Here is a 56,911-nt window from a genome sequence, read left to right on the forward strand (position 1 = left end):
ATGGTAATGACCGAACCGTTGGACAGAGTGACGGTTACTGGCGTCTGCGCCGGATTGGTCAGGGTGGCGGTGTAGGTGATCTGGCCACCTTCGGTGACGGTATTGCCGGCCGTCAGGGTGACCGTGGTGGTGTCGACGGTATCGGTGACCTGGGTCACGGCGGGGGTAGTCGGCGGCGTCACAGTGATGCCGTTACCGCCGCTGGTGCCGGTGACGGTTACTTCGATCTGGGGCGCGTCGTTATAGACAGTGTCGTTCGCAGCCAATGGCACGTTGACGGTGCCGGTGGTCGAGCCTGCGGGAATCACGATCACGGCGCCGTTGGACAACGTGACAGTCAGGTCGCTCAGCGGTGCCTGGGTCAGGGTCGCGGTGTACACCAACACGCCACCGGCCTCGGTGATGGTCGGCGTGGCACTGAGGCTGAGGACTGATTCACTCGGGGTATTGGCATTAACGTTGGCGTTGGTGGTCTGGCCACCCAGGATTTCCAGAGTTGTTTGCCCGGCAGAGTTGATACCCGCGGTCGGGAAGCCAATGCTCGGATCGACGCGGCCAGCGGTGGCGTCGAGCATCACGAAGCTATGACCGCCACCGGCGGCACCACCAGAACCCGACGCCGTCGGGCCCGCAGCGGTAGCTTCAAGGTCTTTGGTCGGGTCGGCACCGGCGACAATTGCTTGTTGCAGCTCTTCAACCGACGGCGCGGCTTGCGCGGTGGCAGCTGCCAGGTCAGTGCCGGAGTCCGGGGCGTCAGCGCTCCACTGGGTGTCACGGCCCAGATCCAGGGTGCGGCCATCGGCCAGTTCCAGGGACACGGCACCGGAAAGGCCAGTGTCGATCTGGTCACCGGCATACAGTTTGTCGCCTTCAACTAGAACGCGGCGGATGCCCTCGGGGGACACCACGAATACCTGACCGACAATGCTTTTGACGATGGCAACAACACTGCTCATTGAAGACTCTCCGGGGTGTCACGTTCAGTTGACTTCCATAGACCTGATGGCGTCTGCGCCGACCAGTCTGGACGTACATTGCAAAATGGATGCACAAGTTTGACGCAGCAATTAGTCAATATTTTGGCTATATTTTTTCGCTATTAACTTTATGCCAAACTATTGACCTTCTGGATGCCATCCTAAACAATCGTCCCAGTAATGTCACATTGATATTTGAGCTGTGACCTGTCCTCGGTATGTGATCCAGTTCCGCTTTTGAACTTTCCGACATACGGTCATTCCGCTCGCCATCTTCCGACACAGCGCGTTCTTTTGCTGTGATTCAAGACAAGAAGTTCTGGGAAATTCCTACAATGCGTTCGCCTTTGTTCATGGCAATACCTTTCGCCCTCGCCGCGTCTTTCGTCCAGGCGCAATCCTTACCAGAAGCCATGCAACAAGCGCTGGATGTCCATCCGGAGGTCCAGGCGGGCGTCAACAGCCGGTTGGCAGCGGACTATCAGTTGAAGGCTGCGAAGGGTGGGTACTTGCCACGGGTCGACCTGCTGGGCGGTTACGGTCGTGAAGGCACCGATAGCGTGAATACGCGCACGGACAGCGGCAGCAACAATCACTTCGAAACCCTGAATCGCAGTGAGTCAAGTTTGCGTCTGACCCAGATGGTCTTTGACGGTTTTGCGACGTCCAGCGAAGTCGGGCGTCAACAAGCTACCGTCAACTCCCGCGCCTACTCGCTGCTGAGTACCTCCGAGCGCACCGGGCTGACCGTGGCTCAGGTCTATCTCGACGTGCTGACCCGCCGCGAATTCGTGCGTCTGGCCGAGGAAAATCTCAAGAGCCACCAACGTATTTACGACCAGATCCAGTTGCGCACCCAGCGTGGCGTCGGCAGTGGTGCCGACCTCGATCAGGCCGAGGCGCGGATGGCCCAGGCGCGCAACAATCTGATCACCGAGCAGACCAATCTGGCTGACGCCGAAACCAACTATCTCTCCGCTGTCGGCCAGATGCCGGATCAACTGGAGCGCCCGGCGAGCTTCCTGGCGCTGATGCCGGCCAACCTGAATGAAGCCCGTGCGCAGATGCTGGAAAACAGCCCGATCCTGCGCTCGGCCGAATCCGATATCGCCGCTGCCGAGAAGCAGTACGACACGGCCAAGTCGACTTTCTACCCGCGCTTCGATGCTGAGTTGGGTCGCTCCGCGGACAACGACATTGATGGTCAGAACGGTCACAACAACGAATGGCAAGCCATGCTGCGCATGCGCTTCAACCTGTATTCCGGCGGCAGCAACAAGGCCGATCTGGAATCCAAGTCCTACCTGTCGAACCAGGCGCTGGATATCCGCAACAACGCCCTGCGCCAATTGAATGAAGAGCTGGGCCTGGCCTGGAACGCGCTGAACAATGCCAATGCGCAGGTGCCGATCGCCCAGCAATACGTCGATCACAGCACCGCCGTGCGTACCGCCTACCAGCGTCAGTTCAGCCTCGGTGAGCGTACCCTGCTCGATTTGCTCGACAGTGAGAACGAACTGTTCTCCTCTTCTCGCCGTCTGGCGGAGATCAAGAACATTCAGTTATTTACTCAGTACCGAATCAAGGCGACCATGGGCGAGTTGCTCAAGAGCCAGGGAGTGGTCGCACCATTGGCATCCGTTGTGCAGAACGACGTGAAGCCCAAGGTCCAATTGCCCGGTATGAATTGAGCAGGACCTTCATTGTTCAATTGTTAGCCAAGAGTGCCGAGCGTGGAATCAGAAGTCAGTCGGGTTCAACTCATTCATGATCCGCGCGCGTTGCATGACGATCCGTTACTGGATGGTCTGCTCGCTCTTTGCATGCTGCACCAGAAACCTGCCAGCGCGGCAATGCTGACCACCGGCCTGCCGCTGCCCGAGCAGCGCTTGAGTGTCGAGTTGCTGCCTCGTGCGGCTGCTCGCGCCGGGCTGCAAGGTCGGGTGCTGCAACGCAAGCTGGAGGATATTCCGGCGATTGCCATGCCTGCATTGTTGCTGCTCAAGGACGGTCGCAGTGCCGTCCTGCTCGGCTGGCAAGGCGAAGACCAGGTGCGGGTACTGCTCAGCGAAAGCGATGGCGGTGAGTCCCTGGTCAGCCGCGAACTGTTGGCCGACGACTACACCGGCAAGGTCTTTTTCGCCCAGCCGCAGCACAAATTCGACGTCAATCACGGCACGCTGATTCCGCGTGCGCGCTCGTGGTTCCGCGACACCCTCAAGCGTTCGCGTTGGTTGTACGCCGACGCGATCGCCGCCAGTTTTCTGATCAACATCATTGCCATGGCCGCGCCGTTGTTCGTGATGAACGTCTACGACCGCGTCGTGCCGAACCAGGCCGAAGCGACGCTCTGGGTGCTGGCACTCGGCATCACCGGCGCCTACCTCTTCGACCTGATCCTGAAAAGCCTGCGCAGCCTGTGCCTGGATCTGGCCGGCAAGAAAACCGACCTGATCATCTCGGCCACGCTGTTCGAGCGCATCGTCGGCATGGCCATGAAATACCGGCCGGCGCGGGTCGGCAGCTTTGCCCAGAACATCCATGAGTTCCAGAGCCTGCGCGACTTCCTCGCCTCGCTGACGCTGACCAGCCTGATCGACCTGCCGTTCACGATTCTGATCTTTATCGTCATCGCGATCCTCGGCGGGCACCTGGTGTGGATTCCGGTGCTGGCGTTCCCGATCGCCTTGGCCATCGGTTATGCCTTGCAGAAACCCCTGGTGGCGACCATGGAGCGGACCATGGCGCTGGGGGCCGAGCGTCAGTCGAGCCTGATCGAAACCCTGGCCGGCCTGGATGCGGTGAAGGTCAACAACGCCGAAAGCGAACGCCAGTATCAGTGGGAGCAGACCATCGGCACCCTCAGTCGTCTTGAGTTGCGGGTGAAAATGCTCTCTGGCCTGGCGATGAACATCACCTTGCTGATCCAGCAACTGGCCGGGGTGATCATGATCGTCTTCGGCGTGTACCAGATCATCGACGGTCACCTGAGCATGGGTGGCTTGATTGCCTGCTACATGCTCAGTGGCCGTGCGCTCAGCCCGCTGGCGTCACTGTCCGGGCTGCTGACTCGTTATCAGCAGGCGCGGGTGACCATGACCTCGGTCGACCAGATGATGGAGCTCCCCCAGGAGCGCAATTTCGAAGAACGTCCGCTCAGCCGCAAGGTGCTGCAGGGCGGTATTGAATGTCGCCAGCTCAACTTCACCTACCCGCAACAGCAGAACCTGGCGCTGAAGAACATCAACCTGTCGATCAGTCCCGGCGAGAAGGTCGGCATCATTGGCCGAAGCGGCTCGGGCAAGAGCTCGTTGGCGAAATTGCTGGTGGGGCTGTATCAGCCGGATGACGGTGCGTTGTTGGTCGACGGTGTGGATATCCGCCAGATCGACGTCAGCGAACTGCGCTACAACATCGGCTACGTGCCCCAGGACATTCAGTTGCTCGCCGGCACCTTGCGCGACAACCTGGTTTCCGGCGCGCGGTATGTCGAGGACGAACTGGTGCTGCAAGCCGCAGAACTGGCCGGCGTCCACGAGTATGCGCGCCTGCATCCGCAGGGCTACGAACTGCAAGTCGGCGAGCGCGGGCAGAACCTCTCCGGTGGTCAACGGCAAAACGTCGCCCTGGCCCGTGCATTGTTGCTCAACCCGCCGATCCTGCTGCTCGACGAGCCGACCAGCGCCATGGACAACACCGGCGAAGAGCGCCTCAAGCAGCGCCTGGCAGCGGTGATCGAAAACAAGACTATGGTGCTGGTGACGCACCGGGCATCGCTGTTGTCGCTGGTGGATCGGCTGATCGTGATCGACCGCGGGCAGATACTCGCCGACGGCCCGAAAGCCGCGGTGATGGAAGCGTTGAAGAAGGGGCAGATCAGTGTTGCTTAAGTCGGGTAAGGATTCGATCCGTCGCTACTTCAAAGGCTCTGCTTCGCTTGAGGGCCAGCCACTTCCGGAGGTCAACAAGGCGCTGATCGAGGATGCGCCACGGGTGGTGCGGCTGACGATCTGGGCGATCATCGCGTTCTTCGTGTTCCTGATGCTCTGGGCCAACTTCGCGGTGATCGACGAGGTGACCAAGGGCGACGGCAAGGCGATTCCGTCGTCGAAGATCCAGAAAATCCAGAACCTTGAAGGCGGTATCGTTGCCGAACTGTTCGTCAAGGAAGGCCAGATCGTCGAAGCCGGCGCACCGCTGATTCGCCTGGACGACACGCGCTTTGCTTCGAACGTCGGCGAAACCGAGGCCGATCGGTTGTCGATGCTGCTGCGGGTCGAACGCCTGAGCGCCGAGGTCGAAGATCGCCCGCTGAACTTCCCCGAGGATGTGCTCAAGGCCGTGCCGGGTCAGGCCAAGAGCGAAGAGTCGCTCTATATAAGCCGCCGCCAACAGTTGCACGATGAGATTGGCGGCTTGCAGGAGCAACTGATCCAGCGCCAGCAAGAGCTGCGCGAATTCACTTCCAAGCAGGCGCAGTATCGCCAGCAATTGGGCTTCCAGCGCCAGGAAATCAGCATGTCCGAGCCGTTGGTGGCCCAGGGCGCGGTCTCGCCGGTGGAAGTCCTGCGCCTCAGGCGTGCCGAAGCGGAGACCCGTGGTCAGCTCGACGCCACTACCCTGGCCATTCCGCGTGCCGAATCGGCAATCAAGGAAGTGCAGCGCAAGGTCGATGAAACCCGTGGCAAGTTCCGTAGCGAAGCCCTGACCCAGCTCAATGAAGCACGCACCGACCTGAACAAGGCCCAGGCCACCGGCAAGGCCCTGGAAGACCGGGTCAGCCGGACGCTGGTCACTTCGCCAGTGCGGGGCATCGTCAACAAGTTGCTGGTCAATACCATCGGCGGGGTTATCCAGCCAGGCAGCGACCTGGTGGAAATCGTACCGCTGGACGACACCTTGCTGGTCGAGGCGAAGATCCGTCCGCAGGACATCGCGTTCCTGCATCCGGGACAGGAAGCGACGGTGAAATTCACCGCCTATGACTACACCATCTACGGCGGGTTGAAGGCCAAGCTGGAGCAGATCGGCGCCGACACCATCACCGATGAAGACAAGAAGACCACCTACTACATCATCAAGCTGCGCACCGACCGCAGCCACTTGGGCACCGATGAAAAGCCGTTGCTGATCATTCCGGGGATGGTGGCTTCGGTGGACATCATCACCGGCAAGAAGACCGTGCTGAGCTATCTGCTCAAACCGATCATCCGCGCGCGGGCCGAGGCGCTGCACGAGCGCTAGATCTGTAGTGGATTCACTGGCCCCATCGCGGGCAAGTTGGATCGCCGCATCGCCGCTCCCACAAGGTTCTTTGTTGAAACACGATCATGTGTTTGACACAAAAACCTGTGGGAGCCGGGCTTGCCCGCGATAGCGTCCGCCAAAACACTACAACCCTGTCAGAAAGTGATAAATAACGTCACACCGCGATTCCTCCATTCCCTTAGCAATCGCCATATCGTTATTCGTTAACGGTATTTAAATTTCAATTCTTATATCTATAAAGTCAATCTCCTGCGTACCTGCCGACCAATCGGCGCGCCGCACGACACGAACCAACACGGGACCTCCGTGAGTTTCTGATCGACGCGCGCGCCTTTGAGCGTGCCGTGCGTGGGAGTGATTTATGTCTGCAGCTTCAGCTTCGCCAAGCATCGCGCCACAATTCTTTGAAATCCGCCCGTTCAGCGGAGCGGTGGGCGCCGAGATCATCGGTCTCGATTTGTCCCGTCTGATCAATGATCAGGACTTCGCCCGCATTCACCGCGCGCACCTGGATCATCACGTGGTGGTGTTCCGCGACCAGCGCATCACCCCTGAGCAACAGATCGATTTCAGCCGCCGTTTTGGCGTATTGCAGATCCACGTGCTCAAACAGTTCCTGCTGGCAGGGCATCCGGAAATCCTCATCGTTTCCAACATCGTCGAGAACGGCCAGAACATCGGCTTGGGCGACGCCGGCAAGTTCTGGCACTCCGATCTTTCTTATAAGGAGCTGCCGAGCCTGGGCTCGATGCTGCATGCCCAGGAGCTGCCGTCAGAAGGCGGCGACACCTTGTTCGCCGACATGCACAAAGCCTGGGACAGCCTGCCGCTCGCGTTGCGCAAAGCGGTGGAAGGTCGCTCGGCGGCGCACTCCTACACGGCGCGTTACAGCGAAACCAAGTTCGAAGGCAACTGGCGCCCGACCCTGACCCCGGAGCAACTCGCCCAGGTCGCCGAAGTCGTCCACCCGGTCGTGCGCACCCACCCGGAAAACGGCCGCAAGGCGTTGTTCGTCAGCGAGGGGTTCACCACCTGCATCGTTGGCCTGCCGGAAGACGAGAGCCAGCAACTGCTGACCGAGCTCTATGCCCACAGCGTGCTGCCGCAAAACATCTACCGCCATCAATGGCAGCCCAATGACCTGGTGTTCTGGGACAACCGTTCGCTGATCCACCTCGCCGCCGGATGCCCCAGCCATCTGCGCCGCAAGCTGTATCGCACCACCATCCAGGGCGACGCGCCTTTCTGATTTGTCGGAGATCTGATCATGTCCAAACGTCTTCCATTCGCACCGCTGGCCGCGGCCATCGGCCTGGGTTTCAGCCTGATCGCCGGCAGCCTGGTGGCGCCGACCGTGGCCCACGCCGAAGGTGAAATCCGCATTGCCGAACAGTTCGGCATCGTTTACCTGCTGCTCAATGTGGTGCGCGATCAGAACCTGATCGAGAAGTACGGCAAGCAGGAAGGCATCGACATCAAGGTCGACTGGACCCAACTCTCCGGCGGCGCGGCGGTCAACGATGCGTTGCTGTCGGGCTCGATCGACATTGCCGGCGCCGGTGTCGGCCCGCTGTTGACCATCTGGGATCGCACCCACGGCAAGCAAAACGTAAAAGCCGTGGCTTCCCTGGGCAACTTCCCGTACTACCTGGTGAGCAATAATCCGAAAGTCAAAACCATCGCCGACTTCACCGAGAAGGACCGCATCGCGGTGCCGGCGGTGGGCGTGTCGGTGCAGTCGCGCTTCCTGCAATACGCGGCGGCCAAACAGTGGGGTGACAAGGAGTTCAATCGCCTCGACAAGTACACCATCGCCGTTCCACATCCCGATGCGACAGCGGCGCTGGTGGCCGGCGGCACCGAGCTGAGCGGGCACTTTTCCAACCCGCCGTTCCAGGATCAGGAACTGGCCAATCCCAATGTGCATGTGGTGCTGAACACCTATGACCTGCTCGGTCCGAACTCGCCGACGGTGCTGTTCGCCACCGAAAAATTCCGCAATGAGAACCCGAAAACCTACAAGGCATTCATTGATGCGCTGACCGAAGCGGCCACGTTTGCCCAGAACGACAAAGGCGCGGCGGCGGACACTTACATCCGCGTTACCAAGGCCAAAATCGACCGTGCCGCGTTGCTGAAAATCATCGACAACCCGCAGTTCGAATTCAGCATCACGCCGAAAAACACTTACCCGTTGGCCGAGTTCCTCTACCGCGTCGGCGCGATCAAAAACAAACCGGATTCATGGAAGGATTACTTCTTCCAGGACGCCAAGCCGCTGCAAGGGAGCTGATCGAAATGAACGCTCCTTTGCAAGGCCACACGGTCAGCAAACCGATCGCGGCAGCCCAGGCGCTGCTGTCGGTCGATAACGTCAGCCTCGAATACCGCACGCCGCAGCGGGTGGTGCGGGCGACCCATCAAGTCAGTTTCGAGATCGATCCGGCGGACCGCTTTGTCCTGCTCGGGCCGTCCGGTTGTGGCAAGTCGACGTTGCTCAAGGCCGCCGCCGGCTTCATCCAGCCAGTGGAAGGCGAGATCCGTCTGCAGGGCCAGCGCGTCGATGCGCCGGGGCCGGACCGGATCGTGGTGTTCCAGGAGTTCGATCAACTGCCGCCGTGGAAAACCGTGAAGCAGAACGTGATGTTTCCGCTTCTGGCCTCGAAAACCCTCAAGCGCAAGGAGGCCGAAGAGCGGGCGCTGCACTATCTGGAAAAAGTCGGCCTCGCCGCATTTGCCGATGCCTATCCGCACACTTTGTCCGGTGGCATGAAGGCGCGCGTTGCCATCGCCAGGGCGCTGGCGATGCAGCCGAAAATCCTGTTGATGGACGAACCCTTTGCCGCGCTCGATGCCCTGACCCGGCGCAAGATGCAGGAAGAGTTGCTGCTGCTCTGGGAGGAAGTGCGCTTCACGCTGCTGTTCGTCACGCACTCTATCGAAGAGGCGCTGGTGGTGGGCAATCGCATTCTGTTGCTGTCACCCCATCCGGGCCGGGTGAGGGCGGAAGTCCACAGCCACCAATACGATTTGCATAGCCTGGGCGGTGTGGCGTTTCAGGAGTCGGCGCGACGTATTCACCGGCTGTTGTTCGACGAAAGCCAGTCACCGCAAGCCGAACATGAACTGGATTTCGCCGACATCCGCATCGCTTATTGAGCCAGTTGAGAGGAGGGTCCGATGAGCCATTTATCATCCCCGCGTGAAGAGTTCGAAACGGTTTTGCAGCCACTGACCAGCGTGCCGCTGGAGCGTGAACTACCCCTTGGCCAACGCCTGTGGCAGCAGGGCTGGTTGCGTAAAAGCCTGATCCTTGTGTTGCTCGCAGTGCTCTGGGAGGCCGTTGCGCGCTATCAGAACAACGACCTGCTGCTGCCGAGCTTTTTGCAGACCTCACACGCGCTGTACGACGGCCTGCTCAGCGGTGAATTGCTAAGCAAGGTGTGGATTTCCCTGGTGGTATTGCTCAAGGGCTATCTGATCGGCATCGTCCTGGCGTTTGCCCTGACCACACTGGCGGTGTCGACGCAGTTCGGTCGCGATCTGCTCAGCACCCTGACCTCAATGTTCAACCCCTTGCCGGCCATCGCCCTGCTGCCGCTGGCGCTGCTGTGGTTTGGATTGGGCCAGAACAGCCTGATTTTCGTGCTGGTGCATTCGGTGCTCTGGGCACTGGCGCTGAACACCTACGCTGGCTTCCTCGGCGTCTCGGAAACCCTGCGCATGGCCGGGCGCAACTACGGCCTCAAGGGCATGCGTTTCGTGCTGTTCATCCTGATTCCGGCGGCACTGCCGTCAATCCTCGCCGGGCTGAAAATCGGCTGGGCGTTTGCCTGGCGTACGTTGATTGCCGCTGAGCTGGTGTTTGGTGCGACCAGTGGCAAGGGTGGGTTGGGCTGGTACATTTTTCAGAATCGCAATGAGTTGTACACGGACAAGGTGTTTGCCGGGTTGGCGGTGGTGATTCTGATTGGGTTGCTGGTGGAGAACCTGGTGTTTGATTCGTTGGAGCGGGTGACAGTTAGGCGGTGGGGGATGGTGCGGTAAAAATTGTTAATGGCGCGTTGGCAAATGCAATCAGGTTCCTGGATTCCAGCGACGGTCATGGGCATTAGTTCTCCTCAGCGTTTGGCCACGCCGCACCTGTGCATTTCTGTTTACAACCTCTGCGGCTGGCAATGGCTGAACGGGAACCTGCTGAACAACCGGTGCCGGATGAGGTGCTGCAATATTGAGGTTTTCATACTGTGGTGGCCGCTGTTCCATGTGATAGACCTTATATTCCTGAGGGTTGAGCCCCGCAGCTAAAGTGTCTTTATTCGAGAGCATGCCGCCAGACTTTGCCTGGTTGTAGGTCGGTAGTCCTTCAGAGTTAGTCGGCTTTCGACCTGCGCTGCTACCGGCCTGACGAGGGGCGTTCGAGTTTGTCGCTCGTGGTACACGCCCACCCGATGACCCTTGAGGCGAGGCAAAAAAGGAAGATCCAGGAAAACCGGGTGGCTGCTGCGGGTACGGCGTGGCCTGGACTCCGCTATGTAGCTCAGCTGCGTCGTTTGTCCAGCGGGGCAGGGACTTGGGGCCGGCAAGGTACCCGGTGGCGGAAAAAATACCGTCTAAGTCTTTTGTTTTCTGAATCGGTATGTGTTGTTGCAGGGTGCGTGCAGCATTGGCAGCAACCGTCGTATCGATTATGGGAAGTGGCCCTCCGGTCCGATAATTGGGTAAGCGAAACTTGAGTGATGCTTTGAAGTCGCTCGCTGCGAGCGCCAATGCTATCAGCGGGTTATGCCCTGTCGGATCCGACCTGTTCACCGGATCCCCCACGCAATACATATACGCATTCAACCCACCCCCACGAAACGGACTCCAGCTGTCCGGACTGTGAAAACGCATCAATTGCGGGTTGTAGGCGCGGTAGCCGTTGCCCAGTAAATACCAGCCAATGTTGGCTTCACGCAGTTGGCCATTGAACCCCAGCCCTGTCTCGACTTTCTGCTGCGCGGACTGCTCGCCGTAAGCTGAGTAGGCGATGGTTTGGGTCTGGCCGTCGACGATTTCGCCAATGATGGATTGGCTGCGGTCGGTTGCCAGCAGCACTACCCGTGGTTCGCTGCGGTTGACTGGTTCATCAGGTTTGGCTTGGCTCATATCGGGAGTTTCTTGGAATAAGTGGACTTGCCTTAAGTTCTACTCGCTTGAGCCCGGCTAGAGAACTATCAGAACTGATAGTGGTTCGAGTCGCACATTTGGGCCGGCGCAGATGGATGCGGTGACTGTCCGGCCGCTTTCGCGAGCAGGCTCGCTCCCACATTGGTTCTTTGTCGTACACAAATTTTGCGACCACCTTGGATTCCCTGTGGGAGCGAGCCTGCTCGCGAAGAGGCAGGTACAGTCAAAGCATCATTCGGAGGATGTTTGCTAGCATTGCATCTGACTCAATCAAGATCAGCCACGAGTGCTCACCATGCAACTCCCAGACATGAACCTGTTGGTCGCCCTCGATGCTTTGCTCGACGAGGGCAGTGTGGTGGGCGCGGCGCGGCGGATGAGCCTGAGCCCGGCGGCAATGAGCCGGACGTTGACGCGCATCCGCGAAGCCATTGGCGATCCGATCCTGGTGCGCGCCGGCCGTGGTCTGGTGCCGACCCCCAAGGCGCTGGAATTGCGCGAGCAGGTGCGCAGTGTGGTGGAGCAGGCCGGGTTGCTGTTTCGTTCGGCTGATGCGGTGGAACTGAGTTCGCTGCGGCGGAGGTTCAGTATTCGGGCCAACGACTTCTTTGTCGGTGTCTACGGCGGCAAGCTGTTCGACACCCTTGATCGGCAGGCGCCGCACTGCGAATTGCGTTTCGTCCCGGAAGGCGATGGCGATGACGAGGCGTTGCGCGAAGGGCGGATCGATCTGAGTATCAGCAACACCCGGCCGTTGACCCCGGAAGTGAAGATTCAGAACCTGTTTTCCACCCACTTCGTTGGTCTGGTGCGTGAGGATCATCCGCTGCTGGACGATGAGATCACGGCTGAGCGCTATGCGGGTTATTCCCATATCAGCATGTCCCGGCGCGGCATCGCCCGAGGTCCGATCGATACCGCGCTCAATGCCCTGGGGCTGGAGCGGCGGGTGGCGGTGATCGCGCCGAGCTTTCATGCGGCGATGTTTGCCTTGCCCGATTCCGACCTGATTCTGCCTGTGCCCAAAGAGGCGCTGCTGAGCGTGCGACGGCTCGGTCTGAAGCTGCGCTCGTTCGACCTGCCGATCCCGTTGCCGACCTTGATGCTGACCCAGGCCTGGCATCCGCGTTTCGACAAGGATCCGGCCCACCGCTGGCTGCGGGAAACGCTCAAGGCGTGTTGCGATGAAACGTGGTTGGCCGCTCAACCTGAAAGTCACCGCTGAACCCCTGTGGGAGCGAGCAAGCTCGCTCCCACAGGGTTTTGTATTGTTGCGTCAGACGCACTTATAACCTGCTGATAAGTTGATTTTCGTCAGGCATCACGCTTCCTAGAATGCTTCGGTCTTTCCACGCCGGAGCTTGCAGTACATGACTTCCCTTACGGTCACGGCACCTGTTGCTGCGGCCAGCACGGCAGCCGCTCCAACCGTCTTCGGCCCGCGGATCATCATCGGCCTGGTAGGCGTATTGCTGGCGGTGCTGGTGTCGGGCCTGAACGAGATGGTGACCAAAGTCGCCTTGGCCGACATTCGCGGTGCGTTGGCCATCGGCTACGACGAAGGCACCTGGCTGGTCGCCTGTTACACCGCGACGTCAGTGGCGGCCATGGCGTTTGCGCCGTGGTGTGCGGTGACGTTCTCGTTGCGGCGTTTCACCTTGTGCGCCATCAGCCTGTTCACCCTGCTGGGTGTGTTGTGCCCCTTCGCCCCGAATTACGAAAGCCTGCTGTTGCTGCGCACCTTGCAAGGCCTGGCGGGCGGGGCATTGCCGCCCATGCTGATGACCGTGGCCCTGCGGTTTCTGCCCGCCAATGTGAAGTTGTATGGCCTGGCCGGTTATGCCCTGACGGCGACATTTGGCCCGGGCCTGGGCACGCCGTTGGCCGGGCTGTGGACCGAGTATGTCGGCTGGCAATGGACCTTCTGGCAAATCATCGCGCCGTGCCTGACTGCCATGGCCGCAGTGGCGTATGGCTTACCCCAGGACCCGCTGCGCCTGGAGCGCTTCAAGTCCTTCAATTGGCGCGGTGTGCTGCTGGGTTTTCCCGCCATCTGCATGCTGGTGATCGGCATCCTGCAGGGCAATCGCCTGGACTGGTTCGAGTCGAACCTGATCTGCGGGCTGCTCGGTGGCGGGCTGTTGTTGCTGGTGTTGTTTTTGACCGGCGAGTGGTCGCAGCCGATTCCGTTTTTCAAGATGCAGATGCTCGGCATCCGTAACCTGTCTTTCGCCCTGCTGACCCTGGCGGGCGTGCTGGTGGTGTTGCAGGCGGTGATCATTATTCCGTCCAGCTACCTGGCGCAGGTCCAGGGTTATCGCCCGGTGCAGACCGCGCCGATCATGCTGCTGGCGGCGCTGCCGCAATTGATTGCGCTGCCGTTGGTGGCGGCGCTGTGCAACTTTCGCTGGGTCGATTGCCGCTGGGTGTTGGGCATCGGCCTGAGCATGCTGGCGCTGTCGTGCGTCGGCGGCTCGCAACTGACGTCCGCGTGGATTCGCGATGATTTCTATGTGCTGCAATGGCTGCAGATTTTCGGTCAGCCCATGGCGGTGTTGCCGCTGCTGATGCTGTCCACCGGCAGCATCAGCCCGATGGAAGGGCCGTTTGCATCGGCCTGGTTCAATACCGTCAAAGGCCTGTCGGCAGTCATCGCTACCGGTGTGATCGAGGCGTTGACCACGGCTCGCCTGCATTTTCACTCGACCATGCTGGTCGACCGCCTCGGCAATTCGCCGCTGGCCGAGCACGACAGTGCAGGTCTCGCGCATCGTCTGCATGAGCAAGCGGTGGTGCTCACTTCCTCTGATCTTTACCTGTGCATGGCCGTTGTCGCCGTGACCTTGGTCCTGCTGATTTTCTGGCTGCCGACGCGGATCTATCCACCGCGCGCACCGACCTGAATGCTCCACTGTTACAGAAGGTTTTTATGAACACTCAAGCAAAGCAGAAAGTCGCGGTGGCCGTGGCCGCCGCATTGGCCGTCGGCGTGTTGCTGTACCTGGCGATGCCCGGCCTGTTCGGCAAGCGTACCCAGCAGAACACCAACGATGCTTATGTCTCGGCGGATTTCACCCTGGTCGTACCGCGGGTTGCCGGGTTTATCAGGCAAGTGCTGGTGGAGGACAACCAGCAGGTCACGGCCGGACAGTTGCTGGCATTGATCGATGACCGGGATCTACGCGCAGCCGCCGAGGCCGCCGATGCCGAAACGCTGGTGGCCAGGGCGCAACTGCAAAACGCCCGGGCGACCCTTGAGCGCCAGGCGTCGGTGATTGCCCAGGCGCAATCCTCGGTGGTTTCGGCCAAGGCGGAAATGGCCTTTGCCGAGCATGAACTGAGCCGCTACAACCACCTTGCCGGGGTGGGCGCGGGCACGGTGCAAAATGCGCAACAGGCGCAAACGCGCATCGACCAGGCTTCGGCACGATTGGCCAATGCCACGGCGGTACTGGCGGCGGAACGCAAGCAGGTGGAGATCCTCACGGCCCAGCGCGATGCAGCCGAAGGGGGCTTGAAACGGGCGCAAGCGAAGCTGGAAATGGCCAGCTACGAGTTGTCCTATACGAGGATCGTCGCGCCACAGGACGGCATGGTCGGCGAACGCGCGGTGCGGGTCGGCGCCTATGTCACTCCGGGCAGCAAAATCCTCGCGGTGGTGCCGCTGGCGCAGGCATACGTGATGGCCAATTTCCAGGAAACCCAACTGACGGATGTGCAACCGGGGCAGGCTGTGCAAGTGCGCGTCGACAGTCTGGGCGGTGCGGCATTGAACGGTCGTGTCGAAAGCATTGCACCGGCCACCGGGGTGACGTTCGCCGCAGTCAAACCGGACAACGCCACCGGCAACTTCACCAAGGTGGTGCAGCGGATACCGGTGAAGATCGTGCTGGAGCCGGGACAGTCGCTGGCCGAGCGCTTGCGGGTGGGGATGTCGGTGGAGGCGAGTATTGATACCGGCAGTAATGCGTCGTCTGTGCGTGAGGTGACTCAGCGATGAGTTTTCTCGATCGGAATATGTACCTGTGGCGAGGGGGCTTGTCGGATCGCCGCACCGCCCCGTTCGAGTGCGCAGCGCTCGCCAAAGCCAGGGCCGCTTCGCGACCCAACGGGGCGGTTCGGCGTTCCGACAAGCCCCCTCGCCACAAGAGACTCGTTCAGTCTGCGGTTTTGGCGTTGAACTTACTGGCAGTCAGCGGCTGTACCGTAGGACCCGATTTCCAAAAGCCCGAAGCCACCGAAATCGCCGAATGGTCGAAACCATCAAAGGCAGCCGCCAGCCAGGCTGTCACCGAAACGATGACCGAGCGCTGGTGGGAAGTGTTCCACGACCCGAAACTCTCGGCCCTGAGCCAGCGCGCCCTGACCGACAACCTCGACCTGAAACTGGCCAGCAGTCGCTTGCAGCAAAGTCGTGCAGTGCGTCAGGTCATCACCGCCGAGCGCTACCCCAACACGGCTGCCAGCGGTCGTTACGGACGCAACCGCAACAGTGGTGAAGGCCTGAACGATCCGTCAGGACACAACGGCCAATCCGCCTTCAACCTGTGGGATGCCGGTTTTTCCGCTTCCTGGGAGCTGGATTTCTGGGGCCGCGTGCGGCGGGAAACCGAAGCCGCCGACGCCAACCTGGAAGTCGCCGAGAACGACCGACGCGGCGTGCTGCTGTCGGTGCTGGCCGAAACCGCCCAAGACTACATTCAGCTGCGCGGTGTGCAGAACACCCGGCTCGTCACCGAGCAGAATCTCGACGTTGCCCGCCATAGCCTGAAACTTTCGCAACTGCGTCTGGCTGACGGTGTCGCGACGGATCTGGATGTCGCCGAAGCCGCCGCACAAGTGGCGGCCATCGAGTCACGCCTGCCCGCATTGGAGCAACGCCAGTGGCAACTGATAAACGCCTTGAGTCTGTTGATGGGCGAGCCGCCCCAGGCATTGGCGGTGGAGTTATCCACAGACGCACCGGTGCCACAAACGCCGCGTCAGGTCGCCATTGGGTTGCCCTCGCAATTGGCTGAACGTCGACCGGACATTCGCCAGGCCGAAGCGCGGCTGCATGCCGCCACTGCCAGCATTGGCGTGGCCAAGGGCGATTTCTATCCGCGAATCACCCTGTCGGGGAACATCGGCTCCCAGGCCATGCAGCTGAGCGATTTCGGCTCCTGGGGTTCGCGTTCGTTCGGGATCGGCCCGCAATTCAGCTTGCCGCTGTTCGACGGCGGCCGCTTGCGTGGCGTGCTCCAATTGCGTGAAACGCAACAACAGGAAGCCGCTATCGTTTATCAGCAGACCGTGCTGCGTGCCTGGCATGAAATCGATGACCAGTTGACCGCCTACAACGCCAGTCAGTTGCGCCGCGACAGCCTGGCCGAGGCCGTGCGCCAGAACCGCATTGCTCTGGACACCGCGCAACAACAGTACGTTGAGGGCGTGGTGGATTTCGTCACCGTACTCACCGTGCAAGGGGCGTTGCTGGCGACGCAGGAGCAGTGGGTCGAGAGCTCGACGGGCGTGTCGTTGGCGGCCGTCGGGTTGTACAAGGCATTGGGTGGGGGTTGGGAGTCGGTGTATCCGTTGGCTGAGATGGCGCAGCGCTGACGGTGCAGCCGCCGGCTATCGCTTCATTATCGGGTCAGCATCGACGTTGCTCGGTTTGACGCGCTAAAGTGATGCGCAAGTAATCTGGCTCTTCACTCAACGTCGCAAGGGGAGGCAATGGAGGCGCGCAGAGAAACGCCGATGGGCGACACTCAGGGACCGCACGCCAATCCTGGTTTCGCCAGGGGCGCGCAACCGTTGATCCGCTGGGCGCGAGAGCATTGGCTAGTGCCGATTCTGGTATTGGCCGCGCTGGTGCGCTTTTACGATCTGACCGCTGCCGCGATTTGGGGCGACGAGGGTTCCAGCCTGCTGCTGGCCCGTTATTCAATACCTGATATCTGGTTGCACGCCGCCTACGACGTGCACCCGCCGCTGTACTTCATGCTGCTGCACGGCTGGATCGCGATGTTTGGCGACGGCATTTTGTCGATCCGCTGCCTCAGTGCCCTGCCGGGGATCGCCTCGGTCGGGCTCGGTGTGTGGCTGGTCGATCGGCTCGCCACCCGCCGTGCCGCGATCTTCGCCGGCGTCCTGCTGGCCCTGCTGCCCACGGCGGTGCGCTACAGCCAGGAAGTGCGAATGTATTCGCTGCTGGGGCTGTGGTTGCTGGGGGCAACCATTGCGCTGGTGTACTGGATCCGCAAGCCGCAGCGCCGGCGCTATCTGGTGATCTATGTCGTGCTGATGAGCGCGGCGTTTTACACCCATTACTTCACGGCCCTGTGCGTGCTCTGCCATTGGTTGTACCTGGGGATCATCCGCGTGCAGCCGGGGCATCGTCTGCGGCACATCCAGCGGGGTGACTGGTGGCTGGCCAATGTGGCTATCGTGGCGCTGTATCTGCCGTGGCTGCCGGGATTCGTCGACCTGCTACGGCACCTGGACCAACTGAAGGCCAATGGCGATGTTGGCTGGGAGTTGCCCGTCAGCCTGGACTCCTTGCCGTCGATGGTCTGGTCGTTGCTGACCCAGGACGACGGCGAGAACCTGCCGCCACTGGTCTTTATTGCCTTGCCGCTGGCCTTGCCGTTGTTGGCGTGGGTGGCGCTGGCACGTGATCGAAGCGTGTTCCGCGGCAGTGCGTTGCTCGCGCTCTACACCTTTGTCCCGATGCTGCTGGTGTTTGCGGTGTCGTTTTTTTCGCCGATATTCATTGAGCGCTACCTCACCGCGTATGCCCTTGGCTTGCCGCTGTTGGCGGCATTGGCAATCGACCGCTTGTACTCCGGTTCCCGGGTGCTGGCCCTGACGGTGCTGGTCCTGTTTGTCGGTGTGGAACTGGTGGGGCTGAAAAACAACGCGACGGTGGACGTCCATGATCAGGTCAATGTCCTGGTGGAAGACGTCAACCTGCATTTTCAGCCGGGGGACAGGATCGTTACCAGTGACATGCTCTGGTACTTGAGTTACGTCTACTACAACCGCACCAGTACCCAGCCCCTGCTCTACACCCCACCACGGGCCGATGGCACCTCGAGCCGGCCGAACGACTATGGTTTCGGTACCTTGACGATGCCAGACGTGTATCTGGACCACTTGAGCGACCTGCCCAAGGGCACGGGACGAACCTGGCTGATCAGTACCGCCGACGTACCTGACGAGTTCGCACCGTTGCCGGCGCAATGGCATATCGCTCGTCAGATGAAGGCTGGCGGTGTTGCCGCGAGGTTGTACCTGTCCGGCAATACCGGACAATGAGTGGCGTCATCGCAACCTTCATGGTTTCGACGACAAGTCCGCCATGCCCTTGAGCAACTCGATCGGCAGTGGAAAGACGATGGTCGAGCTCTTGTCGCCGGCAATCGAACTCAGGGTCTGCATGTAGCGCAGCTGCATGGCCCCTGGTTGGCGGCCAAGCATTTCGGCGGCCTGCATGAGTTTTTCCGAGGCCTGCAATTCGCCTTCGGCGTGGATCACCTTGGCTCGCCGTTCCCGTTCGGCTTCGGCCTGCTTGGCGATGGCGCGGATCATCGATTCGTTGAGGTCCACGTGTTTGATCTCGACGTTGGCGACCTTGATGCCCCAGGCGTCGGTCTGGGCATCGAGCACTTGCTGGATGTCCAGGTTCAAGCGTTCGCGTTCGGCCAGCAGTTCGTCCAGTTCGTGTTTACCCAGCACCGCCCGCAGCGTGGTTTGCGCCAATTGGCTGGTGGCGGCCAGGAAATCCTCGACCTGGATGATTGCCTTCTGCGGATCAAGTACGCGGAAATACAGCACCGCGTTGACCTTGACCGACACGTTGTCGCGGGTGATCACGTCTTGCGGCGGCACGTCCAGCACCACGGTGCGCAAATCGACCCTGACCATTTGCTGGACCACCGGAATCAGCAGGATCAGACCAGGGCCCTTGACCTGCCAGAAGCGCCCGAGCTGGAACACCACCCCGCGCTCGTATTCGCGCAGGATGCGGAACGTCGCCCCCGCCAGTGCGATGATCAACAATAGCAGCGCGACAAGACCCAATTGCAAACCCATGACTATTCTCCGCCCGGCGCCGCGTCAGCCGCGGCCACTTGCAGCAGCAAGCCCTTGCGCCCCACCACCCGCACCTGTTGCCCGGGTTGCAGCGGCGTTGCGCTGAGCACTTGCCATCGTTCTCCTTGCAGATGAACCCAGCCGCCATAGGCGTTGCCGAGTTGCACTGACGTGACCGGCGTTTCGCTGCCGACCAGCCCGGCATCACCGCTGACGGTGTGGCGCGGTCGGGTCTTCAGGGCGTGAAACACCAGGTAGATCAGCAAGAGTGCGCTGATCAGTCCCAGGCCGATCATCAACGGCACGGGCACTTCGGTATTGGACAGGATCACTGCACCGATCACGAACATCACGATGCCGCCCAAGCCGATCACGCCGTAATTGGGCAGGGCCGCCTCGGCGATCAGGAACGCGATGCCGAAGGTGATCAGCCAGATCCCGACGGGGTTGGGCAGCAGCACCACAACCGTGTCGGCAGCACCGGCCGATCCGCTCAACGCCAACAGCAACGCAACTGCACAGCAACGCGTGATCACTTGACCCTCCGGGAGAGTCGTGGAGTGGCTCTGCATACAGTTTAGTTGAGCCTTGGCCTGTATGAATTTTGCTCAATTGTCATCGTCGGCCGATGGGCGGATTTCCCGCCGGATCGCGCCGGCGGGCCTAGACTTTTACTACGCAAGCCAAGCTTTAATCATCGTCCGCAAGCGATCATGGCGGACACCGAGGTGCATCATGCGTATGGCAAGAACCGTGCAGCGAAGCCTGGAAAAGGCTCAATGCGAATATGACATCGTCAGCCACCCACACTCGGCCAGCAGCCTTGAAACGGCGCGGGTCGCAGGTATTCCTGCCGAACGGGTGGCCAAATCGGTGATCCTCGACGATCACCATGGGCATTACCTGATGGCCGTGCTACCCGCCAGCCGTCACCTTGACCTGAGCAAAGTCCGAAGCAGCGGTGAGTGGCAGGTTTCCCGCGAAAGCAACCTGGCGCACCTGTTCGATGATTGCGAACGCGGTGCCGTACCGGCGCTGGGTGAGTCGTATGGGTTGGAGGTGGTGATCGATCCGATGCTGACCCGGCAGAAAGACATCTATCTGGAGGCCGGCAACCACGTCAACCTGGTGCGCATGGACATGCCCGAGTTTCTGAAAATGGTGCCGCATGCCGAGGTGCGGGAGTTGAGTCATTGAGTCTGCGGTGTCTTCGCTGCCATCATCGCGAGCAGGCTCGCTCCCACAGGGAGAACGAATTTTCCTGTGGGAGCGAGCCTGCTCGCGAATGACCGCGCAGCGGTCCCTAAATTGGTAATCAGGAGTTCGTCATGGAAAATCCGACCCACAACCTTCCATCCCTGTTCAAGCAACTCGGCCTGCCGGACGACGCCGAAAGCATTGATAAATTCATCGCCACCCATTCACCGCTCAAACCGGAACTGCACCTTGCGGATGCTTTTTTCTGGAGCCCGAGTCAGGCGGAGCTTCTGCGTGAGGAGATACTCGATGACGCGGATTGGGCGGAGGTGGTGGATCAGTTGGATGTGATGTTGAGGAAGGGGCGGGGGGTGTAGAAAACTGATAGGCGGTGCTCAACCGAGGTTGCTCTGAATACAATAATTGACCAGAATTAAGACCTCATTTGAGGTCTTAATTATGCAAAGTGTTTTGGCTGATATGGCTGTCAGCGTGTCTGAACTAAAGAAAAACCCCTCTGCCGTTTTGAATGGCGCCCATGGAGGGCCCGTCGCAGTGCTCAATCACAATCGTGTCATGGGGTATATGGTCCCTGCCGATGTGTTCGAAGCCATGATGGAGCGCCTGGATGATCTGGAATTGGCGGAAATCGTGCGTTCTCGTCGTCATGAAACACCGATCCCGGTAACGCTGGATGACTTATAAGCTCGAATTTCTGCCGTCTGCACGCAAGGAATGGGACAAGCTGGGGCACACGCTACGTGAGCAATTCAAAAAGAAGTTGGCAGAGCGGCTCGAAATGCCTCGAATCCCTTCCGACTCACTCCATGGCATGCCCGACTGCTAAAAAATCAAGTTGAAGTCATCGGGATATCGACTCGTCTACGAGGTGATAGATGAGCGCGTCGTCGTTTCTGTCGTTGCTGTAGGAAAGCGCGAACGCAGTCAAGTGTATGAGCGAGCCAAGAAACGTTGATGGCTCTTGGCAGGTCGCTGTTACGTATTTGTTTCAAAACTTGACGGAAAATCCCCTCCAATGCAATATTGATAGTTAGCAAACTAACAGTGTGTATTGTCCCTCGTGCCGAATAACCTCGACGTTCTCCAGATGAACATCAGCAGCGCCATGGTGGTGGCCGCCAGGCATTGGCGCAAAATCTGCCAGACCACGCTGGCCAACTATGGAATCTCCGAAGCCTGCGCCGTTCCGCTGTTGATGATCGGGCGTCTGGGCGAGGGTGTGCGCCAGGTGACGGTGGCCCAGGCAGCAGGGATGGAGAGTCCGTCGCTGGTGCGCCTGCTCGATCAGTTGTGCCATGGCGGCTACGTCTGCCGCACCGAAGATGCACAGGACCGCCGCGCCAAATGCCTGAGCCTGACCGAAACCGGTCGGGAGCTGGTGCAGGCGGTCGAAGTGGAGCTGGTGCGCTTGCGCCACGAAGTCCTGGAAGGCATTGACCAGAGTGATCTGGAGGCTACGCTGCGGGTACTGAGAGCATTTGAAGCGGCCACGCCGCCATCGGTGGCCAACTCTTGAACGGATTTTTCTCGGGCATGCCCCCGGCGCGGGACTGGTTCTACGGAGTCCGCACTTTCGCCGCATCAATGATCGCGCTGTACATCGCCCTGCTCATGCAAATGCCGCGTCCGTACTGGGCGATGGCCACGGTGTACATCGTTTCCAGTCCGTTTCTCGGCCCCACCAGTTCCAAGGCGCTGTACCGGGCGGTCGGCACCTTTATCGGCGCTGCGGCGGCGGTTTTGTTCGTGCCGATGTTCGTGCAGAGCCCTTACGTGCTGGTGGTGGTGATCGCGCTGTGGACCGGGACTCTGCTGTTTCTGTCCCTGCATTTGCGCACGGCCAACAACTACGCCTTGATGCTCGCCGGTTACACCTTGCCGTTGATCGCCCTGCCAGTGGTGAACAACCCGCTCGGCGTATGGGACGTGGCCGAAGCGCGGACCGAGGAAATCTTTCTGGGCATCGCCGTGGCGGCGGTGGTCGGTGCGATGTTCTGGCCCCGGCGCCTGGCGCCGGTGTTCAATGATTCGGTGAGCAAATGGTTTACCGATGCATCGACCTACAGCCTGCGTTTCCTTAGCCGCAACGTGCAGCCTGAAGAAGTCAGTGCGTTGCGCGCGTCGATGGTCGCCACGTTCAACTCCCTGGAGCTGATGATCGGTCAGTTGCCCCACGAAGGCTCGCGTCCGCAGACAGTGCGTAACACCAAGGAATTGCGCGGACGGATGATTCACCTGCTGCCAGTGATCGATGCCCTCGACGACGCGCTTTACGCCCTGGAACGGCGCACCCCGGAGCTTGTGGACAAGTTCGCACCCTTGCTGGCCGCCACCACCGAATGGCTCGAGCACAAGGATGCCGATCTCGACCGCTGGCAAGCCTTGAAGGATCAACTTGAGGCCCTGCAACCGGCTCCCGAAGCGCTGGATGACCGCAAGCAACTGCTGTTCTCCAACGCCATTTACCGACTCGGCGAGTGGATCGATTTGTGGCAGGACTGCCGCAGCCTGCAATACGCCATCCAGTGCGAAAGCCAGGACAGCTGGCGCGCGGTGTATCGGCACTGGCGGCTGGGACGGCTATCCCCGTTCCTGGATCGCGGCCTGATGTTTTATTCCGCGGCGTCCACCGTCACCGCGATTATCGTCGCTTCGGTGCTGTGGATTCTGCTCGGCTGGACCGATGGCGGCAGCGCCGTGATCCTGGCGGCGGTGGCGTGCAGTTTCTTTGCCTCGATGGACGACCCGGCGCCGCAGATTTACCGGTTCTTTTTCTGGACTGCGATGTCGGTGGTGTTCGCCAGCCTTTATCTGTTTCTGGTGCTGCCCAACCTGCATGACTTTCCGATGCTGGTGCTGGCGTTTGCCGTGCCGTTCATTTGCATCGGCACCCTGACGGTCAAGCCGCAGTTTTACCTGGGCATGCTGCTGACTCTGGTCAACACCTCGTCCTTCATCAGCATTCAGGGCGCTTACGACGCGGACTTCCTCAGTTTCGCCAACTCCAACCTGGCCGGCCCCATGGGTTTGCTGTTCGCGTTCATCTGGACCCTGATTGCCCGGCCGTTCGGTGCCGAACTGGCGGCCAAGCGCCTGACCCGTTTCAGCTGGCGTGACATCGTCAGCCTCTCCGAGCCGGCCACGTTGTCTGAGCATCGGCTTCTGGGCATACGGATGCTCGATCGGTTGATGCAGCATCTGCCGCGCCTGGCCATGACCGGCCAGGACTCCGGCGTGGCGCTGCGGGAAGTGCGGGTGGCGCTGAATCTGTTGGACCTGCTCGCTTATACGCCGCGGGTCCTTGGTGTGCCGCAGGTGCTGCTGCGTCAGGTGGTGGCCGAGGTGGGCGAGTACTTCAAGGCCTGTCTCAAGGCCGGTGAACGCCTGCAGGCACCGAGCCCGTTGCTGATGACCCTCGACCGCACACGTCGCGCCCTCAGCGGTGCCGGTGATGACGAAACCCGTCGGCATCTGCTGCACGCCCTGAGCGGCCTGCGCCTGGCACTGTTGCCCGGCGTCGAATTCGTCGGCTCCGCCGAGCCCGAAGAGCCGCTTCCCCATGGCATTGATGGAGCGCCTTTATGATCGGTGACCTGGATATGAGCGGGGTGTTCCTGCCCACGCTGCTGGTGCTGATGGGCATTACGTATGTGTTGTACCTGTTGGTGCACGGGGTGCTGACGCGCCTGCACTTTTACCGTCTGGTCTGGCACCGGGCATTGTTCAACGTGGCCCTCTACGCCTTGCTGCTTGGCGCCGTGGACTCACTCAGTCGATACCTGATGACATGAAAAAACCGTTTCTAACCCTGGGTCGCGTGGTGTTGACCCTGCTGATCGTGAGCTTCGCCGTTGTCGTGGTCTGGCGCATGGTGATGTATTACATGTTCGCGCCCTGGACCCGCGACGGGCACATCCGTGCCGACATCGTGCAAATCGCGCCGGATGTCTCCGGGCTGATTCAGGAAGTGGAGGTGCGCGACAACCAGTTGGTCAAGCGTGGCCAGGTGCTGTTCAGCATCGATCCTGACCGCTTCAAACTGGCCCTGCGCCAGGCGAAAGCGGCAGTCGCCGACCGCGAAGAAACCCTGGCCCAGGCCCAGCGCGAGGCCAAGCGGAACAAGGGGCTTGGCAACCTGGTGCCGGGTGAGCAACTGGAAGAAAGCCAGTCGAAAGTGGCCCGCGCCCAAGTGGCCTTGATGGAAGCCCAGGTGGCGGTGGACAGCGCGCAGCTCAACCTCGACCGCTCGGTGATCCGCAGCCCGGTGGACGGCTACGTCAACGATCGCGCGCCACGGGCCCAGGAGTTCGTCAGCGCCGGGCGTCCGGTGTTGTCGGTGGTCGACAGCAACTCGTTCCATATCGATGGCTATTTCGAAGAAACCAAACTGAACGGCATCCATATCGGGCAAAGCGTCGACATCCGGGTGATCGGCGACAATGCGCGCCTGCGTGGGCATGTGGAGAGCATCGTCGCCGGCATCGAAGACCGCGACCGCACCAGCGGCAACAACCTGCTGCCCAACGTCAATCCGGCGTTCAGCTGGGTGCGGTTGGCCCAGCGGATTCCGGTGCGGATCGCCTTCGACGACGTGCCGGAAGATTTCCGCATGATCGCCGGGCGCACCGCCACGGTATCGATCATCGACGATCAGAAACGGGAGCCGGCGCAATGAGCAAGGCCTCGGGTTTGGCGGTCGCCGGATTAGGCTTGCTGCTGTCGGCGTGTCAGATGGTTGGGCCGGATTATCATTTGCCTGAAGAGGCGGCTGTCCATCGTCCAGACTTGCAGGGCGATCTGGCGGTCGACGGTAAAACGGTGGTTTCCGCGCCGGTGCCGGCCGATTGGTGGCGCCTGTACAAGGATCCGCGACTCGACCAATTGGTGCAGCAGGCCATGGCCTCCAACACCGATTTGCGCGTGGCGGCGGCCAGCCTGTCGCGATCCCGCGCTCAGGTCGATGAGGCCGAAGCGGCAGGTGGCTGGAGCGGCGGCGTGAAAATGGGCGCCCAGCGTTTGCAGGAGTCCGGCCAGGCCTTCCTGATACCGGAAAAAGTGCCGGTGGCCAACATCGGCGATATCGGCATCAGTGCGTCGTACCAGTTCGACCTGTTCGGCACCTTGCAACGCGGTATCGAAGCGGCCAAGGCCAATGCCGATGCGACGCAGGCCGCCGCCGATACTGCACGCATCACCGTGGTGGCCGACGTGGTTCGCGCCTACACACAAGTGTGTGCAGCCAATGAAGAGCGGGAAATCGCCCAGCACTCCCTCGACCTGCAAGCCCAGAGCACCACGCTGATCCAGCGCCTGCGCGATGCCGGGCGAGGCGACGAAACCCAGGTCACCCGTTCGCAGACCCAATTCAAATCCCTGCGCGCCGACATGCCGCGCTATGAAGCCGCACGTCAGGCCGGGCTGTATCGTTTGTCGATGTTGCTGGCCAAGCCGGTGGACCAGTTGCCGGCTGGCACCGCCACCTGTGACGAGCTGCCAAAAATCGCGCAATTGATCCCGGTGGGCGATGGTGCCGCGTTGCTCAAGCGTCGTCCCGATGTACGGCAGGCCGAGCGTCGGCTGGCGGCCTCGACGGCCGGAATTGGTGTCGCCACGGGCGAGCTGTACCCGAACATCAGCATCGGCGCGACCATCGGTACCGTCGGTATCCTGGACGATCTCGGCGACCCGTCTACCAACCGCTGGGGCTTCGGTCCGTCGCTGACCTGGAACGTGCCGACCAACGGCGCCCGGGCGCGCATCCGCGAAGCCGAAGCGGTTACCCAGGCGACCCTGGCGCATTTCGACGGGGTGGTGCTCAACGCCATTCGCGAAACCCAGACCGGCCTGGCCCAGTACACGGCATTGCTGCAGCGCCGCGACGCACTGGCCGATGCCGAGCAATCGGCAAAACTGGCGGCCGACCAGACCCACCGCTTCTTCCAGGCCGGTCGCGCCTCGTTCCTGGCGGACCTGCAAGCCACCCGCGCCTACATCGACGTCACGGCGCAACTGGCGGCCGCGAACACCCAGGTTGCCGCCAGTCAGATCGATTTGTTCCTCGCCTTGGGCGGCGGTTGGGAAAGCGGACGAACGCAAGCGTCGAACTCCGGCAAACCCTGAGGCCGTTGCTATGCTTTGAAGAGTTGGAGGGCGCCCCGTGCAAAGCGCTCTTTCTTCGCACAAGGCTCGCGCAGTTCAGGGGGAAACCAATAATGAAAAACCCTTATGCTCTCGGCTTCTGGTGCGCCATCGTGGCGTTGGTGCTGCTGTCGGCCACCTATTTCTACGGCATCATGCTGGCCCACCAGATCGACAAGGCTCTGGCGTTCCTCGACAGTGCCGCCGCGCTGATTGCCGTGATGTCCATTGCGGTGGTGGCCTGGGCCTCGGTCCAGAACCAACGCATCAAGAAAAGACAACTCGAACAAGGCAAGACCCTGGTCCTGATCTGGGACACCAAGGTGGCGCTGCGTCGTGTCGAAACGGTGTTCGACCGTTATTTCTGGGGCAGTTACTGGCAACCGGGGCGCACCTTTCAGGAAGTCATGGGCGAATTGACCGGCACTCCGCTGGAAAAAAGCCTCGAGAGCCTGAAAAAACAGTGTCTGGCGCTGGATCGGCAGGTGGCTGACGACGGTCGGCACTGGCTCAGCAATGCCCGGGAACTGGCGGATGTCGCCACGGCCATGGCCCGCGAACGCTATCAACTGGACGTCTGCGACCCGCGTTCGGAAGTGACGGGCGGGGCGGTGATCAACCGCGACTTCGAAGTGCTGGTGTACACCTGGACTGCGCGGCTCAAAAGTTTTGATCATCAGTTGGATGAGATCGAGGTCCAATACTCTTGAGTTGATATTGGCTGTTCGATCGCCATCGCGAGCCTGCTCGCGATGGCGAATGCATTGACTGCGAATATCTCCAACCGTGTCACCACCCCCAAAGACACTCTTTCACCTTTAAACATTGAGCCGTTCGTCGCGCCCGGTGCTAATCTGCAATTCACTTTCAGCGCAGTCGAGCCGCAACCCGTCATGGGTTCAGGGAAGACGACCTCACTTTCAACAACGGACATTGAACGGGTCATACATGAATAAATCAGCAGGCGTGCTACTGGGAATTGTTGTCGCAATCGGTGCCATCAGCGCAGGCGGAGCCTGGTTCACCGGCACCAAAATCGAAGGTGTGCTGAACACCTCGATCGCTGATGCCAACAAGGAATTGCAGGCGGCGATGGTCGGCTCCAACGGCACCGCGTCGCTGGAACTGGTGTCGCTGGAGCGTCATGTGTTCAGCAGCACCGCGCACTATCGCCTCAAGGGCGAAGGCGAAATGTTCGGCGAAGCGCCGGTCGAGTTGCTGTTTGTCGATCACATCGAACACGGCCCGTTGCCGTTCTCGCGCCTGATGTCGCTCAAATGGCTGCCGGTCCTGGCGACCAGTCACTACGAGCTGGAAAAGACCCCGCTCACCGAGAAGTGGTTTGCCGCTGCCAAGGACAAGTCCCCGCTGACCGGCGTGGTCAATATCGGCTACGACAACGCTACCAATGGCACCTTCGAGTTGCAGCCGTTGGAAATGGCCCTGGATGACAAGTCGAGCATGAAGTTCTCCGGCCTGAGCATGGACATCGACGCCAGCGCCAAGGCGCAGAAGGTCAAGGCCAACGGCTACATGGACAGCCTGAAGGTGACCACCGTGTCCGAAGACCAGGCGCCGGTGCAGGTTGAGTTGAACGGCCTGACCCTGGCCAGCAACCTGACAAAAAGTACTTACGGTTTCTACACTGGCGAGAACGTCGTTGAATTGGCCAGCGGCAAATCGACTTTCGGCGTCAAGCAGTCGGTGCTGGACTTCAAGAAGTTCGAAATGAAGAACCTGACTGAAGAAAAGGGCAGCAACGCCTCCGGACGTGCCGACTACAAGGTCGGTGACGTGTCTTTCAACGGCAAGACCATCGGTTCCGGTGCGCTGGCCATGAGCCTGAAGAACCTCGACATTCCGGCGACCTTGTCATTGATGCAGGTTTACCAGACCAAACTGCAGCCGTATGAAAGGGCGGCGGCCGAAGCAACGGCGGCCGGCCTGCCGGCACCAGAGCTGAAACTGACCGAAGCCGAAGAGGCGCTGCTCAAGTCCAGCCTGGAAAAACTGCTGGCGGCCGGACCACAAGTGGCCCTGGAAAACCTGTCGTTCAACACCGCCAACGGTGAGAGCCGCGCCAACATGGTGCTCGACCTGACCAAGCCACAAGCCATCGATCTGCCAACCGATCAGTTGGTCAGGCAGTTGATCGCGCTGCTGGACTTCAAGCTGCAAGTGTCCAAAGCCATGTTGGTCGATGTGCTCACCGTGCAGTCGCAAATCGACGGTCAGACCGACGCCAAGCTGATTGCCGACCAGGCCACCGCCACCGCGGACATGTTCAGCAGCATGGCGGTCGGTAGCCAACTGGCAAAACTGGACGGCAACAACATCGTCACCAACTTGCGTTACGCCAACAATCAGGTGGACTTCAACGGCCAGAAAATGACCGTCGAAGAGTTTGCCAGTTTTGTGATGAGCAAGTTCGCAGATGCCAGTGCCACTGAATAACGGCGGCTGTTAACCCTGCAACGCCCGGCCTCTGCATCGCGCAGGCGCCGGGCGTTTTGCTGTCCGGCATGTCTAGGGGACGTCACGGATCAGGCGCCATGCCTCTTCCCAGGGCAAGGATTGTTTCATCCGCTCGGCGAGCATCGCCATGGCCCGGTCCATCTCGCAGGCTACCGCCGCCGACACCACGCCGTTTTTTCCGAACAGGCCTATGAACGGCGGATCGTAAGGGTCGCCCTTGAACTCGACTTCGTCCCAGGCCTCGGCGTGCCCGAGGTAGTCGTAGGTTTTACCGAAATGCCAGGTCCAGAAATACGGCACGTCGAGGTAATGCTCGTCACCGCCCAGCATATTGGCCGCGGCGATCCGCGCCTGCTGTTGGGCCAGTCGCCAGTGTTCGATGCGCAGGTATTGGTTGTTCAGCGGGAACGTGGCGATATCGCCAGCCGCCCAGAGGCCGTCGGCCACGCGCATTGCGCCATCGACACGCAGCGAGTGGTCCTGCTCTATCGGCAACCCGGTAAAGGCCGCTGTGGCTGGCGTGACGCCAATGCCGACCAGCACCAGATCGGCCGCCAGGTGTTGGCCGTTGTCCAGGCGCACGGCCTCGACCTTGTCCGTCCCTTCGATCTGTACCGCATTGCCCTGGGTATGAAACTCGACGCCATTGGCTTCATGTCGCGCGCGAATGGCTTTGCCGACCGTGTCACCGAACTGTTTGGCAAACGGCACCTCGTGGCGGGCCAGCACGGTCACGTGCAGGCCAAGCTGGCGCAGGGACGAGGCGGACTCCATGGCAATGAAACTGTCACCGATGATCACCACCCGCTGGCCGGCGCTGGCGCTGTCGAGAATCTGCTGCGCATGGGCTTTGGAGCGTAGGACGAACACTTGCGGCAGGTTGGCGCCGGGCAGCGTCAGTGTGTTAGGCACGCCGCCGGTGGCCAGCAGTGCGGCGTCGTAGGTCAATGATTGGCCGTCAGTCAGCCGCAGCGTGTGGTTTGGCGTATCCAGGCTTGCAACTTCGCCTCGCAGGCGCTCGATCCGCTGCTCGCGGTAAAAGTCCTCGTCGCGTAGCGGCGGGACTTCGTCCAGAGGCATCTCCCCGGCGATCACGTACTTGCTCAGCGCGGTGCGGTCGTATCCGGCATCGGCTTCGCGGTCGATCAACAGCAATCGGCCGCCGAAACCTTTCTCGCGCAAACACGCTGCCGCCGCCGTGCCTGCCGCGCCAGCGCCGACAATGATGAAGGTTCGTGAATCGTCGGCCGGTGGCGGGTGGGCACCCGGCATCGGCTGGTCGCCGACCCAGATGTCGCCGTCACGGACTTCGAGGGGATAGCGCTTGAGGCTGTCCAGGGCTGGCGGCTCACACAGCCCGCCATCCTCGATCCGAAACTGCGCCTTGTGCCACGGACAGGTCAGGCGCCCAAGACATATCGCCCCGTCCGCCAGCGGGGCTCCGGCATGCGGGCATTCGGCCTGATAAGCGCGCAGTTGATCGCCGGTCCGCAACAGCAGAATTTTGCTGTCCCGGACCTGCACTTCCAGACCCCGGTCTTCGGGCACATTGGCGACACGCGCAACGCGATGCAGAGTCATGATCGCTCTCCAGACAGACGTTTCACTTATGAGTCTGGTACTTATCGCGAGGTTCAGCCAATTCCCCCCTGCCACGACGTGAACGGTCCGGCTATAGTTTGCACGCCGACGACGGCCCAACACGCACAAGGTGCTCCGGTATGCCCCGATTGACCTCAATGAACCCTTGGCTCGCGGCCTTGGCAGTCGCCCTTTGCGTGCAGTTTCCGGCGCAGGCCCAGGAACGTTTCACCCTGAACATTCCCGGCGTCTCCGATGACCGTCTGTTCACGTCCGCCGCCGCCAGCGACTCCGCAGGTTGTGGCGGACATAATATTTCCCCGGCATTGAACTGGAACGCCGGCCCGGCAGCCACCCAAAGCTACGCCATCGTCATGCACGACCCTGACGGCCAGAAAGGCCAGGGTGTCGATCAGTGGGTGCACTACGGCATCAAGGCTGTCACCCACCAGATCCCGGCCGGCGCCGGTAGCAAACCCGGCCTCGAAGGCGTCGGCGGTACCAACAGCAAGGCAACCACCGGCTACATCGGCCCTTGCCCGCCCGTTGGCGACAGCGCGCACCACTACATCATCCAGATCTACGCCCTGGACCTGGCCCCGGACGCCTTGCCCGCCGGCCTGACCCGCGCGCAGTTGCTGGAAAAAATCAAAGGCCACGTCCTGAGAAACAGCAGCGTGGTGCGGCGCTATCACCGCTGAAGGCTGATCGCCCCGGCGGATTAGCAGAAAACTGAAGTGCGCGGCATTCCGGGGATTTGGCATCCACCCCCGAAAGCGCGCACTATCAGGCTATAGCCGATGCGTTGGAGGATGCCGTGGCAAAAAAAATCGACCGCATCGCCCAAATGCTCAACTGCCCACAAAAGGGCGAGGAACTGCGGCGAGCAATTACCGAGAGTCGCAAGGATTTTCTGCTGAACCAGCCGGAAGAAGACGTGGTTGAAGACGACGACCTTGAAGAGGAGATTTTCGAGGACGACGAGGACGATGATGAGTACGACGAGTTCGACTGGACTACAGAATGAAAAAAAACCGCTTCGGCGGTTTTTTTGTGGGTCCAGGTAAAAGCCCTTATGTGCTGTGTCTGGCGTACTTGCTAGTGTCAGAGCCCATTGGGGAGAAATTTGGTTGCGCCGCTGACATCATCGATTTTCTTGATGCGAAAGGCTTTCAGGCAAGTTTCGTCGCGGGTGTTGGCGTCAGAGCAAAATTGCTTGATGAAATCGGCAAAGACCATGTCTTGGCCATTAACGGTGAGGACGCGCTTGTAATATTCACCATTGATGCCTTGGGCTTGACGACTGGTAGTCATCTCCTGATCCACCACCAGTTGTCCGTGCAGGTCGACAGCTGGAACCTGGGCTTTGGGGGCTTCTTTGGAGCAGGCGCTCAGCAGTAGTCCCGCAGCAATCAGCGTACATAAACGCAGCATATGAATTCATCTCTGATAACGGATGCCCCGGACCAGGGTCCGGGGAAGATCGATAGGAAGATTACTCGCCGAACAAGCGGCTGGAGCGGTTGACGTCAGCCTTGCCGGTATCTTCCAGCAGAGACTTGGCACCGGAGGTCACATTGCGTGCCGAGTCGGCTTCAGACTGGATCACGTCGGTGCGTGCCGCGCTATCACGCAACTCCGCATCGATGTAGTCGTTGGCACGTGCGGTGCGCGCGCGCTTGGCCTGTAGTGCCAGGCGGCGCTCTTCCAGGTCCAGTGCGCGCAATTCGTCTTCGAAGCCTTCTTCACGGGTTTGAACACGCTTATGTTCAGTTTCTTGTGTCTTGCGCTGCTCGAGGGCCCTTTGTTGCGCAGCTTGCTGTGCCACTGCCCGTTGCCGACGATCAGCAGCGCTACGAGCTTCCTCGCGTGCCCGGTCGGCTGCCGCCTGACGGAGGCGTTCGGCCTCAGCGGCGGCTTCAGCCTGTTTGGTTTGCTGTTCGATTTGATACAGATTGTCGAATTGGCCTGCCAATGTCGGCATGGTGAGCAGTGCGAGGACGGAGCCCAGAACTATATGTTTCATGTCCGACCCCTTAGCTTTTCTTGGGTTCTGGACAGGTCGCATTCGGCTGAATGCGTGTTTCGTTGGAGATCGTCATCACCATCAGGGATATTTCGCCAACCTTGAACTCACAAGGGCGACCCACCTGGGCAGAAGTGAAGATCTTGCCGCTTTCGGAATAACCAATCAGCACGCCCGGTACGAGGGTGGTGTCATTGACCATCGAGCCCGCCATGGCGCCTGCAGCGCCACCGGCTACACCGCCGACAATGGCCGTGTCAGTGTTTTTAGTGTTGCCCAGTGCGGCACCACCGATCAGACCCAGTACCCCGCCCGCCATCATGGCTGCTTTTTTGTTCTTTTCGTTGCTGACTTTTATCTTGCTCGGCGAAATCGTAAGGATTTTGACGGTTTTAGCTTCCTGCTGAGTGTTTACCTGAGTGGCGTCGAATACATCTGCTTGATACTCCTCACCACTCGTTTGGCAGCCAGCAAGAACGGCAGCAATCGAAAGCACCAGGCAGCGTTTTAACATCATCATTTCTAATATCTCTATGAGCGTAAGAAATCCCGAAAGGGACAATCCATTGTGATTTGAGGCAATGTGCCATCATTTTAATCAAACTCAAGAAGATAAGGCCAAGGAAACTTTGGAGAGGATGTGGATTAGGTGCTTTAGGCCGTTTCAAAGCCCGCAGCCTGCTGCTGATGCCGATCACTGGCATTTTCCTGATGCTCGGTAACGGCTAAGGGTTGAAAGTCTTCGACCAGCAGATGGTCGCCAGGAACGGCATGGATATCGGCGGGGTGGCCAGCCTCGGGAGGCTGCATTCGCTGCTGGCCTGGCTGTTCGTGATTTTAGTGGTCGGCCACTTCGGTGCGGCGACTATCAGCAACCGTTGAACGGGGGGGCATGAGTTTCCTAAAAACAACACCCACAAAAAAGCCCCAGACCCATAAGACCTGAGGCTTTCTCGCTACAACGTATGGTGCACCAGGCGGGATTCGAACCCACGACCCCTGCCTTCGGAGGGCAGTACTCTATCCAGCTGAGCTACTGGTGCAGCGGGCGCCATGATACGCATATGCACTGCGGGCGTCCATGCTGCTGAATCGCCTGCGTTTTTTTAAAGCTGTAACGCACGTTTGCTACGTTGATCAGAAAAAATAGGCAAAAGCGTCGTTTTCGTTCTTTTTTTCGAACAGCCTATTGTCCTTTACCCCCTTTGATCCTAGGATTCGTTTGAGATTTCAAACGCTCTTGTCTGGGTGCTGAACCGCACGATTTGAATCAGTGCGCTATTTATGTGCTTCAGCCCGGTGAATGATTTCCCTGACGGCAGCCTATCGAGGCGCCTTTCTACAATCATAATTTGCTCCGCATTCGTTGCGGTGCTGTTAAGGAAAGCCGACATGCAGCTTAAAGACACCCAGTTGTTCCGCCAGCAAGCCTTCATCGATGGCGCGTGGGTTGATGCGGACAATGGTCAGACGATCAAGGTCAACAACCCGGCAACGGGCGAAATTCTGGGCACCGTGCCGAAGATGGGCGCTGCCGAAACCCGCCGTGCGATCGAAGCTGCTGACAAAGCGCTGCCGGCCTGGCGTGCACTGACCGCCAAAGAACGTGCGACCAAGCTGCGTCGCTGGTTCGAGCTGATCATCGAGAACCAGGAAGACCTGGCTCGCCTGATGACCCTGGAGCAAGGCAAGCCATTGGCCGAAGCCAAGGGCGAAATCGTTTACGCCGCGTCCTTCATCGAATGGTTCGCCGAAGAAGCCAAGCGCATCTACGGTGACGTGATTCCGGGCCACCAGCCAGACAAGCGCCTGATCGTGATCAAGCAGCCAATCGGCGTGACCGCTGCAATCACCCCGTGGAACTTCCCGGCTGCAATGATCACCCGTAAAGCCGGCCCGGCCCTGGCCGCCGGTTGCACCATGGTGCTCAAGCCTGCTTCGCAAACCCCTTTCTCCGCCTTCGCCCTGGCCGAACTGGCCCAGCGTGCCGGCATCCCGGCTGGTGTGTTCAGCGTTGTTTCCGGCAGCGCCGGCGACATCGGCAGCGAGCTGACCAGCAACCCGATCGTGCGCAAGCTGTCCTTCACCGGTTCGACCGAAATCGGTCGTCAGCTGATGTCGGAATGCGCCAAGGACATCAAGAAAGTGTCCCTGGAACTGGGCGGCAACGCTCCGTTCATCGTGTTCGACGACGCGGACCTGGATAAGGCCGTCGAAGGCGCGATCATTTCCAAATATCGCAACAACGGTCAGACCTGCGTCTGCGCCAACCGCCTATACATTCAGGATTCGGTCTACGACGCGTTCGCCGAGAAGCTGAAAGTGGCTGTGGCCAAGCTCAAGATCGGCAACGGTCTGGAAGCAGGCACCACCACTGGCCCGCTGATCGACGAAAAAGCCGTGGCCAAGGTGCAAGAGCACATTGCTGACGCCGTTTCCAAAGGCGCCACCGTGCTGTCCGGCGGCAAGTCGATGGAAGGCAACTTCTTCGAGCCGACCATCCTGACCAACGTGCCGAACAACGCTGCCGTGGCCAAGGAAGAAACCTTCGGTCCATTGGCTCCACTGTTCCGCTTCAAAGACGAAGCCGACGTGATCGCAATGTCCAACGACACCGAGTTCGGTCTGGCCTCGTACTTCTATGCCCGCGACCTGGGTCGTGTGTTCCGTGTGGCTGAAGCCCTGGAATACGGCATGGTCGGCGTCAATACCGGGTTGATCTCCAACGAAGTCGCGCCGTTCGGCGGCATCAAGGCCTCGGGCCTGGGCCGTGAAGGTTCCAAGTACGGCATCGAAGATTACCTGGAAATCAAATACCTCTGCCTGGGCATCTAAGCCGGGAAGAGCATTGCTTCAAGCGCAAAGGGCACGAGAGCGCTGTCCCTTTGCGCCGCTTCAAACCGGAATTTTCTCGGTGGCCGGGAACGCTGTGGCAGTCGATCATCGCATGCTGCCGCCGTTGCTCCCCGTCGCTTTATCCTTGAACCACGCCGCCCGATGAGCGGTGAATGAGGAATGTATGAGCAAGACTAACGCTTCTTTGATGGCCCGCCGTACCGCTGCAGTTCCACGTGGTGTTGGCCAGATTCACCCGATCTTCGCCGATTCCGCGAAGAACGCGACCGTAACCGACGTTGAAGGTCGTGAGTTCATCGACTTCGCCGGCGGTATCGCCGTGCTGAACACCGGCCACGTGCACCCGAAAATCATCGCCGCCGTGACCGAGCAGCTGAACAAGCTGACCCACACCTGCTTCCAGGTTCTGGCCTACGAGCCGTACGTGGAAGTGTGCGAAAAAATCAACGCCAAGGTCCCAGGTGATTTCGAAAAGAAAACCCTGCTGGTAACCACCGGCTCCGAAGCCGTGGAAAACTCCATCAAGATCGCCCGTGCCGCCACTGGCCGTGCCGGCGTGATCGCCTTCACCGGCGCCTACCACGGTCGCACCATGATGACCCTGGGCCTGACCGGTAAAGTCGTGCCTTACTCGGCCGGCATGGGCCTGATGCCAGGCGGCATCTTCCGCGCGCTGTACCCGAACGAACTGCACGGTGTGAGCATCGACGACTCGATCGCTTCCATCGAACGCATCTTCAAGAACGACGCCGAGCCGAAAGACATCGCCGCGATCATCATCGAGCCGGTTCAGGGCGAAGGTGGTTTCTACGTCGCTCCGAAAGAATTCATGAAGCGTCTGCGTGCCCTGTGCGACCAGCACGGCATCCTGCTGATCGCTGACGAAGTACAGACTGGCGCTGGCCGTACCGGTACGTTCTTCGCCATGGAACAGATGGGCGTTGCTGCCGACCTGACCACCTTCGCCAAATCCATCGCTGGCGGCTTCCCGCTGGCCGGTGTGTGCGGCAAGGCCGAATACATGGACGCCATCGCTCCAGGCGGCCTGGGCGGCACCTACGCCGGTAGCCCGATCGCTTGCGCCGCGGCCCTGGCCGTGATGGAAGTGTTCGAAGAAGAGCACCTGCTGGATCGTTGCAAGGCTGTTGGCGAGCGTCTGGTAACCGGCCTGAAGGCCATCCAGGCCAAGTACCCGGTGATTGGAGAAGTCCGTGCCCTGGGCGCGATGATCGCTGTCGAGCTGTTCGAAAACGGCGACAGCCACAAGCCGAACGCCGCAGCCGTGGCGTCCGTTGTGGCCAAGGCTCGCGACAAGGGTCTGATCCTGCTGTCCTGCGGCACCTACGGCAACGTTCTGCGCGTCCTGGTACCGCTGACCTCGCCGGACGAGCAACTGGACAAAGGCCTGGCGATCATCGAAGAGTGCTTCTCCGAGCTCTGATCCCCAGTGTGACCTGATCCACAAAAAACCCGCTTCGGCGGGTTTTTTTATGCCCCTTGAAACACATCCCGTGCATTAGCGCTGTATCGAATGGCCAGCATTGGCTAAGGTTCCTGCATTGCCAGGGAGAGCTGTATGACAACTGTCATTTTACCCGCCGTTCCAAGAGTCCTGATTGCCGAGGCCGACCCCTGGTCCCGGGATCTGCTCAAGGAAGTGTTGTTGAACGTACGCTGCGATGCGCGGCTGGATTTGTGCGCCGATGGCCAGCAAGCGCTGGAACTATTGGCCGCCAACCCCTATGACCTGGTCATCGCCGACTGGGAGTTGCCGGGCGTCGATGGCCTGAATGTTCTGCGCAACGTTCGTCAGCGCAAACGCAACCCGCCGCTGCCTTTCATCCTCATGAGCAGTCGCAACGACAGTGCCAGTGTGCGCGAGGCCTTGCCGCTGGCGCCGGCCGCGTACCTGACCAAGCCACTGAATATGGAAAGCCTGACCCATCGGTTGCAGGGGTTGCTGCTGAACGCTGGCGAAGAAGTCTCGTGCGAGGTGCCGTCGCTGGCACCGGGCATGACGTTGTCGGTGTTTCTGGAGCGTCGCCGGGAGTTGGCCGACGGCGCCCCGCTGATGACCGACGTACAAGTGGCGGTCAAGCGCAGCCTCAATCCCAATGGCCTCGACCTGACGGTGCTGGAAGACGAAATCCGCACCGATCCGCAGGTCACGGCCGTGCTGATCGCCGCTGCCAACAGTGCGGCCCAGCACCACGGCGCAGCTGTGCAAACCCTGTCCCAGGCGCTGCATCGCCTGGGCACCGGGCAGAGCATGAACCTGATTCTCGGGCTGGCGCTCAAACGCAGTGCTCGACTCAGTGACCCGCAATTGGCCGACTATGCCGAGCGTTATTGGGATCTGTCACTGCACACCGCCGAATACGCGCGCACTCTGGCGCGCTTGCTCGATCTGGATCAGGAGCGCTGCTATTGCGCCGGCATGTTGCATCGTCTCGGCGATCTGGCGTTGCTGCGCTGTTTGCAGGAATGGAAGCAGGCCGGTGGCGAACTGGACGAGCTGGAGGAAGTGGGCGAAGCGCTGGTTGAATTTGGCGCGGCCTATGGTTCGGCCCTGCGCACGCGCTGGCGCCTGCCACTGGAGTTGCGGGAACTGATTGCGGCGGTCTACCAGCTCGGTGGCGGGGTTTACTCCCGCGAAGCGCTGGTGATGAACATGGCGGCGCAAATGGCCCGCCTTACCGAGCATGAGGGCATCGAGGAGCTGGCGAAGAGCCGGACGGCGCGGTTGCTCAAGATCGGCTTGCCGGAGTTGATGCGTTTGCGCAAGAAATGAGGGCGAACGCGATTCCCTGTGGTGGCCTGTCAGGCAGTGACAATCCGGTTCTTGCCCTCGCGCTTGGCCTGATACATCGCGGCATCCGCCCGGGAAAACAGGCTCTCCACGTTTTCGTCCGTGGCGGTCAGGCTGGTCAGGCCCTGGCTGACGGTGATGCCGAACGTCTGGCCTTCATGGGTGAAACGCAATCGCTGAATCTGCTGGTGCAAGCGTTCTGCCACTTGCAGGGCCATCTGCGGCGTACAGCCGGGAAACACCGCTGCGAACTCCTCACCGCCAATGCGCCCGAACAGGTCGCCACGGCGAAACGCCGCGCGGCCGCTTTCGGCGATGCGTTGCAACACGTTGTCGCCTTCCTGGTGACCGTAGGTGTCGTTGATGATTTTGAAGTCATCGATGTCCAGCATCAGGAACGACAGCGGCTCGCCCCGTTGCCGGGCGTGTGCGAACTCGCGATGGGCGCATTCGAAGAAATGCCGGCGATTGCTGCTCTGGGTCAGGGCGTCAGTGGTGGCCAGGCGATGCAGCTCGGTTTCCATCCGCTTCTTGTCGGTGATGTCTTCGGCGATGCCGACGATGATCACCGGCTGCCCCGGCTCGGCCTGGCGGTTGACATAGCATTTGTCGCTGAGCCAGCGCACCTGGCCATCGGCGGCAATGATTCGATACTCGCGATCTTCGACGGCGCCTTTGTCCAGCGCTTCGGCCAGGCTGCGTTCGGCATAGTCCAGGTCGTCAGGGTAAATGCTGTCGCGCCATTGATTGCAGTCGGCCAGCAGCAGATCAGCCGAACGGCCAAAGATCCGTTCGTAGGCGGGGCTGACGTAAAGCACCTGGCGGGTTTCCCAATCGAATGCCCACAGCACCGCGTTGACGCTCATTAGCAAGGTGTTGAACAACTGATCGCGTTCGCTCAGGCGTGCGACTTCGCCTTGGGCGTGCATCAGCGCTATCAGGGTCTGCGCGGCCTCGGGCCAATGTGACGGAGATGAGTCTTGCAGGTTCTTTTGGGCCATCGACACAAATCTCAAAGGGCATGCCGCGCGCGATCGCGGCCAACATCAAGCCCGCCGGGGATGGCGAAGTGTCTTTGAGATAGGGCTTTTCAGATGAAGTTCCCGCCTTTCGTGGCGAGGGAGCTGGCTCCCGCCGGGCGGTACTGATGGCGCGATATTACAGTCACACCACATAACCCTGTGGGAGCGAGCAAGCCCGCTCCCACAGGTTTTTTCAGACAGCGGCAGGACGCAGCGAGTAGGTCTTCAACTGATCGGCGAATTCTCGCAGGGACTGAATCCCGCTGGCTTCGGCTTCGTGTATCCAGTCCTTGATGGCCGCCAGCATGTCGTGACCATTTGAGCTGGTCTTGACCCAGATCTGCTGCAGGGCCAGGCGTTTCTCGTAAATTACCTTCAGCGCCTGACTGTGCTCGAGCATGTTCTGGATGCGCACGTGGTGTTTGTCATCCAGCAGGCTGGTCTCCCGCGAAAGCAGGCGTTTGGCCCGGTGGAACTGGTGACGTACCGAGTGATCGACCTTTTCCAGCTCTTGCTTGACCAGCGGGCCGATCACCAATTTGCGGTACTGGGCCATGATCTGGAAGCGGTTGTTGAGGATCGCCATGGCGGTGTCCATGTCCAGGTTGCCCTTGCCTTCGACGCGATGGGCAATCGGCGCAACCCGTTGAACCTTGGCCAGGCGCAGGAAGCTGAAGACTTGAATCCACGCCCAGCCCAGGTCGAATTCCCACTTCTTCACCGACAATTTTGCCGAGTTAGGGTAGGTGTGATGGTTGTTATGCAGTTCTTCGCCACCAATCAGGATGCCCCACGGCACCAGGTTGGTCGCCGCATCGCGGCATTCGAAGTTGCGATAGCCGATGGCATGGCCCAGGCCATTGACCACGCCGGCAGCCCACACCGGGATCCACATCATCTGGATGGCCCAGATGGTGATGCCGATGGTGCCGAACAGCAGCAGGTCGATAACGCCCATGATCGCGATGCCCAGCAGCGGGTAGCGGCTGTAGAGGTTGCGCTCGATCCAGTCTTCGGGGCAGTTCTTGCCGTAGATGCGCAGGGTCTCGGGGTTTTCCGCTTCGGCGCGGTACAACTCGGCGCCTTTGCGCAGCACCGTGGACAAGCCCTTGATGACCGGGCTGTGCGGATCATCGACGGTTTCGCATTTGGCGTGATGCTTGCGGTGGATGGCGGTCCACTCGCGGGTGTTCTGCGCCGTGGTCAGCCACAGCCAGAAACGGAAGAAATGCTTGAGCCCCCCATTCAGCTCCAGGGAGCGATGGGCGGAGTAACGATGCAGATAGACCGTGACGGCGATGATCGTGACGTGGGTCATCAGCAGGGTGACTGCTACCAGCGACCAGGGCGACAAGCCAAGAAAACCTTCGTACCACATAGGCTGTAGGGCCCTCGATAAAGAAAAAACAGCCGTTGCATTATCACTAAGCCCACACAGAAAACCAGTCGCCCTTTCAGATAAGAGTGGCTGGATGTGTCTTTAAACTATAATTCCAACCTATTTGTAGGGACATGGATCGCCGGATGTCTGCCACCTATCGCGATGCCTTGCGCGCAGCGCTGCTCTATCTGTTGCTTTCTGTGGTTTGGCTGCAGATCAGTGGCTATTTATTGAACAGTTTCTTCGATAGCTCTGCCGAGCGACTGCGATGGCAACTGATCAACGGTTATGTCTGGGTGTTGTTCAGCGCCGGGTTGATCTTCATTGCCCGTGCGCGGTTGCTGCGGTGTCTGGGTATCGGCGCCAAGCTGCGTGAACGCGATGCCGACCGCATGCGCTTGCGCCAGGCAGCGGCCGTGTTCGACTGCACCCGCGAAGGCGTGCTGGTCACCAATCGGGAAGGCGTGATCGTCCATGTGAACCGGGCGTTTATGGAAATCACCGGTTACGGGTGTGAGGACGTACTGGGGCAGCGGCCCAATCTGTTCAAGTCCGGGCGACATTCCCCCGAGTTCTATCAGGTGATGTTTGCCACGCTCGCCAGTGTCGGGGAGTGGAGTGGGGAAATCTGGAACCGGCGCAAAAGCGGCGAGATTTACCCGCAATGGCAAACGATCCGCCTGATCCACGACGATTTCGGCCGGCCGAGCCAATATGTGGCGGTGTTTACCGACATCAGTGCAATCAAGAACTCCGAACACGAGCTGATGCACCTGGCGCACCACGATCCGCTGACCGACCTGCCGAACCGCCTGCTGTTCACCGACCGCGCCGAACAGGCCCTGGCCTCGGCACAGGTCCACAAGCGTGGCTGCGCGCTGCTGATGATCGATCTCGATCACTTCAAGATGATCAACGACAGCCTCGGGCACACCATTGGCGACCAGTTGCTCAAAGCTGTGGCCGAGCGCCTGGGCGCCATGTTCGGCCCGGGCATCACCCTGGCCAGGCTGGGCGGAGATGAATTCGCCGTGCTCGCCGAAAGCTGTCCGCAACTGGTTCAGGCCGCTGCGTTGGCCCAGCGGATCATCGACGGCCTCAAAGCACCCTTCTCAATCGATGACCATCAATTGTTCATCAACACCAGCATCGGCATCAGTCTGTTCCCCAGCGATGCCTTGAGCGTCGAGCAACTGTTGCGTAATGCCGACTCTGCACTGTTCAAGGCCAAGAGCACGGGGCGCAATGATTATGCCCTGTACACCGAAGAGCTGACGGCCCACGCCCAGCAACGGGTCGAGATCGCCTTCGAATTGCGCCGCGCCCTGGACCGGCAAGAGCTGCGGGTCCATTACCAGCCGGTTCACGACCTCAAGACCCGTCGCCTGATTGGCGTCGAGGCACTGGTGCGTTGGCAGCACCCGCAGCGGGGCCTGGTGTCGCCGGCGGAATTCATTCCGGTCGCCGAACGAACCGGTCTGATTGCTGAAATCGATGCCTGGGTCATGGCGCAGGCATGCCGGCAGATGTGCCAGTGGCAGCAGGAGGGGGTGGTGTTGTCGTTCGTCGCGGTCAACGTTTCTTCGCGTCTGTTCGCCCGTCGTGAGCTGTACCAGCAGGTGGCGCAGGTCTTGCGCGAAACCGGGCTGGAACCGGCGTTTCTGGAGCTGGAAGTCACTGAAAGCGCGGTGATGGAAGACGCGGAAGTCGCGCTGGAACAGATGCATCGCCTGCGCGAGCTGGGTGTGCGCCTGGCCATTGACGACTTCGGCACGGGCTATTCATCTCTGCTGCGACTCAAGCGTCTGCCGGTGCAAAAGTTGAAAATCGACCAGGGCTTCGTCGCCGGGTTGCCGTGGGATGAGGACGATGCGGCGATTTCACGGGTGATCATTGCCTTGGCACAAAGCATGGGCATGCAGGTGCATGCCGAGGGGATCGAGCAGGTCGAACAGGCGGCTTTCCTCCTCGAGCAGGGGTGTGATCTGGGTCAGGGTTACTGGTTCGGGCGGCCGGTGCCGGCGCTGCAGCTGGATTGGGCTCATGCCCCGGTCATCGCCTGATTTACAAAATCCCTGTAGGAGCAAGCTCACTCCCACAGGTTTTTGGTGTGTCTGAAAGAGGGTGATTCACCTCAAGCCCTTGTCCCTTCAAGTAATCTCTTCTGGTTATATAAACATTCTTAAATAGTCTTTTTAAGAATATCAACACCTCTCTAGTATTGCTCTCAAGCCGCAAGCAGTGCCGACACTGCGAGGCAACCTCTCAGTTGAAGGAGCAGCAATATGAGCGCATCCCTGCGTAGCGTCGACGGTCAAGACGAAGCCACCATCCTGCGTGAAATCCAGAGTGCCCTGCGCGATCTGCGCTTTGGCGCCGTGGAAATCACCGTGCACAACGCCCAGGTGGTGCAGATCGAGCGCAAAGAAAAATTCCGTTTGCAGCAGCCGGGCAACAAGCCGGGCTGAGGCGAATCAGGCAACGCGATATCCCATAAGAAAAAGCCAACACACCAAGAATTCCAGGAGCTTTCACCATGTCGTCGATTCGTTATTTCGCTTTGGCCGCCCTGGCCAGCGCCCTTTTTGCCGGTTCCGCCGTTGCCAAGGACTACGAGCTGCTCAACGTGTCGTACGACCCGACCCGCGAGCTGTACCAGGATTACAACGCCGAGTTCATCAAGTTCTGGCAGAAAGATCACGCAGGCGACACCGTGAAGGTCCAGCAATCCCACGGCGGTTCGGGCAAGCAAGGCCGGGCGGTGATCGATGGCCTGCGGGCCGACGTCGTGACCCTGGCCCTGGCTGGTGATATCGACGAAATCGCCAAGCTCGGCAAATCCCTGCCGGCCGACTGGCAAAAACGCCTGCCGGAAGCGAGCACGCCTTACACCTCGACCATCGTGTTCCTGGTGCGCAAGGGCAACCCTAAAGGCATCAAGGACTGGGGCGACCTGGTCAAGAATGACGTCTCGGTGATCACGCCGAACCCGAAAACATCTGGCGGTGCGCGCTGGAACTTCCTTGCGGCTTGGGCCTATGGCCTGAAAGCCAATGGCGGCGACGAAGCCAAGGCCAAGGAATACGTACAAACCCTGTTCAAGCACGTGCCAGTGCTGGACACCGGCGCTCGCGGCTCGACCATTACCTTCGTCAACAACGGTCAGGGCGACGTATTGCTGGCCTGGGAAAACGAAGCCTTCCTGGCCCTGAAAGAAGAGGGCGGCGCCGACAAGTTCGATATCGTCGTGCCTTCGCTGTCGATTCTCGCCGAGCCACCGGTGGCGGTGGTCGACAAGAACGCCGAGAAAAAGGGCAACGAGCAGATCGCCGAGGCCTACCTCAAGCACCTGTACAGCCCGGCCGGCCAGGAAATCGCGGCGAAGAACTTCTATCGTCCACGTGACAAGGATGTGGCCGCCAAGTACGCCCAGCAGTTCCCGAAACTGGAGCTGGTGAGCATCGACAAGGACTTCGGCGGCTGGAAAACCGCACAGCCGAAATTCTTCAATGACGGGGGCGTGTTCGACCAGATCTATCAGGCGCAGTAATCTTAAATAGCCATCAACGAGCCCCGGATTCACCTCCGGGGCTCAGTGCGTTCTCAACCAAGGACTTTTATGTCGCGTCGTATCTCCCCCGTCATACCCGGCTTCGGGCTGACGCTGGGCTACACCTTGGTGTACCTCAGCCTGATTGTGCTCATACCACTGGCGGCAATGTTCGTGCATGCCGCTCAACTCACCTGGGATCAGTTCTGGGCAATCATCTCGGCGCCACGGGTGCTGGCGGCGTTGAAGCTCAGCTTCGGCACCGCCCTGTGTGCCGCGATCATCAACGGCATCATCGGCACGCTGTTGGCCTGGGTATTAGTGCGCTATACCTTCCCTGGACGAAAAGTGATCGATGCAATGATCGACTTGCCGTTCGCGTTACCCACGGCGGTGGCCGGTATTGCACTGACGGCGTTGTACACCCCTACCGGTCTGGTCGGTCAGTTTGCAGCGGATCTGGGTTTCAAGATCGCCTACACCCCTCTGGGCATCACCCTTGCCCTCACTTTTGTGACACTTCCATTCGTAGTACGTACCGTACAGCCAGTATTGGCGGATATCCCCCGTGAAGTGGAAGAAGCGGCAGCGTGCCTGGGAGCAAAACCCTTGCAGGTTTTCCGCCATATCCTGTTGCCGGCACTGCTTCCGGCATGGCTGACCGGTTTCGCTCTGGCCTTTGCCCGTGGGGTCGGCGAGTACGGTTCGGTGATTTTCATCGCCGGCAACATGCCGATGAAAACCGAGATTCTGCCGCTGCTGATCATGGTCAAGCTCGACCAATACGATTACACCGGCGCTACCTCCATTGGTGTACTGATGCTGGTGGTTTCCTTCGTCCTGTTGCTGCTGATCAACTTGTTGCAGCGGCGCATCGAAACCCCATAAGGAGGCGCACCCATGTCCCAATCGTCTATTGCTGCCGCTTCCTCTAACGCTGCCCGTCGTGGCAGTGCGACTTCGCGGCGAATCCTGATCGGCCTTGGCTGGCTGATTTTTGCGCTGTTCCTGTTGTTGCCGCTGTTCATCGTGGTGTCCCAGGGCCTGAAGCTCGGCCTCGGGGCGTTTTTCACCGCGATCTTTGAGCCGGACGCGCTGTCGGCGCTGAAGCTCACGGTCATCGCCGTGCTGATTTCGGTGCCGTTGAACCTGGTGTTCGGTGTCAGCGCCGCATGGTGCGTGAGCAAGTACTCGTTCCGCGGCAAGAGCATGCTGGTCACACTGATCGACCTGCCGTTCTCGGTGTCGCCGGTGATCGCCGGTCTGGTCTATGTGCTGATGTTCGGCGCCCAGGGCCTGTTTGGGCCGTGGTTGCAGGATCACGACATCCAGATCGTCTTCGCCCTGCCGGGCATCGTGCTGGCGACGATTTTCGTCACCGTGCCGTTCGTGGCCCGTGAACTGATCCCGCTAATGCAGGAACAAGGCACTCAGGAAGAGGAAGCTGCGCGCTTGCTCGGGGCCAACGGCTGGCAGATGTTCTGGCACGTCACTGTGCCCAACATCAAATGGGGCCTGATCTACGGCGTGGTGTTGTGTACCGCGCGGGCCATGGGGGAGTTCGGTGCGGTGTCGGTGGTTTCCGGGCACATTCGCGGGGTGACCAACACCTTGCCGTTGCACGTCGAGATCCTCTACAACGAATACAACCACGTGGCCGCGTTCGCCGTGGCGAGCCTGTTGCTGATCCTGGCGCTCTTCATCCTGCTGCTCAAGCAGTGGAGCGAAAACCGTATTAACCGCCTGCGCGCCAGCGCCGCGGAGGAATAATTCATGTCGATCGAAGTGCGTAACGTCAGCAAGAACTTCCATGCCTTCAAGGCGCTGGACAACATCAGCCTGGACATCCAGAGCGGCGAACTTGTCGCGTTGCTCGGTCCGTCGGGCTGCGGCAAGACCACGCTGCTGCGGATCATCGCCGGCCTGGAGACCCCGGACCAGGGCAACATCGTGTTCCACGGTGAAGACGTTTCCGGCCACGACGTGCGTGATCGCAACGTCGGTTTCGTGTTCCAGCACTACGCCCTGTTCCGCCACATGACGGTGTTTGACAACGTCGCGTTCGGCCTGCGCATGAAGCCGAAAAACCAGCGTCCGAGCGAAAGTCAGATCGCAACCAAAGTTCACGAACTGCTGAACATGGTGCAACTGGACTGGTTGTCGGATCGCTACCCGGAGCAACTCTCCGGCGGTCAGCGCCAGCGCATTGCCCTGGCCCGAGCGCTGGCGGTGGAGCCGAAAGTGCTGCTGCTCGACGAGCCTTTCGGCGCCCTCGACGCCAAGGTCCGTAAAGAGTTGCGCCGCTGGTTGGCGCGCCTGCACGAAGACATCAACCTGACCTCGGTGTTCGTGACCCACGACCAGGAAGAAGCGATGGAAGTCGCGGACCGTATCGTGGTGATGAACAAGGGTGTGATCGAGCAGATCGGTTCACCGGGTGACGTTTACGAAAACCCCGCCAGCGATTTCGTCTATCACTTCCTCGGTGATTCGAACCGACTGCACCTGGGCGAAGACAAGCACGTGCTGTTCCGCCCGCACGAGGTGTCGCTGTCACGCCATGAACTGGAAGATCACCACGCGGCTGAAGTGCGCGATATTCGACCGCTGGGCGCGACGACGCGGGTGACGTTGAAGGTCGAAGGGCAGAGCGATCTGATCGAAGCCGAAGTGGTCAAGGATCACGACAGTCTGGTCGGGTTGGCGAAGGGCGAGACGCTGTTCTTCAAGCCGAAGGTCTGGCAGAAGGTTGCCAACATCTAAAGCAAAAGCTTCGCGAGCAGGCTCGCTCTCACAGGGATTCTATGTACTCCGTAGATCTCCTGTGGGAGCGGGCTTGCTCGCGATTGCAATCTAAACAGCCGCACGCTTCGGATTGACCCGCACCTCACCCGCCCGCGCCTCAATCTGCTCTTTCAGGTCATGCCGCATCCCCAGCATGAACGCCAGCTCGGCCACCACGAACAACGGCCCGACAATCAACCCGGTCACGTCATCGACAAATGCCGGTTTGCGCCCTTCGTAGTGATGGCCGACAAACTGGATCGCCCAGCCGATCACGAACATCGCCACGCCGCTGCCCAGCCAGACCAGCGTGCTTTGCTGCGCCAGCGCATGGCCTGCCCACACCGACAGACCGAGCAATACCGTCATCAACACGCCCAGGCGCAACTCCAGGCGCAGGTAAAACCATGCCGATGCCAGTGAGACGAGCACCGCCGGTGACATCCACACGCCGCCCAGCGACCATTCGGGCCGCGACAGCAACACCGCGACGGCCACCACGATCAGCGGAATGCCGATAAAGTGCGAGGCGATGTTGCGCGGGTCACGGTGGTAGGCGGCGTATTGACTGAGGTGGTCGACGAGGTTTTTCATTGTTGTTCTCCTGTGGGGTGATTGATCATGCCCCGGGGGTCACTTCCCGCTCTGTCAGCCAGGCGACAATCTCTAGGAGTTTTCATGGATATGCAGGTCTGGCGTCCACGCCTGATGAGCGGTCAGTGGTTCAGCCATTTGCCTGTTTCCCTTCAGGATAGCCTGCTGTCGGCGGCCAGGCTGCGGCGCCTGTCACCGGGTCAGCGGCTGTTCAAACGTGGCGATCCGCCCTGCGGCCTGTACGCGGTGCTTGAAGGCGCGGTGCGCGTCGGTGCCGTGAGTGAGCAGGGCAAGGAAGCATTGCTGAGCCTGGTGGAGCCGCCGCACTGGTTCGGCGAAATCTGCCTGTTCGACGGTCAGCCGCGCACCCACGATGCCTACGGCGCGGGCCAGTGCACGCTGCTGCACATCCCCCAGAACACCTTGCTGGCGCTGCTCGATGAGCATCCGCAGCACTGGCGGCAACTGGCGTTGCTGATGAGCCAGAAATTGCGCATGACCTTCATCAACCTCGAACAACTGAGCCTGTTGCCGGCCCCGGCACGGCTGGCGCACCGCTTGCTGATGATCGCCGAAGGCTATGGCGAGACCGCCCCACCGCGCCGCGTCCTGCAACTGCCCCAGGAGCAGCTTGCCGCCATGTTGTCGCTGTCACGCCAGACCACCAACCAGATCCTCAAGGAGTTGCAGGGGCAGGGGGTCATCGGGCTGAGTTACGGCGAAATCGAAATCCTGGATGCTGCCCGGTTGCGGGTATTGGCGATGGTTTGATGCCCGGTAGGGGGGGGCGTCAGCAAATGTAGCTGGACTTCAATCATGATCTGCACTAAATACAATGCATAATCGTTAAGTTGATAAATTATGCACTGTATACGATGCGCGGTGGTGAAATGGAAAACCTTGGCAAGCTGATCCGAACCTTACGCAAGGAAAGAAAACTCTCCCAGCAGACACTGGCACAGCAATACGGAATGAGCCGGGCGACGATCTCCGGCATCGAAAACAACACCCTCTCCGAAATTGGTCTGCGCAAGGTCGAGGCGATCCTCAATGGCTTCGGTTATGAGCTGACTGCCGTGCCGCGACAGTCGAAGCGGCCGACGCTGGACACCCTGAAAAAGGTGGATTTCCATGGATGAGCCACAGGAAAAGGATCGACTGGCTATCAGCGTTTCCAACAGTGCGGTGGGAGTCCTTGGCCGTGGTCAGTCTCCTGTTGATACCGTGTTTGCCTACGCCGAAAACGCGCCCGAACAAAACGCCGTCTCGTTGACCATGCCGGTGCGGCTGGAGAGCTACGCGTGGGAGTCGGGCGTTCCACCGGTTTTTGAAATGAATCTGCCTGAAGGCGCCCTGCGCGATGAATTGACTCGTCGCTTCAGCAAGGCCGTCCGAGGGTTTGACGATTTTTCGATGCTTGCCATCGTCGGCCCGCACCAGCTCGGAAGAGTCGGCATTTCAAAGGCCCAGGGTCCGGGCGACCAGCCACCTGAAACCAGCCTGGCGGACTTACTTGTACATGATGGTGCGCAAGGTCTGTTCGAGGACCTCTTGCAGACCTATGGCCAGTACTCAGGCGTTTCCGGTGTACAGCCGAAGGTACTGGTGCGTGACAGCGCGTCAACCATCGATCGATTGTCCCACCGGGGGGCGACGCATCTGGTCAAGGCCTTTCGTCCTGAGCAATACCCGGAGCTCGCTGCCAATGAATATTTCTGCATGCGGGCGGCGTTGCATTCGGGTCTTGAGGTGCCGAAGTTTGAACTCAGTGAGCACGGCAAGTTTTTGATCGTTGAACGCTTCGACCTGAATGAAAAAGGTTACCTGGGGTTCGAGGACTTCTGCGTGCTCAATGCCTGGCCATCAAAAGCCAAATACGATGGTTCGTACGAAGGTGCGGCCAAGCAGATCAAAGCCTTTGTTTCTCCGCCTTTGCTCAATCAGGCACTGGAGTCGTTTTTCAAAATCGTCGCGCTGTCATCGGGTCTGAAAAATGGCGACGCGCACCTCAAGAACTTTGGCGTTCTTTACGAAGACTGTGGTGTCGATGCACCAATCAGCCTGGCACCTGCCTACGACATCATCACCACGTCGGTCTACATCAAGACCGATAGCATGGCTTTGCTATTGGGCGGATCGAAGGCGTGGCCCAAGCACAAAATGCTGATGCGATTTGGTCGCTCCGCCTGCAATTTGACCGAGGGGCGCTGTAACGAATTGCTGCAACAGGTCATCCATGGGATGGCAATGGCGATGGGCGAGATGGGCCATCACATAAAGGCAAACAGTGCCTTTGCCGAGGTTGGAGAGGCGATGCTGGAGCAGTGGAACGAGGGTATTGCGCGCAGTCTGGTCAAAGGCTGATCAGCGCAACCCATCCCGAAACTGCCCAGGCGTCATCCCCGTCCAGCGCTTGAACGCGCGGCTGAAGCTGCTGGTGTCGGCAAACCCGAGCAGATAACTGATCTCGCTCAACGAACATTGCGGGTCACGCAGGTGCAGCAGCGCAAGGTTTTCGCGGCTTTCGTTGAGCAGTGTGTCGAACCGGCAGCCTTCATCGGCCAGGTGCCGTTGCAGGCTGCGCAGGCTCAGGTGCAGGGCCTTGGCGATGTGTTCGGCGCTGGGTTCGCCTTCGGGCAGTTGTTCTTCAATGGCATCGCGGACCTTGCGTTCCCACGTCAGCAGCTTGAGTTGCGCCAGGGTGCGCTTGAGCACGGTTTCGTTGTGTTCGGCCAACTCCGGGTTGGCGTCGTCCAGGTGGCTGTCGAAGTCGATGAGGGCGAATTCCAGCCGGTCCTCGTCGGCGCCGAAGTGCACGGGCGAGCGAAAGACTTTATGCCATTGGTGCGCGTCTGCCGGCTCCGGGCGGCGCAGGTAGGTCGCCAGCGGCGCGTAGTCGCGACCCAGGCGATTGCGGCAGGTGCGCACGTAAATCGCCATGAACGCATCAATGGCTTCGAGGGCCGGGGCCGGGTTGCCCATCGGAATTTTCAGGCGGAAACAGTAGCGATCTTCGGCGCGGGTCAGTTCCAGTTCCAGGGCATCGCTGACTACCTGGTGATAGCGCACGATGCGCTCGAACACTTCCCGCAGGCTGCCGCTGGCGACCAACGCATAACCCAGCGCATGGAAGGTAGTCGGGCTGACGAAACGCGAAACCCGCAAACCAATCGCCGGGTCGCCGCTGGCCTGCACCGCCAGATTCCACAGGTGCGTGGTGCCCGACAGCGGATAACGCGCGTTCGGGTCGTCCATCAGTTGCGGGTCGAGCCCCGCTTGCTGGCACAGGGCGGTGCTGTCGATGCCCAAGGCATCGAGTTGCTTGCGCAGGGCGCGGGTCCAGCTGGCGAGGGAGGTCGGTTCAGTCATGCTGATTGGCGCTTCCAGTCAACAGGTTGGCGTTCTCGGCTACCGCGTTGCGAGGGTTCGCAAGGCAGGATGCAACCATCAATAACCAGAGGATGGAAGCATGGACCGTACTTCTGCAAGCCCCCAACGACTGAATGCAGCTCAACGATCGGCCCATATCCGTGAAGTGGTGCTGGCCAGAGGTGTCGAGTTGCGCGAGCAATACCCGATTCTCAAGCATCAGGACGCCCTCGGCGCGGGCATTCTGGCCTTCGCCATCGCTGGTATGGTCGGTTCGGCGGCGCTCTACGTGAGCGGGCACATGGCATGGTGGGCGTGCCTGCTGCTCAACGCTTTTTTCGCCTCGTTGACCCATGAGCTGGAACACGACCTGATCCACAGCATGTACTTCCGCAAGCGGAAGGTGCTGCACAACCTGATGATGGGGTTGGTGTGGCTGGCGCGGCCAAGCACCATCAACCCGTGGATTCGCCGCCATCTGCACCTCAATCACCACAAGGTGTCGGGCTCTGAAACCGACATGGAAGAACGCGCCATCACCAACGGCGAACCTTGGGGCATCGCGCGATTCTTGATGATTGGCGACAACATGATGTCGTCGTTCATCCGCATGCTGCGGGCTAAGACCTGGGCGCAAAAGATCAGCATCGTCCAGCGCACCCTGAAGGTCTACGCACCGCTGGCGCTGATGCATTGGGGTACTTGGTACGTGTTTCTCGGCTTCCACGCAGCGAACGGCATTGCGCATCTGATGGGCGCACCGATCGAATGGTCGGCAACGACGTTGTCGGTGATGCAGGTGATCGACATCGCGGCGGTGGTGATCATCGGCCCGAACGTGTTGCGCACGTTCTGCCTGCACTTCATCAGCTCGAACATGCACTACTACGGTGACGTGGAGCCGGGCAACGTGATGCAGCAGTGCCAGGTGCTGAACGCCTGGTGGCTGTGGCCGTTGCAGGCGTTCTGCTTCAACTTCGGCAGCAGCCACGGGATCCATCACTTTGTGGTGAAGGAACCGTTCTACATCCGTCAATTGACCGTGCGGGTGGGGCACAAGGTGATGCGCGAGATGGGTGTGCGGTTCAATGATTTCGGCACGTTTGCGCGGGCCAACCGGTTTGAGCGCAAGGAAGAGGCGGTAGGTGTTAGGACACAAACCGCTCAAGTCTGACTCGTACTTGTGGCGAGGGAGCTTGCTCCCGTTGGGCTGCGTAGCAGCCCCCTTCGTTTTCGGGATAAGGGGGTCGCTTCGCGACCCAGCGGGAGCAAGCTCCCTCGCCACAGGGGGTAATGTTTAGTCTGGCTGAAACGGCGACTCACTCAATATCACCCCAGTCTCATCCACATACCGCTGCCAATGCTCGATCAAGGCACTGAGCTTGTGCGGTTGGCTCGACGCCAGGTCATGAATCTCCCCCGGATCACTGCCAAGGTCATACAGCTGCCAGGTCGCCGGCCCCACCGGTCCCGGGATGTACACCGCCTTCCATTGGCCCTGCCGAATCGCCCGTCGCCCAAACAGTTCCCACCCGGTAACGGTGTGCTCGTCATGCACTTGCGCCGTCTCGCCCGACAGAAACCCCAGCCACGACTTGCCGCGAACTTCCGCCACGGGTTTGCCGTGCCATTGCTTGCCCGGATGGCGCACGCCGGCAAGATCCAGAATGGTCGGCGTGATGTCCATCACGGTGCCGAAACCGTGGCTGATCTGGCCCTTCAGCGGCAGCTGCGGGTAGTGCACCAGCGCCGGAACACGGATCCCGCCCTCGGTGGTGAAGGCTTTGAACAACCGCGACGGCGCGGTCGCCACTTGCGCCCAGTTCGGCCCGTACCAGACGTAGGAGTTGGCGCGGCCGATGTTGTCCAGGCTGTTGTCGTAATGCTGGTTGAGATAGGTCAGCAACTGCGGGCCGAATTTCGGAAAGGCCTCCAGCAGCGCCCCTTCGGCACCGTTATCGGACATGAACAGGATGAAGGTGTTGTCCAGTTGCCCTTGCTGGCGCAAGTAATCGACGACGCGCCCGATGTTCCAGTCCATGCGCTCGACCATCGCCGCGTAAACCTCCATGGCCCGCGCAGAAATTTGCCGTTGCTCATCGCTCAGGGCATCCCACTGTGCAGTCAACTGGATCAACGGATGCGGTTCGACATCGGCCTCGATCAGCCCCAGTTTCTTGAGTTTTTCCAGGCGCTCAAGTCGCAGCACTTCAGGGCCGGCGTCATAGCGCCCGCGGTATTTTTCCACCACCTCGGCCGGCGCCTGCAATGGCCAGTGCGGCGCGGAAAACGGCAGGTAGGCGAAGAACGGCCGGGTCTGGTCGCGCTCCTTGAGGTATTGCAGCAGCTTGTCGCCAAAGGCATCGGAGGAATAGAAATCCTTGGGCAGCTCATCGATGAATTGGTCGTCTTCGATGTACAGCGCCGGGGTGGATTTCAGCAGCCGTGGCGTCGTTTCATCGTAGGTCGGCTCGAAGCCGTAATGGTTGGCGGCGCCGGGCAACAGCGAAAACGAACGCTCGAAACCCCGGGCGTGAGGCGCCCGTTCTGCGGTCAGGCCCAGGTGCCATTTGCCGCTCATCAAGGTCTGATAACCGGCCTCGCGCAGCAGCTCGGGCAGGGCCACCACGCGGTCGTTCAGATGCCCTTCGTAACCCGGTTTGCCGATCAGGTCCGGGGTCAATGCTTCGGCCATGGTGCCGATGCCGGCGATGTGGTGGTCGGTGCCGGTGAGCAGCATCGAGCGGGTCGGCGAGCAGGTTGGTGCGGTGTGAAAATCGGTCAGGCGCAGGCCATTGTTGGCCAATGCATCGAGGTTCGGCGTGTTGATTTCACCACCGAAAGCGCCGAGGTCGGAAAAGCCCAGGTCATCGGCCAGGATCACTAGAAAGTTGGGACGTTGCGGCATCAAGATTTTCCTTTTTCAGTAGGCAATGAAGGACAACGGCAGATCGCGGACCTGCACCGGCACGGGGGGCTGGTAGTGATCGTCGCTGGTGAGTTCGTGAAGCAGTTCTTCGCGCAGCTGGTGGAAGTCGAAACTGCTGCGCTGGCGCGGATGGGGCAGGGCAATGTCGACCACTTGCTTGATCCGCCCCGGACGCGGCTCCATCACCACCACGCGGTCGGCGAGGAAGATCGCTTCCTCGACATCGTGAGTGACCAGCACGGTGGTGATTTTTGCCCGGGCGCGGATCGCCAGCAGTTCGTCCTGCATCTGCTGGCGGGTCAGCGCATCGAGGGCGCCGAAGGGCTCGTCCAGCAGCAGAATCCGTGGGCTGGTCACCAGACCACGAGCGATGGCCACGCGCTGCGCCATGCCGCCGGAGAGCTGGTGCGGATAGGCGCGGGCGAAGTCGCTCAAGCCCACCAATTCGATAAAATCGCTGATGCGCTTGTGCTTTTGTGCAGCGCTGAGTGGCTCGTTGACCAGGCCCAGGCCGATGTTGTCGGCCACGCTCAGCCACGGGAACAAACGGTGTTCCTGAAAGACGATGCCGCGCTCGCCGCCGATGCCGGTGACGGCTTTTCCGTCCACGCTGATCTGCCCGCGAAACTGCGTATCGAGGCCCACCAGCAGCCGCAGCAAAGTGGATTTGCCGCAACCGCTGGAGCCGACGATGGCGACGAACTCGCCCTCGGCGATGTCCAGGTTGAATTCACGAATGGCCTCAAGTGTGAAGCCGTCGACGTCGAAGGTTTTGCCCACGTGATTGAAGCTGACAATCGGTGCGTTCATGCGTGTCTCCAGCGAGTGGCGCGGATTTCCAGGCGTTGGCCAATGAGGTTGAGCAGGGCACCGGTCAGGCCCACCAGCAGCATGCCGGCCATGATCAGGTCCATGCGCAGCAGTTGCTGGGCGCCGATCATCTGGCTGCCGATGCCGCCGTTGGACGGCATGAAATATTCGGCGCCGATGGTGCCGAGCCAGGCGTAGATCAGGCTCAACCGAAGCCCTGCAAAAATCCCCGGCGCAGCGCCCGGTAGCACCAGTCGACCGAGGCGCTGGCGCAGATTCAGGCGCAACACCTGCGCGGCCTCGTTCAGTTGCGGCGACAGGTGGGCGACGCTGCGTTGGGTGGCGATAAACAGCGGGAAAAAGGCGGCCAGGGCAACGAACACCCACTTGGCCAATTCCCCCAGACCGAACCACGCGGTGAGCAGCGGCACCCAGGCGAAAATGGCGATCTGGCGGATAGCGGCGAGGGTTGGGCCGAGCACGCGTTCACTGGTGCGCGACAACCCCAGCAGCAATCCCAAGGTAAACCCGAGCCCGCCACCGAGCAGCAATCCGCCAAGGGTTCGGCCCAGGCTCAGGGCCATGCCGCCAATCAGCGTGCCGTCGAGCAGGCCATTCCAGGTGGTGTGCAGGACGGCCAGCGGGCTGACCAGAATGTTCGCGTCAATCCATTGCTGATCCGAGGCCAGTTGCCACAAGGCCAGAAGCGCCAATGGCAGCAGCCACGGTTGCAATCGCTGCCAACCTTGATAACGCGGCCCGCGACGGATTTCGGCGGTAGCCGGGTGGGGCCAGTGCACCAGTTTCCTGTCCAGCAGGCCGATGCCGCGATCCATCGCCACGCCGATCAAGCCGATCACCACGATGCACACGAACACGATGTCGAGCATGAACAGCTGTCGCGCCCAGACCATCAGGTAGCCGATGCCTTCGCTGGAAGCGAGCAGCTCGACAGCGAGCAGTGAAGTCCAGCCGGCGGCCAGCGCGAGGCGCACACCGGCCATGAATGCCGGCAGCGCGGCAGGCAGCACCAGACGGCGGATCAACAGGTGCCTGGGCAAGCGCAACACGGCAGCGGCTTCGCGCAGCTTTGGTTGTGCGTCGCGCACGCCGACGAGCGCATGCAGGGTCACCGGCACCACGATGGCCTTGATCAACACCACCAGTTTCAGCACTTCCCCGATGCCGAAAAACACCATGAACAACGGAATCCAGGCCAGGGTCGGGACTTGCGCCAACCCGGCGAAGGTTGGAAATACCAGACGCTCCAGTCGACGACTGAAACCCAGCGCCGCACCCAACACAGCACCTGCGCTGATCCCGGCCAGCAGTCCCCAGAACAAGCGTTGCAGGCTGATCCACAAGTGGCTCCACAACTCGCCTTGGGACAGTTCCAGTGCGCTGCTCCAGACCAGGCTCGGCGCCGGCAGGATCTGCTCGCTCATCCAGTGATTGCGGCTGGCGAGCCACCAGAGTGTGAACAGGGTGATCGGCAGCAACCAAGGCAACAGCCGACGATTCAGGCTGGGCCAGAGGCGCTGGTTTTCCAGTGGTGGCGCGGCCAGCGGCAGGCTGAGAAGGGAAACACGGGCCATGGATGACCTCCGTTGTCGGTGTATGCAAAATCGATCTATAAAAATTCAATTCAATGCTATTGAGAGATAAGCAAAGCCATTTAAGGCCTCCAGCTCAGCTGCATCCAATGCATTCGAAGAATATTTTCGATGCCGTTCCTGCATACCTGGCCAAGAGGCCCGGATGCGTTGATATAGATCTAAACGATCTAAAAATGTGAATTTATAGTATTTAAATGTTGGTTCCACTTCGGTCTACTTTCGGCTCCTCAACGCCCGTTGCCCCAAGGAGCCGCACCCATGAA

The 56,911-nt window shown here is 60.3% G+C and carries 54 protein-coding genes, 1 tRNA gene and 1 pseudogene (1 of these 56 cut by a window edge); 40 read left to right on the forward strand and 16 right to left on the reverse strand.

Annotated features, from left to right (window positions below; translation table 11 throughout):
• A partial coding sequence (locus VC35_RS30010; RefSeq protein WP_046040886.1) for a retention module-containing protein occupies nt 1-956 on the reverse strand: 956 nt, incomplete at its 3' end.
• 356 nt (nt 957-1,312) lie between these two features.
• On the opposite strand from VC35_RS30010, the gene VC35_RS13380 reads away from it, so the two are divergent.
• The 7 genes from VC35_RS13380 (at nt 1,313) to VC35_RS13410 (ending at nt 10,292) form a co-directional block, all read left to right on the forward strand.
• Nucleotides 1,313-2,668 (forward strand): TolC family outer membrane protein, encoded by a 1,356-nt coding sequence (locus tag VC35_RS13380; RefSeq protein ID WP_046040663.1) that lies wholly within the window; start codon nt 1,313-1,315, stop codon nt 2,666-2,668.
• 42 nt (nt 2,669-2,710) lie between these two features.
• Nucleotides 2,711-4,867 (forward strand): type I secretion system permease/ATPase, encoded by a 2,157-nt coding sequence (locus VC35_RS13385; RefSeq protein ID WP_046040664.1) that lies wholly within the window; start codon nt 2,711-2,713, stop codon nt 4,865-4,867.
• Entirely contained in the window at nt 4,857-6,221 is a 1,365-nt protein-coding gene (locus tag VC35_RS13390) for an HlyD family type I secretion periplasmic adaptor subunit (protein ID WP_046040666.1), read from the forward strand. The genes VC35_RS13385 and VC35_RS13390 overlap by 11 nt, the downstream gene beginning before the upstream one ends.
• Before the next feature lie 385 nt (nt 6,222-6,606).
• A complete protein-coding gene (locus tag VC35_RS13395) occupies nt 6,607-7,494 on the forward strand; it encodes a TauD/TfdA dioxygenase family protein (protein ID WP_046040667.1) in 888 nt (295 codons plus the stop codon).
• Between the two features lie 18 nt (nt 7,495-7,512).
• Nucleotides 7,513-8,538: an ABC transporter substrate-binding protein gene (locus tag VC35_RS13400; RefSeq protein WP_046040669.1), complete on the forward strand. Its 1,026-nt coding sequence runs from the start codon at nt 7,513-7,515 to the stop codon at nt 8,536-8,538.
• A gap of 5 nt (nt 8,539-8,543) precedes the next feature.
• On the forward strand, nt 8,544-9,404 hold the full coding sequence (locus VC35_RS13405; RefSeq protein WP_046040670.1) for an ABC transporter ATP-binding protein: 861 nt from the start codon (nt 8,544-8,546) through the stop codon (nt 9,402-9,404).
• Between the two features lie 21 nt (nt 9,405-9,425).
• Nucleotides 9,426-10,292, forward strand: coding sequence for an ABC transporter permease (locus VC35_RS13410; RefSeq protein ID WP_046040671.1), 867 nt, complete (start codon nt 9,426-9,428; stop codon nt 10,290-10,292).
• Nucleotides 10,293-10,322: 30 nt separating this feature from the next.
• Here VC35_RS13410 and VC35_RS13415 read toward each other — a convergent pair whose 3' ends face one another.
• Nucleotides 10,323-11,393, reverse strand: coding sequence for an RHS repeat-associated core domain-containing protein (locus VC35_RS13415; RefSeq protein ID WP_046040672.1), 1,071 nt, complete (start codon nt 11,391-11,393; stop codon nt 10,323-10,325).
• Between the two features lie 316 nt (nt 11,394-11,709).
• Between VC35_RS13415 and VC35_RS13420 the strand changes: the two genes are divergently transcribed.
• The 5 genes from VC35_RS13420 to VC35_RS13440 all read left to right on the forward strand — a co-directional run bounded on the left by VC35_RS13420 (nt 11,710) and on the right by VC35_RS13440 (nt 18,713).
• Nucleotides 11,710-12,639 carry a LysR family transcriptional regulator gene (locus VC35_RS13420; protein WP_046040673.1) on the forward strand — a complete coding sequence of 310 codons (930 nt, stop codon included), beginning with the start codon at nt 11,710-11,712 and terminating at the stop codon, nt 12,637-12,639.
• A 145-nt stretch (nt 12,640-12,784) separates the two neighbouring features.
• On the forward strand, nt 12,785-14,317 hold the full coding sequence (locus tag VC35_RS13425) for an MFS transporter (RefSeq protein WP_046040675.1): 1,533 nt from the start codon (nt 12,785-12,787) through the stop codon (nt 14,315-14,317).
• A 26-nt stretch (nt 14,318-14,343) separates the two neighbouring features.
• Complete coding sequence (locus VC35_RS13430; RefSeq protein WP_046040677.1) at nt 14,344-15,414, forward strand: HlyD family secretion protein; 1,071 nt, start codon at nt 14,344-14,346, stop codon at nt 15,412-15,414.
• Nucleotides 15,411-17,012, forward strand: a complete 1,602-nt coding sequence (locus VC35_RS13435) for an efflux transporter outer membrane subunit (protein WP_046040679.1) — start codon at nt 15,411-15,413, stop codon at nt 17,010-17,012. The genes VC35_RS13430 and VC35_RS13435 overlap by 4 nt, the downstream gene beginning before the upstream one ends.
• A gap of 117 nt (nt 17,013-17,129) precedes the next feature.
• Nucleotides 17,130-18,713, forward strand: a complete 1,584-nt coding sequence (locus tag VC35_RS13440) for a glycosyltransferase family 39 protein (protein ID WP_046040682.1) — start codon at nt 17,130-17,132, stop codon at nt 18,711-18,713.
• Between the two features lie 18 nt (nt 18,714-18,731).
• Here VC35_RS13440 and VC35_RS13445 read toward each other — a convergent pair whose 3' ends face one another.
• Together VC35_RS13445 and VC35_RS13450 are read right to left on the reverse strand one after the other, a co-directional pair.
• Nucleotides 18,732-19,490, reverse strand: a complete 759-nt coding sequence (locus tag VC35_RS13445; RefSeq protein WP_046040683.1) for a slipin family protein — start codon at nt 19,488-19,490, stop codon at nt 18,732-18,734.
• 2 nt (nt 19,491-19,492) lie between these two features.
• A complete protein-coding gene (locus tag VC35_RS13450) occupies nt 19,493-20,026 on the reverse strand; it encodes an NfeD family protein (protein ID WP_185754782.1) in 534 nt (177 codons plus the stop codon).
• A gap of 199 nt (nt 20,027-20,225) precedes the next feature.
• On the opposite strand from VC35_RS13450, the gene VC35_RS13455 reads away from it, so the two are divergent.
• From VC35_RS13455 to VC35_RS13500, 11 genes and pseudogenes are all read left to right on the forward strand, one after another.
• A complete protein-coding gene (locus VC35_RS13455; protein WP_046040686.1) occupies nt 20,226-20,687 on the forward strand; it encodes an aminoacyl-tRNA deacylase in 462 nt (153 codons plus the stop codon).
• A 131-nt stretch (nt 20,688-20,818) separates the two neighbouring features.
• On the forward strand, nt 20,819-21,064 hold the full coding sequence (locus VC35_RS13460; RefSeq protein ID WP_046040688.1) for a DUF2789 domain-containing protein: 246 nt from the start codon (nt 20,819-20,821) through the stop codon (nt 21,062-21,064).
• A gap of 82 nt (nt 21,065-21,146) precedes the next feature.
• The gene (locus VC35_RS13465; protein ID WP_046040690.1) at nt 21,147-21,392 is read left to right on the forward strand and encodes a type II toxin-antitoxin system prevent-host-death family antitoxin; all 246 of its coding nucleotides are present in this window, start codon (nt 21,147-21,149) and stop codon (nt 21,390-21,392) included.
• Nucleotides 21,382-21,663: pseudogene (locus VC35_RS28905) on the forward strand (type II toxin-antitoxin system RelE family toxin). Before VC35_RS13465 ends, VC35_RS28905 begins: the two are co-directional and overlap by 11 nt.
• A gap of 132 nt (nt 21,664-21,795) precedes the next feature.
• Nucleotides 21,796-22,224, forward strand: coding sequence for a MarR family winged helix-turn-helix transcriptional regulator (locus VC35_RS13470; protein ID WP_046040691.1), 429 nt, complete (start codon nt 21,796-21,798; stop codon nt 22,222-22,224).
• Nucleotides 22,221-24,293, forward strand: coding sequence for an FUSC family protein (locus VC35_RS13475; RefSeq protein ID WP_046040692.1), 2,073 nt, complete (start codon nt 22,221-22,223; stop codon nt 24,291-24,293). Before VC35_RS13470 ends, VC35_RS13475 begins: the two co-directional genes overlap by 4 nt.
• Nucleotides 24,290-24,499 (forward strand): DUF1656 domain-containing protein, encoded by a 210-nt coding sequence (locus VC35_RS13480; protein WP_046040693.1) that lies wholly within the window; start codon nt 24,290-24,292, stop codon nt 24,497-24,499. Before VC35_RS13475 ends, VC35_RS13480 begins: the two co-directional genes overlap by 4 nt.
• On the forward strand, nt 24,496-25,383 hold the full coding sequence (locus VC35_RS13485; protein WP_046040694.1) for an efflux RND transporter periplasmic adaptor subunit: 888 nt from the start codon (nt 24,496-24,498) through the stop codon (nt 25,381-25,383). Before VC35_RS13480 ends, VC35_RS13485 begins: the two co-directional genes overlap by 4 nt.
• Nucleotides 25,380-26,828, forward strand: coding sequence for an efflux transporter outer membrane subunit (locus tag VC35_RS13490; protein WP_046040696.1), 1,449 nt, complete (start codon nt 25,380-25,382; stop codon nt 26,826-26,828). Before VC35_RS13485 ends, VC35_RS13490 begins: the two co-directional genes overlap by 4 nt.
• Before the next feature lie 92 nt (nt 26,829-26,920).
• Nucleotides 26,921-27,556: a hypothetical protein gene (locus VC35_RS13495; protein WP_046040698.1), complete on the forward strand. Its 636-nt coding sequence runs from the start codon at nt 26,921-26,923 to the stop codon at nt 27,554-27,556.
• Nucleotides 27,557-27,794: 238 nt separating this feature from the next.
• Complete coding sequence (locus tag VC35_RS13500) at nt 27,795-29,300, forward strand: YdgA family protein (protein ID WP_046040699.1); 1,506 nt, start codon at nt 27,795-27,797, stop codon at nt 29,298-29,300.
• 72 nt (nt 29,301-29,372) lie between these two features.
• On the opposite strand, the gene VC35_RS13505 is transcribed toward VC35_RS13500, so the two are convergent.
• On the reverse strand, nt 29,373-30,902 hold the full coding sequence (locus tag VC35_RS13505; protein WP_046040701.1) for an FAD-dependent oxidoreductase: 1,530 nt from the start codon (nt 30,900-30,902) through the stop codon (nt 29,373-29,375).
• A 140-nt stretch (nt 30,903-31,042) separates the two neighbouring features.
• On the opposite strand from VC35_RS13505, the gene VC35_RS13510 reads away from it, so the two are divergent.
• Complete coding sequence (locus tag VC35_RS13510) at nt 31,043-31,603, forward strand: YbhB/YbcL family Raf kinase inhibitor-like protein (RefSeq protein ID WP_046040703.1); 561 nt, start codon at nt 31,043-31,045, stop codon at nt 31,601-31,603.
• A 56-nt stretch (nt 31,604-31,659) separates the two neighbouring features.
• Nucleotides 31,660-31,929, forward strand: coding sequence for a hypothetical protein (locus VC35_RS13515; RefSeq protein WP_223465407.1), 270 nt, complete (start codon nt 31,660-31,662; stop codon nt 31,927-31,929).
• Nucleotides 31,930-32,006: 77 nt separating this feature from the next.
• Here VC35_RS13515 and VC35_RS13520 read toward each other — a convergent pair whose 3' ends face one another.
• The 3 genes from VC35_RS13520 to VC35_RS13530 form a co-directional block, all read right to left on the reverse strand.
• The gene (locus VC35_RS13520) at nt 32,007-32,336 is read right to left on the reverse strand and encodes a hypothetical protein (protein WP_046040707.1); all 330 of its coding nucleotides are present in this window, start codon (nt 32,334-32,336) and stop codon (nt 32,007-32,009) included.
• 61 nt (nt 32,337-32,397) lie between these two features.
• Entirely contained in the window at nt 32,398-32,928 is a 531-nt protein-coding gene (locus VC35_RS13525) for a DUF5384 family protein (protein ID WP_046040708.1), read from the reverse strand.
• A 10-nt stretch (nt 32,929-32,938) separates the two neighbouring features.
• Complete coding sequence (locus VC35_RS13530) at nt 32,939-33,448, reverse strand: hypothetical protein (protein WP_046040710.1); 510 nt, start codon at nt 33,446-33,448, stop codon at nt 32,939-32,941.
• Between the two features lie 212 nt (nt 33,449-33,660).
• On the opposite strand from VC35_RS13530, the gene VC35_RS29515 reads away from it, so the two are divergent.
• Nucleotides 33,661-33,810: a hypothetical protein gene (locus VC35_RS29515; RefSeq protein WP_185754783.1), complete on the forward strand. Its 150-nt coding sequence runs from the start codon at nt 33,661-33,663 to the stop codon at nt 33,808-33,810.
• An 84-nt stretch (nt 33,811-33,894) separates the two neighbouring features.
• On the opposite strand, the gene VC35_RS13535 is transcribed toward VC35_RS29515, so the two are convergent.
• Nucleotides 33,895-33,971, reverse strand: a tRNA-Arg gene (locus VC35_RS13535).
• Between the two features lie 349 nt (nt 33,972-34,320).
• Between VC35_RS13535 and gabD the strand changes: the two genes are divergently transcribed.
• The 3 genes from gabD (at nt 34,321) to VC35_RS13555 (ending at nt 38,575) form a co-directional block, all read left to right on the forward strand.
• Nucleotides 34,321-35,763, forward strand: coding sequence for an NADP-dependent succinate-semialdehyde dehydrogenase (gene gabD / locus VC35_RS13545; RefSeq protein WP_046040713.1), 1,443 nt, complete (start codon nt 34,321-34,323; stop codon nt 35,761-35,763).
• A 184-nt stretch (nt 35,764-35,947) separates the two neighbouring features.
• Nucleotides 35,948-37,225 carry a 4-aminobutyrate--2-oxoglutarate transaminase gene (gabT, locus tag VC35_RS13550; protein WP_046040716.1) on the forward strand — a complete coding sequence of 426 codons (1,278 nt, stop codon included), beginning with the start codon at nt 35,948-35,950 and terminating at the stop codon, nt 37,223-37,225.
• 135 nt (nt 37,226-37,360) lie between these two features.
• Nucleotides 37,361-38,575, forward strand: coding sequence for a response regulator (locus VC35_RS13555; protein WP_046040718.1), 1,215 nt, complete (start codon nt 37,361-37,363; stop codon nt 38,573-38,575).
• A 29-nt stretch (nt 38,576-38,604) separates the two neighbouring features.
• Here the strand turns inward: VC35_RS13555 and VC35_RS13560 are convergent, their stop codons facing one another.
• Together VC35_RS13560 and desA are read right to left on the reverse strand one after the other, a co-directional pair.
• On the reverse strand, nt 38,605-39,594 hold the full coding sequence (locus VC35_RS13560) for a GGDEF domain-containing protein (protein WP_046040720.1): 990 nt from the start codon (nt 39,592-39,594) through the stop codon (nt 38,605-38,607).
• A gap of 214 nt (nt 39,595-39,808) precedes the next feature.
• On the reverse strand, nt 39,809-40,993 hold the full coding sequence (desA, locus tag VC35_RS13565; protein ID WP_046040722.1) for a delta-9 fatty acid desaturase DesA: 1,185 nt from the start codon (nt 40,991-40,993) through the stop codon (nt 39,809-39,811).
• A 146-nt stretch (nt 40,994-41,139) separates the two neighbouring features.
• On the opposite strand from desA, the gene dibA reads away from it, so the two are divergent.
• From dibA to VC35_RS13595, 6 genes are all read left to right on the forward strand, one after another.
• On the forward strand, nt 41,140-43,059 hold the full coding sequence (gene dibA, locus VC35_RS13570) for a phosphodiesterase DibA (RefSeq protein WP_046040724.1): 1,920 nt from the start codon (nt 41,140-41,142) through the stop codon (nt 43,057-43,059).
• A 222-nt stretch (nt 43,060-43,281) separates the two neighbouring features.
• Complete coding sequence (oscA, locus tag VC35_RS13575; RefSeq protein ID WP_007975618.1) at nt 43,282-43,464, forward strand: sulfur starvation response protein OscA; 183 nt, start codon at nt 43,282-43,284, stop codon at nt 43,462-43,464.
• Nucleotides 43,465-43,532: 68 nt separating this feature from the next.
• Nucleotides 43,533-44,546 carry a sulfate ABC transporter substrate-binding protein gene (locus tag VC35_RS13580; RefSeq protein ID WP_046040726.1) on the forward strand — a complete coding sequence of 338 codons (1,014 nt, stop codon included), beginning with the start codon at nt 43,533-43,535 and terminating at the stop codon, nt 44,544-44,546.
• 69 nt (nt 44,547-44,615) lie between these two features.
• Nucleotides 44,616-45,434: a sulfate ABC transporter permease subunit CysT gene (gene cysT, locus VC35_RS13585; RefSeq protein ID WP_007972956.1), complete on the forward strand. Its 819-nt coding sequence runs from the start codon at nt 44,616-44,618 to the stop codon at nt 45,432-45,434.
• 12 nt (nt 45,435-45,446) lie between these two features.
• On the forward strand, nt 45,447-46,316 hold the full coding sequence (gene cysW / locus VC35_RS13590) for a sulfate ABC transporter permease subunit CysW (RefSeq protein ID WP_007972954.1): 870 nt from the start codon (nt 45,447-45,449) through the stop codon (nt 46,314-46,316).
• 3 nt (nt 46,317-46,319) lie between these two features.
• Entirely contained in the window at nt 46,320-47,309 is a 990-nt protein-coding gene (locus VC35_RS13595; RefSeq protein WP_046040728.1) for a sulfate/molybdate ABC transporter ATP-binding protein, read from the forward strand.
• 90 nt (nt 47,310-47,399) lie between these two features.
• Here VC35_RS13595 and VC35_RS13600 read toward each other — a convergent pair whose 3' ends face one another.
• Complete coding sequence (locus VC35_RS13600; RefSeq protein ID WP_046040729.1) at nt 47,400-47,924, reverse strand: Mpo1 family 2-hydroxy fatty acid dioxygenase; 525 nt, start codon at nt 47,922-47,924, stop codon at nt 47,400-47,402.
• Nucleotides 47,925-48,008: 84 nt separating this feature from the next.
• Between VC35_RS13600 and VC35_RS13605 the strand changes: the two genes are divergently transcribed.
• The 3 genes from VC35_RS13605 (at nt 48,009) to VC35_RS13615 (ending at nt 50,288) form a co-directional block, all read left to right on the forward strand.
• Complete coding sequence (locus VC35_RS13605; protein ID WP_046040730.1) at nt 48,009-48,695, forward strand: Crp/Fnr family transcriptional regulator; 687 nt, start codon at nt 48,009-48,011, stop codon at nt 48,693-48,695.
• Nucleotides 48,696-48,814: 119 nt separating this feature from the next.
• Nucleotides 48,815-49,063 carry a helix-turn-helix domain-containing protein gene (locus VC35_RS13610; protein WP_046040887.1) on the forward strand — a complete coding sequence of 83 codons (249 nt, stop codon included), beginning with the start codon at nt 48,815-48,817 and terminating at the stop codon, nt 49,061-49,063.
• On the forward strand, nt 49,056-50,288 hold the full coding sequence (locus VC35_RS13615) for a type II toxin-antitoxin system HipA family toxin (RefSeq protein ID WP_046040731.1): 1,233 nt from the start codon (nt 49,056-49,058) through the stop codon (nt 50,286-50,288). Before VC35_RS13610 ends, VC35_RS13615 begins: the two co-directional genes overlap by 8 nt.
• On the opposite strand, the gene VC35_RS13620 is transcribed toward VC35_RS13615, so the two are convergent.
• The gene (locus VC35_RS13620; RefSeq protein ID WP_046040732.1) at nt 50,289-51,293 is read right to left on the reverse strand and encodes an AraC family transcriptional regulator; all 1,005 of its coding nucleotides are present in this window, start codon (nt 51,291-51,293) and stop codon (nt 50,289-50,291) included.
• 100 nt (nt 51,294-51,393) lie between these two features.
• Between VC35_RS13620 and VC35_RS13625 the strand changes: the two genes are divergently transcribed.
• Nucleotides 51,394-52,467: a fatty acid desaturase gene (locus VC35_RS13625; RefSeq protein ID WP_046040733.1), complete on the forward strand. Its 1,074-nt coding sequence runs from the start codon at nt 51,394-51,396 to the stop codon at nt 52,465-52,467.
• 123 nt (nt 52,468-52,590) lie between these two features.
• On the opposite strand, the gene VC35_RS13630 is transcribed toward VC35_RS13625, so the two are convergent.
• The 3 genes from VC35_RS13630 to VC35_RS13640 are packed head-to-tail and all read right to left on the reverse strand — an operon-like array spanning nt 52,591 to nt 56,627.
• On the reverse strand, nt 52,591-54,201 hold the full coding sequence (locus VC35_RS13630; protein WP_046040734.1) for an arylsulfatase: 1,611 nt from the start codon (nt 54,199-54,201) through the stop codon (nt 52,591-52,593).
• Between the two features lie 15 nt (nt 54,202-54,216).
• Nucleotides 54,217-55,032, reverse strand: a complete 816-nt coding sequence (locus VC35_RS13635) for an ABC transporter ATP-binding protein (protein WP_046040735.1) — start codon at nt 55,030-55,032, stop codon at nt 54,217-54,219.
• Nucleotides 55,029-56,627 (reverse strand): ABC transporter permease, encoded by a 1,599-nt coding sequence (locus VC35_RS13640; protein ID WP_046040736.1) that lies wholly within the window; start codon nt 56,625-56,627, stop codon nt 55,029-55,031. The genes VC35_RS13635 and VC35_RS13640 overlap by 4 nt, the downstream gene beginning before the upstream one ends.
• Before the next feature lie 279 nt (nt 56,628-56,906).
• Between VC35_RS13640 and VC35_RS13645 the strand changes: the two genes are divergently transcribed.
• Nucleotides 56,907-56,911, forward strand: partial view of an ABC transporter substrate-binding protein gene (locus tag VC35_RS13645; RefSeq protein WP_046040737.1) — the beginning only. The gene runs 1,009 nt beyond the window's last position; the window shows 5 of its 1,014 coding nt (coding positions 1-5); it begins with the start codon at nt 56,907-56,909; its stop codon lies beyond the right edge, outside the window.

Origin of the sequence: Pseudomonas fluorescens (genome assembly GCF_000967965.1) — a bacterium.
GTDB lineage: Bacteria > Pseudomonadota > Gammaproteobacteria > Pseudomonadales > Pseudomonadaceae > Aquipseudomonas > Aquipseudomonas grandcourensis.

Coding starts and splice junctions, on each gene's coding strand:
- VC35_RS13380 (WP_046040663.1), top strand. CDS start 1,313: ATGCGTTCGCCTTTGTTCATGGCAATACCTTTCGCCCTCGCCGCGTCT.
- VC35_RS13395 (WP_046040667.1), top strand. CDS start 6,607: ATGTCTGCAGCTTCAGCTTCGCCAAGCATCGCGCCACAATTCTTTGAA.
- VC35_RS13400 (WP_046040669.1), top strand. CDS start 7,513: ATGTCCAAACGTCTTCCATTCGCACCGCTGGCCGCGGCCATCGGCCTG.
- VC35_RS13405 (WP_046040670.1), top strand. CDS start 8,544: ATGAACGCTCCTTTGCAAGGCCACACGGTCAGCAAACCGATCGCGGCA.
- VC35_RS13410 (WP_046040671.1), top strand. CDS start 9,426: ATGAGCCATTTATCATCCCCGCGTGAAGAGTTCGAAACGGTTTTGCAG.
- VC35_RS13415 (WP_046040672.1), bottom strand. CDS start 11,393: ATGAGCCAAGCCAAACCTGATGAACCAGTCAACCGCAGCGAACCACGG.
- VC35_RS13420 (WP_046040673.1), top strand. CDS start 11,710: ATGCAACTCCCAGACATGAACCTGTTGGTCGCCCTCGATGCTTTGCTC.
- VC35_RS13425 (WP_046040675.1), top strand. CDS start 12,785: ATGACTTCCCTTACGGTCACGGCACCTGTTGCTGCGGCCAGCACGGCA.
- VC35_RS13430 (WP_046040677.1), top strand. CDS start 14,344: ATGAACACTCAAGCAAAGCAGAAAGTCGCGGTGGCCGTGGCCGCCGCA.
- VC35_RS13435 (WP_046040679.1), top strand. CDS start 15,411: ATGAGTTTTCTCGATCGGAATATGTACCTGTGGCGAGGGGGCTTGTCG.
- VC35_RS13440 (WP_046040682.1), top strand. CDS start 17,130: ATGGAGGCGCGCAGAGAAACGCCGATGGGCGACACTCAGGGACCGCAC.
- VC35_RS13445 (WP_046040683.1), bottom strand. CDS start 19,490: ATGGGTTTGCAATTGGGTCTTGTCGCGCTGCTATTGTTGATCATCGCA.
- VC35_RS13455 (WP_046040686.1), top strand. CDS start 20,226: ATGCGTATGGCAAGAACCGTGCAGCGAAGCCTGGAAAAGGCTCAATGC.
- VC35_RS13460 (WP_046040688.1), top strand. CDS start 20,819: ATGGAAAATCCGACCCACAACCTTCCATCCCTGTTCAAGCAACTCGGC.
- VC35_RS13465 (WP_046040690.1), top strand. CDS start 21,147: ATGCAAAGTGTTTTGGCTGATATGGCTGTCAGCGTGTCTGAACTAAAG.
- VC35_RS13470 (WP_046040691.1), top strand. CDS start 21,796: ATGAACATCAGCAGCGCCATGGTGGTGGCCGCCAGGCATTGGCGCAAA.
- VC35_RS13480 (WP_046040693.1), top strand. CDS start 24,290: ATGATCGGTGACCTGGATATGAGCGGGGTGTTCCTGCCCACGCTGCTG.
- VC35_RS13485 (WP_046040694.1), top strand. CDS start 24,496: ATGAAAAAACCGTTTCTAACCCTGGGTCGCGTGGTGTTGACCCTGCTG.
- VC35_RS13490 (WP_046040696.1), top strand. CDS start 25,380: ATGAGCAAGGCCTCGGGTTTGGCGGTCGCCGGATTAGGCTTGCTGCTG.
- VC35_RS13495 (WP_046040698.1), top strand. CDS start 26,921: ATGAAAAACCCTTATGCTCTCGGCTTCTGGTGCGCCATCGTGGCGTTG.
- VC35_RS13500 (WP_046040699.1), top strand. CDS start 27,795: ATGAATAAATCAGCAGGCGTGCTACTGGGAATTGTTGTCGCAATCGGT.
- VC35_RS13505 (WP_046040701.1), bottom strand. CDS start 30,902: ATGACTCTGCATCGCGTTGCGCGTGTCGCCAATGTGCCCGAAGACCGG.
- VC35_RS13510 (WP_046040703.1), top strand. CDS start 31,043: ATGCCCCGATTGACCTCAATGAACCCTTGGCTCGCGGCCTTGGCAGTC.
- VC35_RS13520 (WP_046040707.1), bottom strand. CDS start 32,336: ATGCTGCGTTTATGTACGCTGATTGCTGCGGGACTACTGCTGAGCGCC.
- VC35_RS13525 (WP_046040708.1), bottom strand. CDS start 32,928: ATGAAACATATAGTTCTGGGCTCCGTCCTCGCACTGCTCACCATGCCG.
- VC35_RS13530 (WP_046040710.1), bottom strand. CDS start 33,448: ATGATGATGTTAAAACGCTGCCTGGTGCTTTCGATTGCTGCCGTTCTT.
- gabD (WP_046040713.1), top strand. CDS start 34,321: ATGCAGCTTAAAGACACCCAGTTGTTCCGCCAGCAAGCCTTCATCGAT.
- gabT (WP_046040716.1), top strand. CDS start 35,948: ATGAGCAAGACTAACGCTTCTTTGATGGCCCGCCGTACCGCTGCAGTT.
- VC35_RS13555 (WP_046040718.1), top strand. CDS start 37,361: ATGACAACTGTCATTTTACCCGCCGTTCCAAGAGTCCTGATTGCCGAG.
- VC35_RS13560 (WP_046040720.1), bottom strand. CDS start 39,594: ATGGCCCAAAAGAACCTGCAAGACTCATCTCCGTCACATTGGCCCGAG.
- desA (WP_046040722.1), bottom strand. CDS start 40,993: ATGTGGTACGAAGGTTTTCTTGGCTTGTCGCCCTGGTCGCTGGTAGCA.
- dibA (WP_046040724.1), top strand. CDS start 41,140: ATGTCTGCCACCTATCGCGATGCCTTGCGCGCAGCGCTGCTCTATCTG.
- oscA (WP_007975618.1), top strand. CDS start 43,282: ATGAGCGCATCCCTGCGTAGCGTCGACGGTCAAGACGAAGCCACCATC.
- VC35_RS13580 (WP_046040726.1), top strand. CDS start 43,533: ATGTCGTCGATTCGTTATTTCGCTTTGGCCGCCCTGGCCAGCGCCCTT.
- cysT (WP_007972956.1), top strand. CDS start 44,616: ATGTCGCGTCGTATCTCCCCCGTCATACCCGGCTTCGGGCTGACGCTG.
- cysW (WP_007972954.1), top strand. CDS start 45,447: ATGTCCCAATCGTCTATTGCTGCCGCTTCCTCTAACGCTGCCCGTCGT.
- VC35_RS13595 (WP_046040728.1), top strand. CDS start 46,320: ATGTCGATCGAAGTGCGTAACGTCAGCAAGAACTTCCATGCCTTCAAG.
- VC35_RS13600 (WP_046040729.1), bottom strand. CDS start 47,924: ATGAAAAACCTCGTCGACCACCTCAGTCAATACGCCGCCTACCACCGT.
- VC35_RS13605 (WP_046040730.1), top strand. CDS start 48,009: ATGGATATGCAGGTCTGGCGTCCACGCCTGATGAGCGGTCAGTGGTTC.
- VC35_RS13610 (WP_046040887.1), top strand. CDS start 48,815: ATGGAAAACCTTGGCAAGCTGATCCGAACCTTACGCAAGGAAAGAAAA.
- VC35_RS13615 (WP_046040731.1), top strand. CDS start 49,056: ATGGATGAGCCACAGGAAAAGGATCGACTGGCTATCAGCGTTTCCAAC.
- VC35_RS13620 (WP_046040732.1), bottom strand. CDS start 51,293: ATGACTGAACCGACCTCCCTCGCCAGCTGGACCCGCGCCCTGCGCAAG.
- VC35_RS13625 (WP_046040733.1), top strand. CDS start 51,394: ATGGACCGTACTTCTGCAAGCCCCCAACGACTGAATGCAGCTCAACGA.
- VC35_RS13630 (WP_046040734.1), bottom strand. CDS start 54,201: ATGCCGCAACGTCCCAACTTTCTAGTGATCCTGGCCGATGACCTGGGC.
- VC35_RS13635 (WP_046040735.1), bottom strand. CDS start 55,032: ATGAACGCACCGATTGTCAGCTTCAATCACGTGGGCAAAACCTTCGAC.
- VC35_RS13640 (WP_046040736.1), bottom strand. CDS start 56,627: ATGGCCCGTGTTTCCCTTCTCAGCCTGCCGCTGGCCGCGCCACCACTG.